This is a genomic window from Photorhabdus kleinii (genome assembly GCF_025384885.1).
In the GTDB taxonomy this organism is placed as follows: domain Bacteria; phylum Pseudomonadota; class Gammaproteobacteria; order Enterobacterales; family Enterobacteriaceae; genus Photorhabdus; species Photorhabdus kayaii.
The window spans coordinates 1-45,556 of sequence record NZ_JAJAFY010000040.1 but is presented as its reverse complement, the minus strand read 5'-3'; the positions used below and the strand labels follow the sequence as shown (position 1 = coordinate 45,556).

The 45,556-nt window shown below is 39.0% G+C and carries 30 protein-coding genes and 3 pseudogenes; 24 read left to right on the top strand and 9 right to left on the bottom strand.

Going from position 1 to position 45,556, the window contains the following annotated elements:
* Nucleotides 1-313: hypothetical protein (locus tag LG003_RS17060; RefSeq protein WP_262981240.1), on the bottom strand; the 313-nt coding region annotated here is incomplete at its 3' end.
* A gap of 848 nt (nt 314-1,161) precedes the next feature.
* Between LG003_RS17060 and LG003_RS17055 the strand changes: the two genes are divergently transcribed.
* Entirely contained in the window at nt 1,162-1,893 is a 732-nt protein-coding gene (locus LG003_RS17055) for a hypothetical protein (protein ID WP_262981239.1), read from the top strand.
* A gap of 327 nt (nt 1,894-2,220) precedes the next feature.
* On the opposite strand, the gene LG003_RS17050 is transcribed toward LG003_RS17055, so the two are convergent.
* From LG003_RS17050 to LG003_RS17025, 6 genes are all read right to left on the bottom strand, one after another.
* Nucleotides 2,221-3,231: a fucose-binding lectin II gene (locus tag LG003_RS17050; RefSeq protein ID WP_262981238.1), complete on the bottom strand. Its 1,011-nt coding sequence runs from the start codon at nt 3,229-3,231 to the stop codon at nt 2,221-2,223.
* Nucleotides 3,232-3,426: 195 nt separating this feature from the next.
* Complete coding sequence (locus LG003_RS17045) at nt 3,427-4,458, bottom strand: fucose-binding lectin II (RefSeq protein ID WP_262981237.1); 1,032 nt, start codon at nt 4,456-4,458, stop codon at nt 3,427-3,429.
* 445 nt (nt 4,459-4,903) lie between these two features.
* Nucleotides 4,904-5,866 (bottom strand): fucose-binding lectin II, encoded by a 963-nt coding sequence (locus LG003_RS17040; RefSeq protein ID WP_262981236.1) that lies wholly within the window; start codon nt 5,864-5,866, stop codon nt 4,904-4,906.
* 668 nt (nt 5,867-6,534) lie between these two features.
* Entirely contained in the window at nt 6,535-7,983 is a 1,449-nt protein-coding gene (locus tag LG003_RS17035) for a flavin-containing monooxygenase (protein ID WP_262981235.1), read from the bottom strand.
* Between the two features lie 534 nt (nt 7,984-8,517).
* A complete protein-coding gene (locus LG003_RS17030) occupies nt 8,518-9,558 on the bottom strand; it encodes a fucose-binding lectin II (RefSeq protein ID WP_112878048.1) in 1,041 nt (346 codons plus the stop codon).
* Between the two features lie 452 nt (nt 9,559-10,010).
* On the bottom strand, nt 10,011-10,949 hold the full coding sequence (locus tag LG003_RS17025) for a fucose-binding lectin II (RefSeq protein ID WP_112878047.1): 939 nt from the start codon (nt 10,947-10,949) through the stop codon (nt 10,011-10,013).
* A gap of 419 nt (nt 10,950-11,368) precedes the next feature.
* Between LG003_RS17025 and LG003_RS17020 the strand changes: the two genes are divergently transcribed.
* The 18 genes and pseudogenes from LG003_RS17020 to LG003_RS16935 all read left to right on the top strand — a co-directional run bounded on the left by LG003_RS17020 (nt 11,369) and on the right by LG003_RS16935 (nt 31,247).
* On the top strand, nt 11,369-12,574 hold the full coding sequence (locus LG003_RS17020) for an MFS transporter (RefSeq protein WP_262981234.1): 1,206 nt from the start codon (nt 11,369-11,371) through the stop codon (nt 12,572-12,574).
* 388 nt (nt 12,575-12,962) lie between these two features.
* Nucleotides 12,963-13,403, top strand: a complete 441-nt coding sequence (locus LG003_RS17015) for a hypothetical protein (protein WP_112878045.1) — start codon at nt 12,963-12,965, stop codon at nt 13,401-13,403.
* 824 nt (nt 13,404-14,227) lie between these two features.
* Nucleotides 14,228-14,451: pseudogene (locus LG003_RS17010) on the top strand (type VI secretion system contractile sheath small subunit); the annotation flags it as partial.
* A gap of 93 nt (nt 14,452-14,544) precedes the next feature.
* On the top strand, nt 14,545-15,189 hold the full coding sequence (gene tssL, locus LG003_RS17005) for a type VI secretion system protein TssL, short form (RefSeq protein WP_262981233.1): 645 nt from the start codon (nt 14,545-14,547) through the stop codon (nt 15,187-15,189).
* Between the two features lie 16 nt (nt 15,190-15,205).
* Nucleotides 15,206-16,888, top strand: coding sequence for an OmpA family protein (locus LG003_RS17000; protein ID WP_262981232.1), 1,683 nt, complete (start codon nt 15,206-15,208; stop codon nt 16,886-16,888).
* Nucleotides 16,889-17,179: 291 nt separating this feature from the next.
* Nucleotides 17,180-17,824, top strand: coding sequence for a hypothetical protein (locus LG003_RS16995; protein WP_262981231.1), 645 nt, complete (start codon nt 17,180-17,182; stop codon nt 17,822-17,824).
* A gap of 10 nt (nt 17,825-17,834) precedes the next feature.
* Nucleotides 17,835-18,179 (top strand): hypothetical protein, encoded by a 345-nt coding sequence (locus tag LG003_RS16990; RefSeq protein WP_262981230.1) that lies wholly within the window; start codon nt 17,835-17,837, stop codon nt 18,177-18,179.
* Nucleotides 18,151-18,252: pseudogene (locus LG003_RS16985) on the top strand (IS5/IS1182 family transposase); the annotation flags it as partial. The gene LG003_RS16990 and the pseudogene LG003_RS16985, both read left to right, overlap by 29 nt.
* A 1,112-nt stretch (nt 18,253-19,364) precedes the next feature.
* The gene (locus tag LG003_RS16980; protein ID WP_262981229.1) at nt 19,365-20,141 is read left to right on the top strand and encodes an SDR family oxidoreductase; all 777 of its coding nucleotides are present in this window, start codon (nt 19,365-19,367) and stop codon (nt 20,139-20,141) included.
* Between the two features lie 2 nt (nt 20,142-20,143).
* Nucleotides 20,144-20,857 carry a 4'-phosphopantetheinyl transferase family protein gene (locus tag LG003_RS16975; protein WP_112878041.1) on the top strand — a complete coding sequence of 238 codons (714 nt, stop codon included), beginning with the start codon at nt 20,144-20,146 and terminating at the stop codon, nt 20,855-20,857.
* Nucleotides 20,850-21,665, top strand: a complete 816-nt coding sequence (locus LG003_RS16970; RefSeq protein ID WP_262981228.1) for a cyclase family protein — start codon at nt 20,850-20,852, stop codon at nt 21,663-21,665. Before LG003_RS16975 ends, LG003_RS16970 begins: the two co-directional genes overlap by 8 nt.
* Nucleotides 21,666-22,403: 738 nt before the next feature.
* Nucleotides 22,404-23,690, top strand: a complete 1,287-nt coding sequence (locus LG003_RS16965; RefSeq protein ID WP_112878039.1) for a beta-ketoacyl-[acyl-carrier-protein] synthase family protein — start codon at nt 22,404-22,406, stop codon at nt 23,688-23,690.
* Entirely contained in the window at nt 23,683-24,798 is a 1,116-nt protein-coding gene (locus tag LG003_RS16960) for a beta-ketoacyl synthase N-terminal-like domain-containing protein (protein WP_112878038.1), read from the top strand. The genes LG003_RS16965 and LG003_RS16960 overlap by 8 nt, the downstream gene beginning before the upstream one ends.
* 34 nt (nt 24,799-24,832) lie before the next feature.
* On the top strand, nt 24,833-25,081 hold the full coding sequence (locus tag LG003_RS16955) for an acyl carrier protein (RefSeq protein WP_113043504.1): 249 nt from the start codon (nt 24,833-24,835) through the stop codon (nt 25,079-25,081).
* 23 nt (nt 25,082-25,104) lie between these two features.
* Nucleotides 25,105-26,652, top strand: coding sequence for a class I adenylate-forming enzyme family protein (locus LG003_RS16950; RefSeq protein WP_262981227.1), 1,548 nt, complete (start codon nt 25,105-25,107; stop codon nt 26,650-26,652).
* The gene (locus LG003_RS16945) at nt 26,652-28,094 is read left to right on the top strand and encodes an SRPBCC family protein (protein WP_262981226.1); all 1,443 of its coding nucleotides are present in this window, start codon (nt 26,652-26,654) and stop codon (nt 28,092-28,094) included. The genes LG003_RS16950 and LG003_RS16945 overlap by 1 nt, the downstream gene beginning before the upstream one ends.
* Nucleotides 28,095-28,113: 19 nt before the next feature.
* Nucleotides 28,114-29,268, top strand: coding sequence for an alpha/beta hydrolase family protein (locus LG003_RS16940; RefSeq protein ID WP_112878034.1), 1,155 nt, complete (start codon nt 28,114-28,116; stop codon nt 29,266-29,268).
* Nucleotides 29,269-30,545: 1,277 nt separating this feature from the next.
* The gene (locus tag LG003_RS16935) at nt 30,546-31,247 is read left to right on the top strand and encodes a helix-turn-helix transcriptional regulator (RefSeq protein ID WP_158537774.1); all 702 of its coding nucleotides are present in this window, start codon (nt 30,546-30,548) and stop codon (nt 31,245-31,247) included.
* 507 nt (nt 31,248-31,754) lie between these two features.
* Here LG003_RS16935 and LG003_RS16930 read toward each other — a convergent pair.
* Complete coding sequence (locus tag LG003_RS16930; protein ID WP_112878032.1) at nt 31,755-32,099, bottom strand: hypothetical protein; 345 nt, start codon at nt 32,097-32,099, stop codon at nt 31,755-31,757.
* Between the two features lie 742 nt (nt 32,100-32,841).
* Entirely contained in the window at nt 32,842-35,745 is a 2,904-nt protein-coding gene (locus tag LG003_RS16925) for an RHS repeat-associated core domain-containing protein (RefSeq protein ID WP_262981225.1), read from the bottom strand.
* A gap of 2,281 nt (nt 35,746-38,026) precedes the next feature.
* Here LG003_RS16925 and LG003_RS16920 point away from each other — a divergent pair.
* The 5 genes and pseudogenes from LG003_RS16920 to LG003_RS16900 all read left to right on the top strand — a co-directional run.
* Nucleotides 38,027-39,157: a LuxE/PaaK family acyltransferase gene (locus tag LG003_RS16920; RefSeq protein WP_112878030.1), complete on the top strand. Its 1,131-nt coding sequence runs from the start codon at nt 38,027-38,029 to the stop codon at nt 39,155-39,157.
* A gap of 1 nt (nt 39,158) precedes the next feature.
* A complete protein-coding gene (locus LG003_RS16915) occupies nt 39,159-41,564 on the top strand; it encodes an acyl-CoA reductase (RefSeq protein ID WP_262981224.1) in 2,406 nt (801 codons plus the stop codon).
* A 29-nt stretch (nt 41,565-41,593) separates the two neighbouring features.
* Nucleotides 41,594-42,865 carry a phenylacetate--CoA ligase family protein gene (locus LG003_RS16910; RefSeq protein WP_262981223.1) on the top strand — a complete coding sequence of 424 codons (1,272 nt, stop codon included), beginning with the start codon at nt 41,594-41,596 and terminating at the stop codon, nt 42,863-42,865.
* 2 nt (nt 42,866-42,867) lie between these two features.
* A complete protein-coding gene (locus tag LG003_RS16905; protein ID WP_262981222.1) occupies nt 42,868-43,785 on the top strand; it encodes a GNAT family N-acetyltransferase in 918 nt (305 codons plus the stop codon).
* 343 nt (nt 43,786-44,128) lie between these two features.
* Nucleotides 44,129-45,556, top strand: a pseudogene (locus LG003_RS16900) (S-type pyocin domain-containing protein); the annotation flags it as partial.

Here is a 45,556-nt window from a genome sequence, read left to right as displayed (position 1 = left end):
TAGACGCAAGAGAACAACGGGTGACCAGTGTGAATGGCATACGTCCATAGGATTCTGGACTCTTATTATTGTAAGTAAATCCACCGAAAGCCAATTGTTCGCCTTTATCAGTTACAATAATAAAGTTACCTCCAGGAAAATTGTTACCTGAAGCGTAGGGAGTTGGTATATTTAATGTGATTAATGCTGTTAAGCATGGTGAATTCGAATACTTTGAAACATTAAGTTCCAAACCAGGTATATCAACATAATTTTGGCTTGATGTTTGCAGGGGATTGCTACGTGGATCTATTGATGTAAAAACAATTGCCATAATTAATACTCCTAGGTTAGTTATTTTCGTTTTTTCTTATTTAGATCCCTCTATAATGCTTATCCTAATTTTTAATTTATACAAATCACCTTATCATAGGATTCTATTATTTATCTCTTTAAAAATTAAACAAACATCACTGTTTTTTATTAATAAAGTTCATGGCTCAATTAAATAGATAGATGATTTATATTATTTTCACTGATTTTTAACTCAATGTTAATATTTAACTGACAGATAATTTAGATACAAAAATTTCATCATTTCTCTTATTTTTTTATCTGGTGTTGTTCATTTCGGGATATTAGTGCTATTATAGTTATAACTCAGTCCGTTTAGTGGTTTGGGATTTTTTGCGATTGATCAGATCACAAAAATTGGACTGAGTTTTCTCCAAATGATCCATGTTTTGAAAAGTTATTTTGTATATGTAAAAATTAATACCATTAATGGATTATAAATAAAGCTATATATTAACAATTCATTAGTGAATTCAATGCTGTTTTTTTTGTTTGATTTTTTAAATTCCTGTAGCTGGTATTTTATTTTGTTTGGTTGGGTTTTTCTTCTTTTTTTTAAATAATTATGATGATTTTTATTTATTTTTAAATTAAATCTAACCCTGATTTTAGGTATAAAAAGTAAGATTGAAGTGTAATTTTATCTTTATATAGGGGGATATTTTAGTCATGAAATTAGAACAACATGAAAGTTCAATCTGAATTGAAGATTTATCTAATTCCAATTCCGTTCCAATAACGGTATGGGAGCCAAATTTATATCCTGAAGGTCGATGGATAGATGCGACAACACAGCGAGCTGGCGTGTTGTTTAAGGATTCAGCCAATGTGACTAGCGCCTGGGATATAGTCAATGTTGGGGGAAGGAAAGCTTTTAAGGCACAAACTTTGTCTAAATCTGGTAGTTATGGTCAATGTTTTGGGATTGTAACAGATACGACTGTTGATGCCAGACATTGCTATTGTGAGCTTGACCTATTTTGTAATCCATACCCTGAAATTACATTATGTGTGCTATCCAGGAAAACCAGTGCAAGCGGTACATATATAGATATTGGTTACGGCTATATGGCGGTTCATTTGACTGGGGGATATAAAGATAAGCTTCAATATATGCCACCAAATATTTTATTAGGTACTTCGATTGATATTGCAACGCCTTATGTCATGGTTTGGAATCTTCAGGCTCATTTGACTCAGTCAGTCAATTTTGTTGGCAAACAAACGGATGGTATTTATAAAGGGCAACCGACCCTAGGTACTGCTTATTCTGGTTTTCCACTGAGTTATGAATGGCCTAGAAATACTTGGTCACGTTGGCGAATTGGATTGCTTGCGGCAAATAATGGCACATTAATTATCGAATGGTATAACACTGTGGCAGATAAATGGAAGATAGAACTTTGCCAATATAATATGAATACACTTATGACAGGAAATCTTGCGTCAGGCCAGATTGGGATTATGTATGGTATGTCTTCTGCTGCTAACACTGTAGATCAACAAAATTCTCTTTACCGAACACCATTTGATCGAGCGATATTTTTTCAAGATTTTTAATATGGAGTATTGAGTCTGGTTATTTAACCATCTTGTGTGACATATACCAAGGGGCTTTCCTCCTGGCCCCATATATTGTTGTAATATATACCCGTCATCTTTCAAGTTGCCTCTTTGTTGGCTGCACTCACTCACCCCGGTCACATAGTTATCTATGCTCCCGGGGATTCACTCCCTTGCCGTCGCGATGCATCTTGAAATCCATAGGGTATAGAAAGGTGATTTTGATTATAATCTTATTATTGTTACTCAATGTGGCGTGCAAAAAAAGCGGCATAATACCGCTTTAATTATTGACAGAGTTTATCACTAGTGAAAATCTTTAACTCACCAGTTCAGAATGATGACACTATCCTTGTACTTATTGGCGGCACCATTTTCAGCCCCAATAATGACGGTTCCGGGTTTTCCCTCAAGAATGTTATCGAAATAACGGAGTTTGCAGGGTTTGTCATTACCTGCAATCTCAATACAGACTTTACCTGTACCGGATGCATGGGTTTTAGTCGCTATCAGGTTATCTATCCCCTTGCCGGTTAATGTATCTACTAGAAGATCGTCAATATAGACTTTTACCGTTTGTTGATGAACATCAGTATTCGTGTAGGCTGTCAGCCTAAATTTGGTATTCTGAGGTAATTGGAAACAATATTTACCGGTGTCACTGGTACCAAATTTTCCGCCACAGTTTTGACTACCTAATAAATCTGCGTCAACCGATACCATAGCTTGAACTCTATTAAAAGTGATGCCATGCCAATAAGTTTGGATGGATGTAGGTCCGATATCAATAGTATTTGATTGTGTATTGTATCGGATATAATTGTTGTCTTTGAAGAAGTAAATAAGAGAACCTGCAATGCTTTTCCATAAAACAACGGTATCCAGATTTGCATTGAATCCTGCGTATTTTTCGATAGTCTCCCATCTGTCTGAAATAGTTTTTTTACTAATCGTGTGTGAACTGACAGTATAATCAATACAGTCTCGCCCTTTGAAGAAACAGACAACATCTCGTTTTGTATCGACAAACTCGGTAGCTGCATCTATCCCATTTTCAAATTCGGTGCCTCTCAATCCAGGCCATCCTTCTATAATATGTTTTGGTCCCTCACTTACCTGAGCTTTTGCGATATCGAATTTAAGATATTGTGAGCCTTTGAAGAAATATAAATAACCATTTAAATTAATCACATCGTCAATATGTCGTTGAAACTCGACAGGAAGGTTAGGCCAGTCTTTACTGATAAGCTGGGGAGTGTCCCCTTTGTTGATTTGTGGATCATCATAATATTTAATATTTTCTGAGTTAAGAAATAAATAGGTATTTGTATTCATTATTACATCTCCTTTATGGTGATTAGAACTTAAGGTATTGTTAAAATTTCATTTTTTAGATGAAATTGAACAAGAATAATATTAATAAATATAATTTAAATTCTTTTATGCTACTTTCCTAATTGATTCTAAAGGGTAATTTATATTGGTTAAATTAATTTTATTTGTGGTAAAGTTTACCAAAGTGTTTTTAACTTACACCAGAGGCCAATTTAATACCACGACACAGTCATTGTAATTATTATTGATACCATTTTCAGCGCCAATAATCGCTGTTCCCGGTTTTCCATCAAGGGTATTATCAAAATAACGGAGTTTGCAGGGTTTGCCATCTCTTGTAATTTCAATGCAGACTTTACCTGTACCTGATGTATAGGCTTTAGTCGCCATCAGATTATTTGCTCCTCTACCGGTTAATACATCTACCAGGAGGCCGTCAATATAGACTTTTACCGTTTGCTGAATGTTCGTATTATTATAGCCTATTAGGCCAAATCGAATACTTTGAGGTAATTTGAAACAGTGTTTACCGGTGTCATTGGTACCGCATACTCCACAATTTCCACTATTATTGTCCCGCTTACTGCCTAACAAATCTGCGTCAACTGATACTGCGGCTTGAATTTTGTTGAAGGTTACTCCAGGCCAACCAGATTGGATGGGTATAGGTCCATTATCAATAGCGCCTGTTTTCGTATTATATCGGATGTAATTATTGTTTTTGAAAAAGTAAATAAAATAGCCGGCAATATTTCTCCATAAAACAACGGACTCTAGATTATTACTGTACGCTGCGTATTTTTCAGTTGTTCCCCATCCGGCTGAGATAGTATTCATATTAATCGTGTGTGAACTGATTTTGTAACTGATATAATGGCTTCCTTTAAAGAAATAAACAATATCTTGTTTTGTATCTACCCATTCTGTGGCTGCATCTATTCCGTTTTCAAATTCGGTTCCTTTTAATCCAGGCCACCCATCCACAATTGGTTTTGGCCCTTCACTTACCTGTGCTTTCGCTATATCGAATTTAAGATATTGCGAACCTTTAAAAAAGTATAAATAACCATTTAAATTAATTACATCGTCAATATGTCGTTGAAACTCGACAGGAAGGCTAGGCCAATTTTTACTGATAGGTTGGGGAGTGTCCCCTTTATTTATTTGTGCATCATCATGATATTTAATGTTTTCTGCATCAAGGAATAAGTAGGTATTTGTATTCATTGTTATATCTCCTCTATGGTGATTAATTGTTTAATTATTTAAACTTACTATTTCTAGATAATATATAATAAAAATGATATTCAAAGCTTTGATCATGATTGTTTTGTATTTATTATTTGCAGAGTGATGTGGAGTAGTTTATTTCATTGATGGTTTGTAATCAAGGTTGTATATTAATAAATAATTGATGAATTTAATATCATTGATGTTTTGCAAAAATAAAAATACTATGATAAGAGATGGATTTTTATTATATAAATAAGATGTGAAACATGGTTTATATTTTTCAAATATTCTCTTTGAATGTTTTTTATTGAATAATAATACCTTGGTATATATTTGGTTAATAATGAATTTAGCATAGTAAAAAGCGGCATAATACCGCTTTAATTAATTGGTAAATATTATTTTTGCTTATGGTGAAATTTATCACAGTGTTTTTAATTTACACCAGAGGCCAATTTAATACCACGACACAGTCATTGTAATTATTATTGTTACCATTTTCGGCGCCGATAATTACTGTTCCCGGTTTCCCATCAAGGGTATTATCAAAATAACGCAGTTTGCTAGGTTTGCCATCTCCTTCAATTTCAATACAAACTTTTCCTGTACCTGATGTGTAGGTTTTGGTCGCCATTGGATTATTTGTTCCTTTGCCGGTTAATGTGTCTACCAGAAGGTCGTCAATATAGACTTTTACCGTTTGCTGAATGTTCGTATTATTGTAAGCTGTCAGGCCAAATCGAATACTTTGAGGTAATTGGAAACAGTGTTTACCGGTGTCGCTAGTACCACATTTTCCACCACAATTTGAGGGTTTGGTAGGCGGACAAGGATCATTTATTTTTTCCATTTTCCACTGGTCTACCTTATGTACTTTACGAGCGCTATTACCAGAAAGAGATACACCATATAACGTGTTTGGTTTGTTGGCATTACCATAACTATTAAGGAAACCTTTATTTCCCCATCGATTATGTAGGCTGATAATTGCTCCTTCTATGATATTTCCCTTTATAGAATAAGGTGTCTCGCAATAAATAATCCACTCTAATGTTTTTGGAGAATAAGTATTTATATCAGATGTGACTATCGGATGTATTTCTCCACTTGGTACCGGTTGATTTGGGCCATCATAATATCCCAAATAGCCGCCATCGCAGAAAGCCAGATTATGAAGCAAAATAATATCATCATTAATTATTTCACTGCCGATAGCTTTTCCTGTTCCTGACTGTATTCGCCATATTACCCCTAGATCAGAAAAGGAGGGAGCTACAGTTAATACGTTATGTTTTGCGCCTGGGATGTCATTACTTCCATGTGTACTGAGATATCCTCCTTGCCAGTTATTGTAACCATTTAATATTCTTACTGTATCGCCATATTTAAGTATATCAGCCATAATTTATCCTTAATGTTTTTGGTTTATTTTTAACAATGAGTATGACATTGAAATTACCCTAGCTTAATTATTCTATTTTATAATTTTCTGGGTTATCTCAGAATAGGTTATTAAAATCAGCAAAATGCTCAACGTTTTTGTAATACTAAAAATAGTGATTAACGCCTGATTTTGTTAATTATGAACATTAATGTTTTCTGAAGGAATACCGATAATTTGTTTCTTTCCTCTGACAATGAATATACCACTAAAATTCCCTTTACTTAATTTACGATATTTCTATCTTGAACTGTGTAAAAATCGCATTTTCCGCTTTATTTACATTATTTATTAAGTTAAATTGTTTAATAGTGATAGGAAAATAAAAACTTAATTTTTATTGACACGAAGGATACAATTCTAATAAATTAATACTTTGATATATGATTGTTTTTTATCACCAAACTGAATTGATTGTGTCAAAATAGAATTTGGCTTTTACATCAAAACTGTTAAATTCCGAACTTTAGGGATATATACTCGTCATCTTTCAAGCTGCCTCTTTGTTGGCTGCACTCACTCACCCCGGTCACATAGTTATCTATGCTCCCGGGGATTCATTCCCTTGCCGTCGCGATGCAACTTGAAATCCATAGGGTATATAACCACTGATTTTTAATTTTGTGTGGTTATTTCCATTGCAACGCGACATCATCTATAGGCTGCCCCAAAACTTGTTTATCTTTTTTGTAATCATGTGGAATCTGCCAGTTTGAACTATATCCCTGACGAGGAAGCAAGTCGTTTGCACGTTTTACGTAACCAGATCGCAAAGCACCAAAAATATGTTCGTCCTCCTGCATCTCACCTGGCTGAGCATGTGGTGTCACAACGGTAGCATCGCGACGCTCCATCTCGTTCAATAAACGGCAGATATAATCCGCAGATAGATCAACTTTCAATGTCCAAGCGTTATTGATATAACCAAATACACAGGCACAATTAGGGATATTCTGTATCAACGTTCCCTTATAAAGCATGCGATCATGACTTTGTTGCTTTTGCCCATCAATAGAGAGTTCAATTCCACCAAGAAAATGTAATTTCAGCCCAGTTGCTGTAACAATAATATCTGCGGGTAATTCCTTGCCCGATTTTAATAAAATACTGTTTTCAGTTATACGTACAATATGGTCAGTAACAATAGAGGCTTTACCTTCTTTTAGTACCTTGAATAGATTATTACTGGGAATAAGACAGAGCCGTTCATCCCACGGCATGTATTTTGGCGTCAAGTGCTTCATGTCAAAATCTGGGCCGACACGCTTGCGAGCCAATGCCAGTAAAAACGCTTTCAATAATGTAGGTAAATGTCGACTTATTTTATAAATTAAGCGAAATAGAAAAAGATTGCGCTTTCTGCTCAATGTGTAAATCCAGCGCTGTGGAATAATGCCTTTGCAAAGCTCTGCTATCTTATCCCTTCCAGGCATTGAAAAGATGTAACTGGGAGAGCGCTGTAGCATCGTGATATGTTTAGTATCATGTGCCATTGCAGGCAATAAAGTAACTGCTGTTGCACCACTACCAATTACAACAACCCGTTTTCCTTTATAGTCCAACTTTTCAGGCCAGAGTTGAGGGTGAATTACCGGGCCTTTGAAATCTTCAATGCCGGGGAATTTAGGTAAATAAGGTTCATCATAGTTGTAATAACCTGTTGCAGCGATGAGAAAGCGACAGGTAAATTGCCGAGTTTCCCCACTGATTTCGTCAATCGCGGTAACGGTCCACTGGCGAGTCGAATTTGACCAGTCAGTCTGAGTGATTTTTAGCCCAAACTCTATTTTCTTATCAACTTCATACTCTTTTGCCGTTGCATTGATATAACTTCTAATTGAGGGCCCATCGGCAAAAATACTGGTGTCTGTCCAGGGGCGGAATTCATAGCCATAGCTCATCATATCTGAATCTGAGCGAATGCCGGGATAGCGAAATAAATCCCAAGTACCGCCTATCCTTTGGCGACGTTCTAAGATAATAAACTTCTGATCAGGACATTTCCTTGTCAAATGACATGCTACACCAATGCCGGCAATACCCGCGCCAATAATCAAAACATCATAATAGTTATCCATTGTTATTTCTCCTGCAATGTATTTTTTAAACAGTTGAAACTTGCCTAGTTAAAGCAACGTGATTCTTATCGGCACTGACAGTAGCATAGTAATATGAGATTGCTTTAGTCTTACATTGCTCATTACAAGCGTTTAACGTGTCAATATTTTCTGACGCCACAAATAAATAATTAGCCTGAGAATATTTTCAACCCTTCAATATGAATATTGGGAACCGTGTTTAAGTCACGTTATAGATGAAACAAATACAACCAGAAATTTGCTCAAGCATTTCTGCCTGCGCTTGAGTCGATATTGTACGGTGAAAGGATTTCGAAGTGAACCTGACAGAATTTAGCGGAGTGGGAGAACAGATGTATTTTATTGATGAATATCTTCCCAAAGTTTAGATCCTAGCTATTCATAGGGATATTTTTCGGTTAATTTGATAAAATAATCCAGAGAAGAAGATATTCTCTGAATTATTTTAAACATGTGAAGTTGTTCAAGTGTTTTAATTTTTACTTATTATTGACTGATTCCTCCTAATCATTTTCATGTTAGGGGCCAGTTTAATACCACCACACTATCGTTGTAATTGCCCTCGGTACCACTTTCAGCACCAATAATGACTGAGCCGGGTTTTCCGTCAAGGGTATTATCGGAGTAACGGAGTTTACAGGGTTTGCCATTTCCTGTAATTTCAATACAGATTTTACCTGTACCTGATGAGTAAGATTTAGTGGCGGTTAAGTTATCAACTCCTTTGCCGGTTAATGTATCTACCAGAATGTCGTCAATATATATTTTTATCGTTTGCTGATGAACATCAGTATTTGTGTAGGCTGTTAGCCTAAATCTGGTACTCTGTGGTAATTGGAAACAGTAGTTACCAGTGTCATTATTACCACATGTTCCGCCACAGTTTTGACTACCTAACAAATCTGTATCAACTGATACCGCAGCTTGAATTTTGTTGAAGGTAACTCCTAGCCAATTAATTTTATTAGGGGTCGTTGGTCCCCCATCGATAGCATTTAATTTCAGATTAAATCGGATATTAGAGTTACCTTTGAAAATGAAGATATAATGGTATCCACGAGTTCTCCATAAAATTGCGGCATCCAGATTTGTACTGAATTCTGAATATTTACCAGTTGTTCCCAATTTTTCTGAAATCGTTTTCTGATTAATCGTATGTGAACTTACAGTATAATCGATACACTCGCTGCCTTTAAAGAAGCAAACGACATCGGTAATGTCAGGGGTTTTTATATCTATCCATTCCGTAGCTGCATCTATCCCATTTTCAAATTCGGTTCCTATTAATCCGGGCCATCCTTCCACGATGGGTTTAGGTCCCTCAGCTACTCGAGCTTTTGCGATGTCGAATTTAAGATATTGTGATCCTTTAAAGAAATACAAATAACCATTTAAATTAATCACATCGTCAATATGTCTTTGGAATTCGACAGGAAGATTAGGCCAATCTTTACTGACAGGTTGGGGATAACCTGCGTACACCCCATTATGGCCAGATATTTCATTGTATTTAATATTTTCCGAGTTAAGAAAAAGATAACTGGATGTATTCATTGTTATATATCCTTCATGGTAATTATATCTTAACGTATTATTTTGATTTTCAGTTGAAATAGATTTAAAAATGGTGTTGAAAACTCCAAGTTTAACTCTGCAATTTTTTATATATTTTGTGATGCAGAATGATTTGTATAATTGAAGGTTAATTCCAGTGATGGGTTGTAATCAAGATTATATATTAATGATTTTCTGATCGATTTGATTTGTTTGTATCTTTGCAGAAATAAAAATACATGCTAAGAGATAAGGTATATATAAATCAAATGGGAATTAAAGCATTAGATTGTGTTTTTTAACATCTTTTTCAGTATTTTTCATTTTTATGAGGGGTGGTAATGCTTAGAAATATATTTTATCAATGATATTTATGTCATAAAAAAGCGGCATATAATACCGCTTTAATTTGTTAATGATTTTTTGTGGTGAAATTAGCTGGGTATTTTAAACTAATTCACCAGTGGCCAATTTAATACGACCACACTGTCATTGTAATTATTATTGGCGTCATTTTCAGCACCAATAGTTACTGTTCCCGGTTTTCCATCAAGGGTATTATAGGAGTAACGGAGTTTACAGGGTTTGCCATCCCCGATAATCTCGATACAGATTTTACCTGTACCTGATGTATAAGCTTTGGTATCGGTTCCTTTGCCGGTGAATGTATCTACCAGAAGATCGTCAATATAGACTTTTACTGTTTGTTGATGGGTGGTTGTATTAGTATAAGCTATCAGGCCAAATCGAATACTTTGAGGTAACTGGAAGCAATATTTACCGCCGTCACTAGTGCCACATTCTCCGGCGCAATTGGAGGGTTTGGTAACCGGGAGACAAGGATCTTTAACTTGTGTCATTTTCCACAGGCCGGTATAAGGTTTGCGGAGGTTATTAGCAGAAGTATATACATGACATACTGTTTCAGGGACTCCAACCCAACCATTAGTATCGAGAAAGCCTCTGGTTCCCCAACGGTTATATAGCGTAATACTTTCATCTTCTTTGATTTTTCCATCAATAGATGGCATGTCAGAATAAATAATCCACTCTAATGTCTCTGGACGAATATTTTTATCTGATGTGTGTATCGGGTATATTTCTCCTTCTGGAACCTGTTGATTTGATGCTGCATAATGGCCTAAGTAGCCGCCATCACATTGATAAAGATTGTGGAGTAAAATAGTATCGTTGTTAATAACTTCACTGCCGACAGATTTGCCCGTTGCTGATTCAATTCGCCAGAATGTTCCGGCTTGAGTAGTGGTTATCACAGTATATTTTCCATCTGAAATACCGCTCGTTCCATATACACTAAGATATCCACCATCCCAGTTTCTGAAACTATTTAATATTTTTACGGTATCACCATATTTAAGTATATTCGCCATAATTTCTCCAGAAAGTTTGTTATGTGTTTCTGATCGTTGATATATCCCTTGAAATTATTCTGAGCTCATCCTATTACCGCCCAATAATTCTTTAAGTTGAGCCATTGTGATAAATAGGGGGGCTTCACTTTTTGTGATTCTTAGTCGGGATAGCAGTAGCGATAAACGCTTGCCGATTGAGTATCAACCCTAATGATTATTTTGGTAAAGACAGTGCCTTTGTTACTTACTTCTGACAATGAATAGGTTGTTGAAATTGTTGCTGCTTGATTATTCTGCTTTACCATTACTAGCTATCCCAAGTCTGATTACGTCAGGCTCTTACTGTGATGATACATAGTGCTTTTTTTTGCTCTGCGTGTGATGTAAATTGCTTACTGTGTCGATGAAATTTAAGCCAACAGAAATTGGGACTCATAATGTCGAAGTTAATTGGAAATAATCAGATAGTTATTATTGCAATGGTTGTCGCATTAGTTCAGTTTATTAATGCGTTAGAGTACATGATGGTAACGCCGCTTTTTGTTTATATGTCGAAAGATTTTCACATGCCGGTTACGATGGCGGGGGTTATTGCCGGTGCTTATGTTTTCTCCTCGGTATTTTCTGGCCTGACATCCTTTTTCTTTATTGATCGTTTTAATAAAAGAAAGGTTCTCATTTTAAACACCCTGCTTCTTGGCCTGATTACGTTCCTGACGATTTTCTCCTCAGAACCATACCAACTTATTCTGCTACGTATCGTTGCCGGTCTGTTTGGTGGGGTGACATTGGGAGTAGGAATTGGCATCTTACTGAATAACTCCCCGGAAAGTATGCGGGGAAGGGTATTGGGAATTGCGTTTTCATCTTTTTCATTTGTGAGTATTTTAGGTATACCGTTGTGTTTATATTTGGCCGAGAGTTTTAATTGGAAAGTCTCTTTTTTACTGATCGTTATTTTATGTATCGTGAGTTTGCCTCTGATCCTCTTCTTTATCCCAGGAACAGAGAAAGTAAAAAATAATCAGAACAAAATTGTGCTGACCAAAAAAATAACATTAGCTGGAATGGCAAGTGGCGTCAGTAATTTTAGTCCCTTCATGCTTATTCCGATACTTGCTCCGCTATTAACCAATGTATTTTATATCCCGGAAAATCAAGTTTCACTGGTATTCTTTTGCGGTGGTATTGCGTCTTGGTTGGGTACTTATTTAACCGGGAAACTTTGCGATAGATACCCTCCTCAGAGAATTACCATTGCCGCGGCGACGTTATTTATTGTTAATATTTTTCTGGGATTAACGGGAAAAATAAATGGATACGTTTTCTTCTCACTTTTTATGTTCGCGACTTATGTACAGGTGATGGCTGCAAATGTGCTCGCTTCTTATGCCTCGACCCCTGAAAACCGAGCAGGTTTTGGTGCCCTCCAGATGGCATTTTCCAATTTAGGCGCCGGCGTGGTGTTCTTCTTCTCCTCCATTTTCTTAGATGGTAAGGAGATTATTGCTGAGAACGTGCGGCCTATTTTCATACTGACTATGGTTAGCGCTCTGGTATTACCTATATACGTAATAAAATTAGCCCGGATGATGAAAAGAGGGGCGAAAAATTTAATGGATAATGCTTACCATAGCAATTAAGGGAAAATAACGATAGATATGTGAGCTGGCCTTAATGATAAAATATAGATTTTGCGCTATATTTTAATTTAAGGCTAATCATTGATATAAGAGGGTAGGCGTGATTAATAAGAGGTTAATGTTATTTTAAGTGTAATGTCACAGGGGGAAATTAATGTTGAAAGGATAATTTAGGTCAATGCTGGATTATAGTGTGCGAAAGGATGAAGTTATTATATACCCGTTATCTTTCAAGTTGCCTCTTTGTTGGCTGCACTCACCCCGGTCAGATAGTTATCTATGCTCCCGGGGATTCGCTCCTTTGCCGTCGCGATGCATCTTGAAATCCATAGGGTATAAATCCTATCAAAATTATTATTTAACTTACTAATTGATATAGGTGAATAAAATGGAAAGAAAATTAAGTAACACTCAGAATAAACCAGCTATTAATATTATCGCAGGAGTAACAAATATTAAATCTATTTATAATAAAATGCCGTGTAAAGTTGTCGTTGAACATGGATATGTTGCCAGGAAAAGATTCTCTGTGGATAAAATGTCTGAATGGCATGGCAATTTATGGGCTCCCTGGATAGGTGATAAATATGAACCTAATAAAGCCATTCATATCTATACTGAAAGAGGATTTAAATCTGAATTTGAATTTAATATTTGGATATTTCAGGATTATTGTAATCCACCGAATGAAAACGCGGTTAAGTATTCTATAAATAGGGAATTCACTTACGATAATGCATTAGAGATCCCTGGTAATAATCGAGGTGGAGGAAATAAGATACTGACGTTGAATTTTAATGATAATAATATTGATCTGGAAATGATATAGCATTATGAGATATTGAATATATCGGATAACGTGCTGTACCAATAGACATTTGTTGAAATGAAAGCATTTCTCCGCGTGTTGTTCAGTATTTTTGATTGTCTTGTCGATAGTTCGGATGGTTGACTATTAGGCAAGTTTTTATTTGAACTAATAATTAAATTATTGAAATGCTGATACGCGTAGAAATCGTTTATCTCTCTAATACCTATCTCATTAAATTATTTCGTTTACCGTTTATTGTAATAAAGAACAAATCTGCTTAATGAAGTGAGTTGTACTGCGTATAGGTTAATACGCTGGTTGATGGAGATATTGATACAATTAATAATCAATATCATTTGAGTAAAAAAGATAAAATAAAGTCGTGAAATAATAACAATTATCCGATATTTATTGCATATTTTTACTGGTTATTACAGATTATTACAATTTGTAACAAATTAAGAATTAAAAATAGTAACAATTATAATTGGTTACGAAATGTCATTAAGAATTTCCTGGATTTTATTTATTTTTATTTAATTTTATCTTGTTTAACTTCTGTTGAGGTTGTACCTCTTATTATCTATATAAGATTAATTTTTTCTTTGTTGGATGTTTTCTACGGTAATTCTTTCGTTAGCGTGAGTATAGTTTGAGGTTATTTTGCATCGGTTGTTTTGTTAAGCCATTCGTCAATTGAGATGCCATTATTCATTCCCTCATATTTGCTGTTTGTCTAATTATCGGATTCATAACTATCTGATAAAGCTTGTTATTTCATAAAAATGTCATGCCGTGACACATGATGTTTTTATTCTGTTTTTGGTAGTAAGGAGCCATCAATGACTGCAAGTTTTCAAAATGAAGTCTCTAAGTCGCGTTGCGTATTAATATTAAATTGGATTTACATACTGGCGGTGCACGGAAAAAGGTTGAGCTACCGTTGGAATTACTGGTCATGGGTGATTACAGCAACGGGCAGGAACAGCGCTCACTCTCGGAACGAGAAAAAGGTTCTATAAATAAAAACAATTTTGACAGCGTATTAGCTGAATTTAGCCCCTCACAATTTCAGCAACAAGCGCGTTGGGAGGCACTGACCAACAACTGTATTGCGTCTGGGGCTGATTCATCCCTGGGGTTTCCTTGAGGAGGATCTATGAACAAAGAGATTTTAATTGATGACCTGATGCCTGACATTGGAATGTTAGTCATTGCGCTAAAAAGCGGTGATAAATCGATGCACGGTGAGGCGTTATATCAAAAAGGGGTGGAGTTGATAGAAGAGGCTCGGCAGCAATTAAGTGCAAGTGGTATCAGCGAAGAGCACATGGCTCACATCATCTATGCCTTGTGTGCGTTGCTGGATGAAACCATAATCAGACGCCCTGAGCGGAATAATGGCTATGAAACTTGGTCGAAAACGCCGTTGCAGACACTATTTTGCAATAGCAACCATGCTGGAGAACGGCTGTTTGAACGTATACGTCAAGTGTTGAATCAACCACAACCCTCTCTGCTGGTATTAGCGGGTTTCCAGCGTGTATTGGCATTGGGCTTTCAGGGGGGTGACTTGGAAAAAATTTCTCAGGAACGTCAGTCATTACTGGATATCTTGACTGATCGTGCCGGGGTGATGGTGGTGCAACCCCATCAGATGATACGCGTCAATGCAGACTGTCATCAGGGCCAATGTTGGCGTGCACGCTCTCCGTGGTTTTGGGGGTGCTTGGCCATAGCCGGAGTAACTTTGGTGTGGTGCGGTCTGCGTCTCTACCTTCAGCAATATTTGTCTGTTGGGTAAGGCTAAGGAGAGCAAATTGAGTTGCGTATTAAAACGAATGTTGTGGCTTTTAGCTGGTGTTCTGGCGGCGCTGTTATGTCTATTTTTTCTCCCGTTAGGGAATGTATCAGTTGCATTGTGGTTGGCTGCGATCTTGATGGTAACGGTGATTGCCTGGTGGTGGGTGGGATGTACCACACTTGAAATATCCCATCAGGCCAGTATTTGCCGTTTGATGGCGGCATTACCTGCTGCTTCGTGGCGCCAGCCTGTGGTGCTAACCTGCGGAGATAGCGTGGCAACCCTGTTTGCGGAAGAACCGGTACGCTTCACGCCACAGGGCTGTTTTATCTGTGTGCCGAAACAAAGTGAGATGAGTACGCTGGTAGAAGCGATTATTGCAGCCAGACCTGATTGGTGTAGCCAGATCAGCGTGTTATTAACACTCTTTCCTGAACAGCAATGGGATCACGTGGTGATGGCGGCAAAGATCAGGGAACTTCGCTATCAGGTTGATCGTGTTACTCAGCTGACCGCTTGTCATACACCAGTATTGATCGCCAGCTATCTTGATGGCGATATTAGCCCGTGGTTCGAGCTACAGGCAGATAGCTCGACAATGACGGTATGGGGAGAAAAACATGCCGCTGTTGGGATGAATATCTGGTTGACCGAAGGAGATGCACAGCAACGCGTCACACGTTTACAACAAGCGATTGTGGCGGCGGCATGGCAACGTTGGATGGTAGAAAACATCTTGAACGAATGTCGATCCCTGGAGCTGGCCAGTCGGCCTTGTTACCCGATAGCAATGGCGCTGACGTTTTTGCCACAAACGCCACAGACAGACAGCTTATGGACGAAATGGCTGGTCGATCGTACCACTTTACCCCGCATTAGCCACAGCATTGCTGAGGCGGTGAACTTATCGCCGTTTCCCAATGCTATGTTACGCCTGTTGCCACATCATGTTGGCCATACACCGCACCGACGAACGGTCATCTGGGGCATCGGCCTACTGAGCGGGTTTGTTTGTCTGGCGTTGGCCTCCAGTGTCTGGAACAACTTGCGCCTGTTACGCCAGATACGCAGTGATTTACAGCATTATCAGGTAGTTGACGTGAAAGATAGCGACGCAAAAGTTCAGGCTTACCATCAACTTAAGCTCGATGCGACGTTGCTGGAAAAATATCAACGTGATGGCGAGCCGGTGCGTTTAGGGTTAGGGCTCTATTTAGGTGATCGCCTTTATACGCCATTGATGGCTGTGATCAACCATGCGGTGTTACCGGTATCTTCGCCTCCTGTACCGAAGAGTGGCAAGCCGTTGCCACAGACATTGAACCTGAGCAGCATGTCACTGTTTGACGTTGGACAGTCACGTCTTAAGCCAGAAGCGGCCAAAGTGCTGGTGAACGCATTGATCGAGATTAAAGCTAAACCGGGCTGGATGGTGGTGATAACAGGTCATACTGATTCAACCGGTGATGCTGCAAAAAACCGCGTACTGTCGCTGGCGCGGGCAAAAGCAGTACGAGATTGGATATTACAAACCAGTGATGTATCGCCGACTTGCTTTGTCATAAAAGGTGAAGGTGCAACGCGGCCGATCGCTACCAATACAACCGCAGCGGGGCGTGCTGTCAATCGTAGGGTTGAAATCAGTCTGATGCCGCCGAGGGTGGTCGCCTGCCAACGACCAGAAAATCACTTGGGCTGATGAAGACGTCAACACCATTCACTCTGATGTTTGGCATGAACGGAATCAGACTTAACACGCTAACAGACTGCCATACGCGGGTATGGCAACTCTTTTAATTCAGTGGATGAAGTGTTTGTTAAACGTAAAACTGGCCGGGATAACCTCGCCAGACAGATAAATTTTTACCTGAGAATGGGGGCATTTCAAACAACAAGCGACGGGTAAGCATTCGTTAGGCGATAGCTATGGCGAAACACTGCTCACTTGTTGAATGCAGCCTAACTTCTCAATGACAACTGGGACTTTAATATGGATACCGTATTTACTGCACTATTAAGCCGCTTAAACTCCTATTGCGCGCGGGCATTGGAAGCTGCCGCTGCATTTTGCCAGACACGGGCACATGCTGAAATCACGGTGGAACACTGGTTACTCAAGCTGCTTGAGGGCGGCGAAGGCGATATTACGGTGATTGCTCGACGTTATGAGTGGGATATGGATGTGTTATGGCAGTCGTTGCTGACTACAATTAACCGTTTGCCACATAGCATCAATCAACGCCCGCGGTTATCAAGCGACCTGTGTAGTTTGTTACAGGTTGCCTGGTGTGTTGCTTCTCTGGAAGAGGGTAATGAATCTATTCGCTCGGTGCATCTTTTGCAGGTGCTGCGCGGCCAACCGGCTTGGTTACGTATTCACCATACCTGGCCGTTACTCAACTTGAATGTGACGCAACTACAACGTTTGCGCCCGTTGCTGGATCAACAATCGGACGAGCGCCCGGAGATGGAGATAGCTGCGTGTCTGACGGCGGATGGATCAATCGCTGAAATTGAGGATAGCGACACAGATAAATATGCGCTTAATTCTCAGCCATTATCATCGGCTTTGCAGAACGTATTGGACAAATTTACGCTGGATATCACAGCCAGAGCCGCTGAGGGGGGATATTGATCGCGGCTTTATGCGCGACGGTGAGGGGCGCGAGATCGATTTTCGTCATACCGTAATCTTAATGATCTCTAATTTGGGCAGTGATCAGCTGATGGCGTTATTGGCACAACAGCCTGATGCTCCGAACGCCGCATTGCATGAGCTGTTACATCCGATGTTTCGCGCCCGTCAGCTTCAGGCGAGTAAAACCGTGCTGCCGGGCCATGCCCATTACCGGCTTGAAGTCCGGCGCTGCACTCCCTTGCAGGCTATGGGAGTTTTTGTTCGCCACCCGAAGGTGATCCTTGCAGGCGATAGGAGCATCAAGATAACAAGAAAGGTATTAACAATATCGTCGCATTGGCACACGTTATGAAAAAACCGCAAGAAACTATATAGCTATGGTGAAATTAGGCTGTATCCGTTTATTTCTTAAGACGATTATTTAATTGAGGGACACTGCCTAGTATATTTTCTGTTTTTTTCACTGTCATTCATCGCCTTAGCAGCTTCCATAATACTGTAATTTTGGTCAAGGAGTGACTGGGCAGATTCCCGTTTGAATTCAGGGATAAAACTTCTTTTCATCATGTCACCTGTTTGATTGTTGAAGTGAAAATATCACCTTTATTACGGTGACCAAAATTACTGTGCCACATCAGTATGGTGACTGTCTTTGTAGATAAAATAATAAAATCCGCGTGAATATAATAAATATCCGGTAAGGATTTTTATTAATAAGCGAATTATTTGTTATAAAATTAAGATCTAAGCTATGCTTATAAAGAATGTTGGGAAATTATGATCTTTATATTTGATTCCTTTTAATAACGTTGTTGGAATATATTTCTTGATTATATTCAATATAACCAAAAGTTATATTCTATAGAGGAATCAGACATACATTAAACTGTCACATAAGCCAGCTGGTGATTAACTTTGGCATATCACTGGTTTTAAACGGTTTGACATACTGATGGTAAGAGCACGTGCTTGGAATATGTCTCGTCGCCAACAATCGGGTTAATTAGGCGTATAAGTTTGTTTGGGTAATGGGTGATGAAAGCTTTCAGGTTTCTCTATGTTGTACTTTGCCCCTCCTATTCTATTGTCATTCTATGAAAATATAACCTAACGGTTAATCCATAACATCATGGTTTTCAACCTTTTTTAAATACGGTGATTATTGCTGAACATTTATTTTATTCTCTGATTAGCCAGAAAATATGAATTTGTATAGTGAAATTATAAAGTAATCTGGTATTATAATTTTTTGCAAATGTAACACCGGTATATTATTGATTTTTACGTGAAGCGGTTAATATTTTTCGTAAATGCTGACAAAAACTGTCACTAGTTTATGAATAATGCTTGTTAGGGGTAATCGTGTTTTTCCGTGAATAGCAATAATATATACCCTATGGATTTCAAGATGCATTGCGACGGCAAGGGAGTGAATCCCCGGGAGCATAGGTAACTATGTGACTGGGGTGAGCGAGTGCAGCCAACAAAGAGGCAACTTGGAAGATAACGGGTATAAATAACGATAGGAATAGTTCAGATGAAATATGCCTTTATTACCGGCGCGACAGGAGATATTGGTTTCGCAATTACAGAAAGATTATCTGAGGATGGTTTTGAACCAATATTATTATCGCGTACTCCTGAGCGTCTTGATAGTGCAATTGGCAAGTTACGCAATAAATATGGTAGTCAATTTGCAAAGAAAATAGTTTGTGATGTCTCTAATCATGAAGATGTTAAAAAAGCGTTTGACCAACTGGAGCTTGAAGATAATAAGCTGACAGTACTTGTGAATTGCGCTGGAATTTCTGGTGGAGGTATTACTGCTGAAATAAGCCCACAAACTTGGCAAAATGTCATAAATGTTAATTTAAATGGCACTTATTTTGTTATACATGAAGTTTTGACAAGAAAATTAATGTTATCTGGCGGCAGAATTATCAATATTGCCTCAACCGGTGGGAAACAAGGTGTTATTCATGGTGCGCCTTATTCTGCTTCTAAGCATGGTGTTGTCGGCCTGACTAAATCCCTGGGGCTTGAATTAGCACGCAATGGTTCAGGCGTTACGGTTAACGCAGTTTGTCCTGGGTTTGTTGAGAGTGAAATGGCGGAACGTGTTAGAGAACATTACGCCAGAATTTGGGGCACTGATGTAGCAGAGGCGAAAAGAAGGGTAGAAGAGCGTGTTCCTATCGGAAGATATGTTGAACCTAATGAAGTGGCTGAAATGGTTGCTTATCTTGCATCCCCTCTCGCCGGGGCTGTAACCGCTCAAGCACTTAATGTGTGTGGTGGGTTAGGTAATTACTAATTATGGGCGGTATTTCTTTATCATCTGATTTTTTTGATCTTTGGATTATAAAAATCGACGATATTGATTTAGTGTCTATTGAACAGTTAATTCACCGTTCTGATATAGTTCGCCATAATCAAATTTGTTTAGCGGATAGAAGAAAAAAATTTATATTTAGACGGGCTGCATTACGTTATGTTTTAAGTCAATATTTATCTGATTATGAAATCATAACGAATGATAATGGTAAACCTTATATATCCACGGAGCAAGACTTCAAATATTATTTTTCACTGAGCGCTTCAGGAAACTATTGTGCCATCGGTTTTAGCTCAAGTGAAATAGGTGTTGATATTGAAGTCACTCCTTCTAAGATAAAATTTTCTGAAATTATTGAACGTTTTATTAAGGATAGGGAGTTGGAATATATGAAAGGTGTAATGTTAAAGCAACGATTAGGAGTTAGTCCCGGATTTCAGAATTATTATCATTTAATGACATTATACTATTGGGTTAGACTTGAAGCATATATTAAATTATTTGCTTCGACTTTACATGAGAAATTATTGGCTAATAACCCTGATTCTGTTAAAGATATGAAAGAATTAGAGGCGAACACGTTATTGATTCATCATCAGCAATTTGTTTGTGCCTTATCTCAAAAGAAGGTAATTTCTACACCAAATATCAAGGAAATAAACTATTCCGACATTATAAGGAACAAAGATGAGTAATATTATTGACTTAAGTGTTCCTATAGACTGTGATTTTTGGGAACCTGAGAAAGTAACCAGGGGAATCGTTGATCATAAAGAAGGAGCCAATAAATTAGGTGAGAGTTATTTGTATTTCCATACCAGTTCATGGTGGAAAAGAGCCTTTGTAAAACTGTTTAAACGTAAAAAGTTGATCATTGATCACAATGATTTTCCTGATGGTATGGGATTATCACTGATGTATTATCAATTGACCACGCATACCGGAACGCATATTGATGCTCCTTATCATTATGGGTGGCATGAAGGGCAAGATCAGCCAGCAACAATTACTGATATTCCTTTGGATTGGTTTTATAGTCATGGTGTGTTACTCGATTTTAGTCATGATAATCAATCAATTGATCAGCAATCTGTAGAAAGTCAATTAAAAAAAATTAATTATAAAATAAAAGAAAATGATATTGTCCTTATCAATACCGGAGCTGATAAACTTATGGGGGCAAAATCCTATTTTACTCACTATAGAGCGATTGAAAGTAGCGCTGTTCAATGGTTAGTAGAGCAAGGGGTAAAGATTATTGGGACAGATGCATTTAGCTTTGATCGGCCATTTATAGAGATGATTAACGACTATAAGAAAACTGGGAATAAAGATTGCTTATGGCCATCTCATTTTATCGGACGGGATTATCCTTACTTACAGATAGAACGGCTTTGTAATTTAACCAGTATTCCTAAACCTTATGGGTTTAAAGTGTGCTGCTTTCCAATAAAATTAGAGAAAGCAGATGCTTCATGGAGTCGAGTGGTTGCAATATTATAATAATATATAACTATATGATAGGACGGGGAAATATGAGCAGAAAAGAGACTTCAAGATCATACAATTAAATCTAATGTCCAATATGCCTGAGCATGTCTTAGATATTTAAAAGAAGGTGCTTAAGGTATGAGTTGTGTATTGCATGATTTATTTGTATCGAATCCACAAAGATACAGCTCAGTGTAAATTAATGACTAGAGGTAGAGTAGATACGCCGTTTGATCGAAAATTCCCATGATCAAGGCGATATATAAGATATAAGTTAGCAAAAGATATATTATCTTGGCTATGTTGTTTGGTTATATTGTACTGTACTGTGAGCGGGTATGTCGGCTCTATGATAATAAATTTGTCATCTCCTTTCTGGATGATTTTTAAGAATAAATTGAGATATTAATAAAAAGCTTAATTATTCTATCCATGTGCAGAGCGAAGGGAGTTAACTTAGTTTGGTTTAGACTGGAGTATTCATATTATTCTTGCAGCTTAAATAGATGAAAGAACAGTGAAGAACCAAATAAGTATTTAAATAGAGTGATGATTTGGTGCTTATTTTAAAGAATTTTGGTTAGGAGATGAAAATCAAATATATATGACAAATATGATTTTATAGATAAATAAAGTAGTTTAATATCATTACTTACAGATAATGATTTTCTTAAATGAAAATGGGTAACTTTTATATTAATAAAACTTGCCTGAGTAAATGTTTATTCTATTTCTATCGAGATAATTATTGTGATAATAAATAACAGAAATGAATCTCAACCACGTAGAGTTGTGGTGACAGGGCTAGGTGTTGTTGCACCGACAGGTGTTGGCGTTAATGAATTTTGGAACAATATTCATAACGGGAAATCGGGAGTGAGTAAATATGAGTGGGGAAGAGAAAAATTTGGCTTTAAAAGCGGAGCAATAGGACAAGTTTACGGTAGTGATGGCAATAACAAAGAATTTGTTCTGAAAAGTGAGCGTAAATATCTTCAGTTTGCGCTAGAAGCCTCTGAGATGGCAATGCAAGATGCAAACTTAAAACCCTCAGACATTGATGGCCGGCGTTTTGGTGTTGCGATAGCAACAGCGATTGCCGATGCTGCGGGAATGGAAGAGTGTTTACTCAGGATCACTAAAGGGGGCAAAGAGAATATTCACCCTGATTTAATTAAATCAGAAGATTATGACAGCTTTGATTTCAGCTCTGCCGCAACTTCTGTTGCGAAAAAATATGGTGCGTCTATGTCCGTCAGTAACATATCAACCGGATGCGCGGCAGGACTTGATGCATTGGGCATTGCGATGGAGCATATCCGTTATGGCAGAGCGGATATTATGCTGGCTGGCGCAAGTGAAGCGCCACTTTGTCCACTCTCTATCGGCTCTTTTGAAGCTTTAGGGGCACTATCATCAAGAGAGTTGGAAAATCAGCAAGCAGCGACTTGCCCTTTTTCCCTTGAGCGGGATGGATTTGTGATTGCTGAGGGGTGTGGAATATTAATTTTAGAGTCTTATGAACACGCTAAGCAGCGTGGAGCACATATCTATGCTGAATTAGCAGGGTATGCATCCGTCAATAATGCTTATCATATGACTGACTTACCCGCGGATGGAATGGCAATGGCACGATGTATTGATATGGCGTTGAAGGATGCCCAGATATCGCCATCAACGGTAAATTATATTAGTGCTCATGGTAGCTCTACAGCGCAAAATGATATTAACGAATCAAATGCGATTAAGTTTGTTCTGGGAGAAAGTGCATTTGATATTCCAATTAACTCATTAAAGTCAATGACAGGTCATGCTTTAGCTGCCGCTAATGCGATAGAGTCTGTAGCATTATGTCTTGAAATAGAAAAGCAGTATGTTCACCCAACAATTAATTATCAAACGCCGGATCCTAATTGCGATTTAGATTATATTCCTAATCAAGGTTGCTCATATCCAATTAAGACCGCGTTAAAATTATCAAGTGGTTTTTCTGGTATTCACAGTGTTATTGTTATGAGGGCAGTAGACAATGCGTAAAAGAGTTGTCGTTACCGGTGTTGGTGCGATACATCCTGATGGCGATGATGTCACCGCTATAAAATCAAAAGTCATTCAGAAGTTATTGGGCCAAGAATCGAAAAATAATACGACCGCAAGTTCTGTAATAAGAACATTGAGTGATTTCGATGGCGCGAAATATATCAATAACCGCTTAAGACGTAAAATTGATGAATTTTCGGTTTATGGTATCGTCGCCGTTGAAATGGCATTAAAAGCGAGTAGATTGGATGTAGATAAGCTTGATCCTAATCGCGTTGGAATATATGTCGGAAACTGTTTTGGTGGATGGCAACATATTGAGGATGAAGTTAAAGCGCTCCATATTGAAGGCATAAAGGGAATGGGACCTTATGTTGCCACGGCATGGTTCCCTGCGGCACTTCAAGGGCAATTGTCACTGCTTTATGGTTTTAGTGCGCAATCTAAGACGTTTTCTACCTCCGATGTGGCAGGGATGCAAGCAATAGGCTATGCGGCGGAAGCAATTTCTAATGGTGTTGCGGAAGTGATGTTATGTGGTGCGTCGGAACATCTTTCCAGCCCATTAGTTAAAAATTTACTGGAGAAAACGTCAAACCAGAAACACTCTGAGGTTTTTGGCGAAAAACGGCCAGGAGATTTTTCGGAGGGCGCTGCATTTCTGGTGCTGGAAGAGAGACAACACGCTTTAGAGCGTGGTGCTTCGATATTGTGTGAATTAACCGGTTTTGTTGATTATTTTGCACCTGATAAAAATACAAGAAATAATACCTTAGAATATACCGCTGAACTATTCAACCATAATGAGAATGCTGTGTTTATTATGGATGGAATATATGATGATGAAAAAGAAATAACGAGTAAGGCTTTCTCAAATAAAGAGATAAAAACATCATTTATAAATCTGAGGCCTTATTTGAATAATCAATTTTCAGTCAGTGGCGTGATTGATTCAGTCCTGGCGTCATCATTCTTGTCAGAAAGTCATGGGGATGGGGAACAACAATCTAATAAAATTAATGAGTTTTCAAATGCTAACCAAATAATAATTCAGCGTTTCAGTAACCAAGGTCATGTATGTGCGTTGAGTTTTTCAGCTATTTAATCTCTAAAATATGTAATTACGCGAGGAAAAATATATGAATAATAATCCAGAAGTAAAAATAAAAACGATTTTGTCTCTTTTTCTTAACATTAATATTGATGATTTCAATATGGATGCAAACCTTGCTGATGCCTATGATATGGATTCCACGGAATTAGCTGATTTGGCAAAAGAGATTGAGAAAGAGTTCGGTATTTCCGTGACGAAAAGTCAATTCAGTCATTGGGAAACAGGAAGAGCGGTTCTTGATTTCGTCTCATCAAGTTTAAACGATAAAAATTAACTGCTAATTAAAGGGAAACAGAAATGAAACTAATCTCTATGTTGTTACATTCAGGGCGTGATAACTTACATCATGATTGTATTATCACTAAGGATTATCACTATACAAGAAAAGAGGTAATATCTTCTGTTTCCCATTTAATTGATGATTTACTTAGTCGAGGAGTTAAAAAAGGTAATAAAGTCATTGTTATATTTGAACATGATGAATTAGGTATTTTCTTTTTAGCTGCGGCTAGTGCTATGGGGCTGCATTTATTAATGCCCTATAATTTATCATCAGCGACAATCGATGAATGGATTAATTTTACCAATGAAGTGCAATATGATTTTGTGGTTTACCTTAAAAAAGATAAACATTTTGTTGGAAGATTAAAAGAAAACAACATTAATGTGATTGATATTTCAGATCATAAGATCCGGGTCAGTGATGGTATCGCGGAAACTCCAATGATAACTTATTCTCCGCAATCTATTGCTAACTTTATTGTCCTGTTCACCAGTGGAAGTACAGGTAAACCGAAAGCCATTAGTATTTCAGAATCATTAGTATGTCGACGAATTTATTCGGTGACAGAGAAATTAAAGTTTACTCAAGATGCTAAAATATTCATGTCAGGTTTGTTGAATAATACAACGGGAGTGATTTTTTCTTTCGGTTCATTATTACATCAATCAACACTTTTTATACCGGAAGACAGAAATGTAGAGAGATGGCCTGATTATCTTTCTCGCAATAAAATAACTCATATTATGTTACGCCCAGAATCGATGAAGTTATTCGTTAAATCAACCGCAGAACATAATATCGATCTCTCTGACTTACAGGTTGTTGCTTATGGTGCCGCAGCTATGCCGCCTAGCGTACTGGAGAAAGGGCGTCAATTAATTGGCTGTGAATGGATGCAGGGATATGGGTTAAGTGAAACTTATGGTCCTTTCTGTTGGGTAGATGAGCAAGATCATCTTGATAAAAGATATCTCAATTCAATTTATTGTGTTGGCAAAATTGATAATACATTGGAGGTAGCGGTTAAACCTATTATAGGCTCATCTGATAATATTGGAGAAATTATAATAAGGGGTGAAAGTATTATGGAAGGATATTATGACGTCCTTTCTGGAGAAATAACGCCTCCTGATGAGTGGTTTTCCACCGGTGATCTCGGTTATATAGATGAAGAGGGGTATTTAATTTTAAAAGGACGTAAGCAAAATACTTTTATGAGTGCTAACGGACATAGAATTTATCCTGAAGAAGTTGAATCTATTTTATCCCGGATACCCAATGTGAATGTGGCTACGGTTGTTGGTTTTTCTTTCCATGAAAATGGTGTTGCTATTGATCAACCGGTTGCCTGTATGAGTGGCGAGATATCGAAGAAATCATTACCTGAAATTGAAGATATTATTTCATCATTTTTAAGTCGTAAATTAAGTCGGGAAAAGTGGCCGGACTGGTTCTATGTTACTGATGAATACTTTCCAAAGAGCCATAATGATAAGATATTGAAAGCAGAGTTAATTAAGTCAATCGATCCTAAAAAACTATTTACATTGAGGAATCAATAATGAATTATGTAGAATCACATTCAATTATTTGTAATGCTCAGGTAGAAAATGTATATCAAATCATTTTAAATTCTGACAAATGGCCGGAAATATTTGAGCCTTGCCAGGAAGTAAAAGCTCTCTTTAGGGATAACGAGGGTGAAAAAATAGAGGTCAAAGCTTTACTTAACGATATTTTAATGCAATGGGAATCAAATCGTAAATTTTATCCAGAAACATTCAGTATAAAATCAAAACTGAATCCCCCAATGACATTAGTTAAAGAAATGGAAACGTCATGGCGCGTGGTTAAAATCAATTCTCAGCAATGTGTGCTGTTGTTGGAGCATTTATATGATCTTGAGTCTGAAATAGCCGGGTTAATTGATGGTGTTGAAACAATAGAGCAGGCACACCAATTTATTAGTAAAGCTATTGATACTAATTCAGTTAAAGAGCTCAATAATATAAAAAATATCGTCGAATCAACAGAGGGCGTGGGAAAAGTATTAAAAGGAACGATTACTCACTCAGTCGTATGTGAAGCGCCGGCACAGCAGGTTTATACTTTGGTTAAAGATGTCTCTTGTTGGACAGATATTTTTTCATTCTGTGATGGTGCAGAAGTTTTAAAGAGATCAGGTAACGAAGAATTGGTTGAAATCAAAGCAAAACAAAATAATAAAGCAGTAAGTTGGCAAACGCAGCGATATTATTTTGATGCTATTTACCGGATTGATTATGTTATGCCTACACCGATGCCATTATTAAAAACAATGAATGGCAGATGGCAAATCATTCCTATTAATGATCAACGCTGTATTCTAACAGTACAAAGGAACTGGGGTTTATTAGAAGATGTCAGTGGTATCGTTGATGGTGTTGATAATCATGACCAGGCTAATTCCTTTATTATCTCATTTATCAATGATAATACTCGAATGGAGATGGATAGTATAAAAAGCCAGGTAGAAAGTCATAAAAAATCAAATTTATTAACTTTTACTGCGGGATATTATATTCCTCACCAGGTTGATGATGTTTATAAGATCTTTTTAAATATCGATGACTGGAGCAAGATATTACCGCATTGTGATTCAGTAAAAGTTATTTATAATGATGATAAACATCAAGAATTTAATATGGAAGTATCAACACCAAATGGAAATGAGACTTTCCGTAGTATACGATTCTGTGATGCGGATAATTTATTGATTGAATATTTTCAACCAGAGCCGCCTTTAGTATTAAAGTCCCATAGTGGCTCATGGCGTATATTAAGTAAAGGAAGTGGTTCGTTCATTGTTTCTAGTCATGATGTTGAGTTAAATCATGATTTATGTGCAGTTAAATTTGGTACGGAAGATAAAGTGAAACAACAAGAGATAGTAAAAAATGCTATTTCAGAAAATAGTGAGAAAATGGTTTTTGCCTGCAAAGAGTGGTTAGACACTCGTATTTAGTAAATCAAAGGAAAATAAGATGAATAATAAAAATAAACCCAATAGAATTTCGCCAGAACTTCTTGCTACTTGTGGTTATTTTATGCCAAGACTATTTTTCCTAAATTCTCAATATGCTCCCCAAGTTCATTGGGGAGATGTTGTTGCGGCATTGAGTCATTTTCCGGTGGGAAACTTAGACTTATCCTCTGAAGAGTTTTGGTATGAATGGATGATTAATTGGTCAAAAGTGGGTGATAGCTATATTAATATCGCTAACTCGGCTAAGAGTGAAGTCAGTCATGTTCGTGCTTTGAGGAGTGCCGCTGCCTGTTATCATTGGGCAGAATTTATGTATTTTAGTGATAGGAGTAGAAAGATACAGCTCAGAGAGTATATTCGTTCATGTTTTTTATCTAGTATAAAATATAGTGATTTGCTGGTTGAGCACCAATATATTGTCGTCGATAAATTTCATATGCCGTTCTTCCTTATATTCCCTAAAGGGTATAAAGAAGAAGAGAATCATCCTTTGCCTTGTGTTATTTTATCCAATGGATTGGATTCAATGACTGAAATTGAAATATTATCTTTGGCCGAGTTTTTCTTAGGGAAAAATATGGCGGTAGCTATATTTGATGGACCAGGACAGGGAATAAATCTTGGAAAATCGCCAATAGCTATCGATATGGAATTATATATTAGTTCTATAGTTAAATTATTAGAAGATGATACCAGAATTAATAGTAATCTTCTTTGTTTCTTAGGAATTAGTTTTGGTGGTTATTTTGCTCTACGCGTTGCGCAAAGAATTGGCGATAAATTTTGTTGTATCGTCAATTTATCCGGTGGGCCTGAAATAGCAGAGTTTGATAAGTTGCCAAGAAGGCTTAAAGAAGATTTCCAGTTTGCATTTATGCAAGATAATAGTCGTATGCAGTCTATTTTTGACGAAATTAAATTGGATATCTCTTTACCTTGTAAAACCAAGGTTTTTACTGTTCATGGTGAGTTAGATGATATATTTCCGATCGATAAAGTGAAAAAATTAGATCAATTATGGGGTGATAATCATAAGTTATTATGTTATGAATCAGAGGCTCATGTTTGCTTAAATAAAATAAACGAATATATGATACAAGTTTCAGATTGGGTTAGTGAACAATTTTGGCTAAATGGCTATAAAAAAGGCTAACTTGAAAGATAACAGGTATAACTGCCTATTCCATTAGAACTCATTATTGTGGACTATTATTTTGTAAGTTAATAGTGAATGTAGACAGCATGCAAGAATCATTGTGTATATAGTATATGAGAATGAGTTGCATTTCTTCTTATTTGAGATGTACTAACATGTATTTAAAAGTTAACATTTTTGTTTAAGTATTGTCTTGGTTCACTCTTTTTATAAAAAATGGGAAATGAAATAGTCTAATGGGATGGGCGTTAAATAGGGTTAAAGTATGAACATCAGGCTGTGAATAACTGTTCTTATATAGAGTTATAAAATTTTCACAGATTCATTAGATTATCCAGATGATTATTATTGACAGAAAAAATAATTATCAAATCTAAAACATAAAGTTATTAACCAACTGAGGTATTGTTATGGGTAAATATTGGTTTTGCCTTTATCTTTAGTAAACACAATAGTGTGCTTATGTTATATTATCGGTTGATATTAATAATCTGATATTAAAAATAAATTAAAGATAAGCTAAGGATTATTTATCTTGTCTAAAGAAATTTATTTTTTCAACAGAAGTTAAGGTTAGACCTATTTGGGTATGCCTTTTAGTTCCGCTGCTCTTTTACATTAGTAATAAAATCAAAACATCTTCCCAGGCATTACGAAGCGATATGTCAGAATAATAAGGCCATACTTTTTCTGCTGAGGTATTAACTGGCAATATGAGAATTGACTTTAATATTTGTGTTTTCTTATATCATTAATACATAGTAAGTTTACTTATGATAAGTTATCTTGTTGAGTGTGAATTTTATTTTTTGTATTAATTAACAGTATATTAAAATTTTAAATATTTGCGCTATGTATGATGTTAGACACTTACTTCAACCTTGTTTCGGCGTAATGCATCGAACATTTATTCTTGACAGATTTTGGTAATTATGTAAGACGGCAATAATATTTTCGTCAATCCTGACAATTGAGGGCTATATTAAATATAGGATTTCGAGTTGATGGTTTTATAGAGAAATCTCGCCATTGTTCCATGATAGATAATTAAGAATAAATAGCTATACCCTATGGATTTCAAGATGCATCGCGACGGCAAGGGAGCGAATCCCCGGGAGCATAGCGAACTATGCGACCGGGGTGAGAAAGCGAAGCCAACAAAGAGGCAACTTGAAAGATAACGGGTATATATTGGGTAACTGGCTAGTAACTCAATACTATTTATTCAGTAAAGCCTTTCCTATTTGATTTTTATTAAAATGAGGAGTACGGAAATGTCAAGAACCGAAAGACTTATAGTATTATTGCAATACTTGAGACAAAGAAGGTATCCTGTCAGTGGTAAATTACTCGCTAGTGATTTAAATGTAAGCTTGCGCACGCTTTATCGAGATATTGCTTTATTAAATAGTCAGGGGGCAAATATAGAGGGTGAACCCGGTTTGGGCTATATATTACGGCCCGGATTCATGTTACCTCCTTTAATGTTTACGATGGATGAAATTGATGCCTTAGTTTTGGGCAATAAGTGGGTTATTGAACAGAATGATGTTGTTTTGGCTAAGTCTGCTCATAGCTTTATATCTAAGATTGCCGCAGTATTGCCTGAAGAACAGCGTGATCAACTATATTATTCGCCAATGTTTGTAAAAACAGAAGGTTACAGCAAAGTTACAAATAATAACTTAATGTTATCTGATATCAGAAGAGCGATATACCATAAATCAAAAATAGTGATAACTTTTCTTGATTTAAATAATACACATACTGTGAAGACGACCTGTCCACTGTCGGTCTTTTTCAATAATGAATTCTTTTTAGTTTCTTGGTGTGAATTCAGTCATAATTTTCTTAAGTTACAAGTAGGAAAAATAGAGAAACTGGAAGTATTGTCTGAAAGATATATACAAGATAGAATATTATTACTAAAAAAATGGAGTGAGAAAGAGGGATTGTCTGATAATAATTTACCCTAAATAAATGATTACGGATGAGTAATTTATATGGGTATTTATCCTATACATGTTTAATTGTTCTTTCTATTAAGTATATAGTTGCAAATATAGAGTAAATTCTGATGATTATCTGGACTTTCTGCTGAGGGTTCGAAAAGTTTAGTGATTTTATTGGGTTTGCTAAAATTCGGTTTTGTTTGCTAAAAATTAGGGGTGAGCCCCTTAAAGGATCGAGTGGACAAGAACGATTATTAGGAAAAATCCGCCCTAGAGTGCCGATTGTGAATGGTAGGATAAATCACTTAATTTGGTAATCTGGGGCAACGAACAACATAGGCGAGCTTGTGATTGAGGATAATAAAGTTCAAGAATTTTCCCAGGGTAAGATTTTAATTCGATTAAACAAAGATCGTGATGCCATCACGATCTTTGTTTTGTCGACTTGCGAGCTTGTTTTTATGTAAGAGTGCTATCGATATTTTCCACATGATGCATTTTTCTTACATAAATAATGAAGTGGAAGAAAAGCTACCATTTCCATGCATCCGGGCTGGTGCCAGTGGGTAATACACTAATGCCAAAATCGCTAATCACAACAGCGACATAGATATCATCGTCATAACAATTTAATTGATATCTTCTCCCTTTTGCCGTCCATTGCCAATAATCATTTTTCCAACTTTCTGGATAGAATTCTTGGATAAGTGAAGCGGTTGCTGGATGTAACCCATCAACATTGAGAGTGCTCGTATTTCCAGAACTGCTCCAAATCACATCACCGATTAAGTTTTCATTGGTAAGATTAATAACGAAAAAATAATGATTATTAATTCCAAGCATTTCACCTTTTTCTTTTTCTTCAGTTTCTCTCATCTTCAACTCCTGGTTAATGGATAAAATGGATGATTATTATAGAAATAACAATAGTTTCTCTGATATTTCTATTTTTATTGTGATAAATGCAATAGCCTAACTAATAATTACCATAGGAATATAACCATAATAAATATATTTTTATTTGATATTGTTTTGTTTGGATGATTTTTATTGATCTGTTAGTTACAGTATTTTATTACTATTCTGGATGGTTTGTTGCCTATGAAATAATTGCATTTATGAATAGTAATCATAAATTATATATACCCTATGGATTTCAAGATGTATCGCGGCGGCAAGGGAGCGAATCCCCGGGAGCATAGATAACGATGTGACCGGGGTGAGTGAGTGCAGCCAACAAAGAGGCAACTTGAAAGATGACGGGTATATAATGTATTTTTATATTAGCGTGAAAATACAGAATATAAAGTATATCATCATGAATGTTTTACATGAATATTAAGTGAAGGTTAATTGTACATTGGAAAATGGTTTGACTTGATGATGTTGAAATTCATGAAGTCACTGTTGATTTGTCAGCCATCGGTTGTTCGAAATTTACATTGAAAATATCGAAGAAATAAAAGATTCTATCTCTCTTTTTTTATATTTTTTAACAGTTTGTTATCTTGTTTTTTTATTCATGGCAAACATGGTAGGAATGGCATAATCAATATGTCTACGCCTGATCCTGTAATGGGAAAGAATATTTTTAATATTCTTTCCCTGGATGAAGTTATTACGCTACAGAGTATCTACGTGTCATTCTTCTGTAATTTTCTACTCTTCCTGTCATGACATTTTCTATGCCAGACAATATTCCAGAACAATTATGACAAGCAGGGAAATCTTGATTTGTTGCACCAACGAGTCGTTGTGTGAATATGTAGGTCTGACTCAAATGACTTGATATATTTCCTCCATTTTTAGAAAATTCAGTGACCATATAATTTAAGGCTTGTACTTCAGCATGCAGGCCCGCAATACCGGCCATTTTAGGTAAAATGTTTTTGTTTTCCTTAATATGTGTTTTGATCCTCTGTTCAACTAGTGGGTGTAATGCAGAGCCTGATTCTTTATACGCTTTTTGTATACCCGCGATAAATTCTTTTTCATTAGTAACACGATAGCTACCAAGATCCATATTTGGCCTCCAACGTTTGGAGGTTTGAAGTTTATTGGGGTGGTACTGTTCGAAACCGGGCTTCGCTTTTTCGCTGATAAGTTGCACACCAGGGAAGGTATTTTTTGCACCTAAGCTACCACTCAGATTTAAAAATTTATCTTTATAGGTAGTATCATGCATAATACCTGCATGGGCCGCATATCCTTTGAGTTTTGCGTTGGTGTATGTCATTTTTTGGGATTCTTTTATTCTCTGTTTTTGTTTCTGTTTTACTTCATTTGGTGTTTTCGCATCTTGCTCTTGCTGTTTCATTTCCTCTATTTTTTGCTCATTTCTTTCTGTTTCTTTTAATATTTCACCTGTGCTTTTGGTGAAATATTTGTATCTCTGCTCAACTCTTGGATTTTGTTTATACAAAAGTGGTGAAATATCAGGTTTGTTTTGCGCAATGGCTAGATCAAGCCAGTCTAAACTTGAGAGCCCCATATTATCTGCAAGCGTAACTGGGTTATTCATCACCATACAATAGAGATTTAATCCATCGATAGTACCGGCCGGGTCCGCACTTAGCCATCTTCCCACCCACGGCTGATAATACCGATAGCCGTAATAATACAGTCCGGTAGCATCCCGCTCTTTACCAGAATACCGGATCGTTTTGTAACTGGCTTCTGTCTGGTTTCTTGCGGCCCATAGCGCTGTACTGCCAAATGGATAGTACTCTTCTTGACTGATAATTTGCCCATCACTATCTAGCTCAAGCTGGCTGGAGCCAATTAGATTGTCATAACTGTAACGTACCTGATTATTGTTGATATTTTCCGGTTTGCCGCTCTCCCAGTGTAGAACCCGCACTTGTGCGCGACCGGCTTCGCCCACTGTAATAATCTGCAACTCTTCCGTTGTGGTAGCACCGTTTTGGGTTGTACGTAGTTCTAATCCTGACAAGTAAACGACTCGTTGTTGCCGGAGGATATTCTGCGTTTGCTGTTCACTGACTTTTAACAGCCGCATCCCGTCGTTGCCATAGCGATACCACTCTATGTCGCTGCCACTGTCGGTGTGGTTATCCCGTTTTACCGGTGTCATCTGTTGTAGTTCACCTCGTGCATTCCAGTTTAGGTTTTGTCCCGGTAGTAATGTCTCCTGATGACCACCTGCCTGAAACAACGCATCCACTTTGGTCGGGTCAGTGGTTAAGGTATTCAGTACCGCACGGTTGCTGCGGTTCGAGACGGTTATGTCTGTGGTGTAGTTGTTTTGGCTCGCGGGTGAGCTATGCCGGATTTGGGTCAGGTTGCCACCAAGGTCATAGGCATAAGTACGGGTGTAATTGGTATAAGTGTTGTTATCGGAAGGTAGTGCTGTAGAGGGGAGATTCTGATTCTGCTGGCCGATATTCGCCATTTCGCGTCCTGTTGCGCTAATAAGCTGATACAGGGAATCGTAGGTATAGATATTCTCTGGCACCATTTTCTGATTGCGCCAGAAGCGGGTCGCTTCTGCATCGTTACGGAGACTGATTATGTTGCCAACCGGATCATATTCATAACGTAAGTCTTGCAAAGCCTTGCTATCGGTTGAACGACGGGTTGTGATACTCATCAGTCGCTGGGTTTCCGGCTCGTAAGTATATTCGGTGATGATACCGTTACCGTGCTCTTCGCGTAGTTTTTGTCCTGCGGCTGAATAGGTTAGGGATTTGATAATCACCTGCTCACTCTGGCCTTTCACGGTTAGCCGACTGCCTTTCAATTGTCCAGCCACATTATAGGCCAGATGCTGGATGTTTCCTTTGGCATCGGTTTGTGTCAATAGAGCACCGGTAGCATCCGTTTTGTTTTCGGTGGTGTATACATCACTACTTAATTTCTTATCCCAGATCTTTTTATCATCCCCGAACCAATCTGCTTCTTGACCATCAACCAGTAGCTGACGGGATTGTGATAAAGCCGCTCCGGTCAGGGAAACTCGATTCAGTTGGGTCGCTCCTGCTGTATCGTAGTGATGTACACACTGACCAGCAAGATTTTGGTCTTTTTCTGCCGATGTGTTTCCAGCCCAGATGAGACGTTCGGGGATATGGGATGCCCTTTCCTCTGGCTCTTGTTCGGTTACGGATAACAGACGACCGGGCAGAGAGTTGTCTTCATATTGTCGGGTCTGCTTGACACCCGTTGCAGTTACAGTCAGGACAAGACGGTTTTCAATATCATGAAAAGTGACAGTATTACCCGCATCGACACTCTCTGTACGTAGGACGTTGCCCGTTAAATCATACTGCCAGAGAAAATTGGGTTTTACCGAGTTATCTTTCTGCCAGGCGTCATACAGGCGTGGGTCAATACTTTGGCGTAGGTGTCCGAGAGCATCATACTGATGACGGGTAATACGGACGTCAGCATTCTCTTCTGCGGTAGCTCGGTGATAACGGATTTCACGGACATCCAGCCCACGGTTATCGTGAACAGTGATAGTGGGGGTATGTTGATAAGTTTTGGGGTTAAAGTTGTTCATAACTTACCTCTTTAGTTGTGTGGAATAAATTTTTGTCTGTTTAGCAGCGGATGAATGCTAAGTTCAGCTTCTCCATGTCATGAGGGTAATCTTTCTTCTGAGATACCAACGATATGCAGGGGGTCAGGAGATAAGCAGGAATAATCTCATTCAGAAGTATGCTGCTCAAAGGTGCTGCTGCAACCGAATAACGGTAACAAGTATAGGCAGACGAGTACAAGTATCGTAAAAAACAGCGCCAGGATCTTTTGCTATTGCTCATAGCTGTTTTTTCTGCCAATAGGTTAATTTGCCAAAAAGGAGAAATAATCTATCCTTATTTAACATATAGTTGCGTACCGGGAAATATTAGTTGGAAGTACGGTTATCTGTTATAAGGGTGAGTTATTTTATTGGTTAAATAATTTTTGATATTTATCCATATATGAAATTTGGATTGGTTAATCTGGTGTCAATTAATGACGCCAGACTGATCGGGTGTATCGAATTTTCGTGTCAGGTAGACATTATAATGAGGATCACTGACTTAAACTTCATCTTATGTGTCATGATGGAATAAATCCATTGTGTCTATACGGTATCGTAAGATACTTTCTGAATTGAATATTCTAATGCAATAAAACATAATTTATTAAATTTACTGATAATATTGGCCTACCAAATGATTTTATTGGATGATCTAACTTTTCTAAAGCGATATACGATTTTAATTTTCAATTCAATTAAACTGAATAATGTCTGTAGTATAGGTCTTATATTGTTTTGAATGTTTTTACAATGTAATTTTTCATTAAGATATCATTGTGTAAAATATAAATTGTCATAATCATTATACCCAATGGATTTCAAGATGCATCGTGACGGCAAGGGAGTAAATCCCCGGGAGCATAGCAAACTATGTGACTGGGGTGAGCGAGTGCAGACAACAAAGAGGCAACTTGAAAGATAACGGGTATATCTGGTTGTCGATTAAACTCATTAAATAAAAGCCATTTAAAATAATATGGAATTTATATTGCATTTATAAAATAATAAATTTGGTAAATAATGTAATTATTACACGAGTTAATGTAAAATAATGAAATGCATTATAGATTAATTAGTTTTCTATTGTTATTTTTACAATATAAATAATATTATATTGTAATCCTTGATTAAATTGTAAAATAAAGAATGGATATTGTAAGTTATAAATACAAATATTATATTTTTAGTATTATAGATTGGTATTTCATATAAAATTAAGTGTTATATTTTGTATATTTTAGATATTTAAAAAATAAAAACTTTTTGTTTTTTATTGAAATATCATTATATATAATGTTGCTTATTAGCAATTCTTATTTTGGTTGTTATTGAAATATTTTATTCTTCCCAGGAGTTATAATGGTTAACAAAGAAATATTAACATGAATGATTAGTAAAATAGGTAAAGTAATTATATAAAAGAAAATTTCTATCATGTGTATAGAAATATGTTTTTTATTTTTAATTTTTTGATGGATTTTTATGTTGATAAAAAAATTGATTGGTATTAGTAATATCAAAAATTGCTTACTTTTAGGTATTGTAAATACCGATAATATAAATGTAGGTCGTTAATTTTTTTCTTATTATGCTGTAAATAATTCTGAAAATTGCTCATCATTGAATAGAAATAGATCATGTGATTTTTTACCCGAAATAGTTTTCTCGTTGAAAATAATAAGTTTACTCCTTTGAATTTGATGGTTTTATTTTGGGTTTAGAGATCTTCCCTATTGGACAAATTGACCGAGAATAAAGAAATAACATTGTTGATTATCATGATAAATATTAATTACGTAAATATCGTGGAGATCTCAGTATTCTATTTTTTTAAATGTTAAATATTGACTATATACCCTATGGATTTCAAGATGCATCGCGACGGCAAGGGAGCATAGATAACTATGTGACCGGGATGAGTGAGTGCAGCCAACAAAGAGGCAACTTGAAAGATGACGGGTATAAATAATGATGTCTAAATTCGTCGATAAGGTTATTAAATATAAATTGGTTATTACATTAGCGTTTATTAAATCATAATTGTTGTGTTTTTATTGTTTTTCTTACAAGGAATTAACAAAATTAAATGTTAGTTTTATCAGAGCGGTGACCTGTTTTTATTTGGTTAAGGAGTTGTATTCAACATGTCATTATTTTTTTTTCGGCGGAATTTATTTGCCGGAGGTTGAAACAACGTACCTATTATTTTAGGGGCAGTAAATGCCCTTTTTTCTTTAATTTCTGGAGACGACTTTTGACCTCTCTTGCTTATGTTGACGCCCTTTGTGCGCTTGATCATCCTTATCGGGTCGATAGCGTTTGCGACCAATTATTTGATGCTGCCATGCGTGAGTTGACTCTGTACCACTGTGAAAATACTCCCGGTTATTCTCAGTGGTTGAAGGCTAACGATCTGGAAGTGGAAAGATTGGAGAAACTGGATGATTGGTCGCGTTTGCCGCCTATTTTCGCTAATTATTTCAAACGCCAGTTGTTGCTCAGTACCGCTGGTAGGAATGCATTGGAGTTGACCTCTTCGGGGACAACCGGACAAAAGAGCCGTATGCGTTACGATGTACGTAGTATGCGTGCAGCTCAAAATATGGTTGAACGGATTTTTGAGTATTACGGTTGGAATACGCCGCAGCAGCCTTGCAATTACTTACTGCTAAGTTATGAACCTGCCGGCACGGTTACGTTGGGAACCGCGTATACCGATCAGTATCTGTGTAAGTATGCACCGATAAACCAAGCCTGTTATGCATTGCGCCACAATGGAAAAAGCAATGAGTTTGATCCTTTTGGTGTGATCCGATCCTTACAAGAATTTGCGGCACAAGGGCTGCCGGTGCGTATCTTGGGCTTTCCGGCATTCTTGTGGTTCACACTGGAGCGGATGCAGGAAATGGGGTTGCCGCCGGTGCAGTTGCATCCTGAGTCACTGGTCTTTTTAGGTGGAGGTTGGAAAACGCACGCGGATAAAGCTATTCCAAAATCCTTACTGTATCAGCGTTTGGGGGAACAACTGGGTATTCCTGACGAGCGGTGCCGGGATGGTTACGGTTCGGTGGAGCATCCAGTGCCTTATGTTGAGTGCCGAAATCACCATTTTCATGTGCCGGTCTATGCCCGAACCTATATCCGCGATACAGCTAACATGGCGGTTCAACCCTATGGTAAGCCAGGTTTTCTGCATTTGGTATCACCTTATATCACTTCCAGCCCGGCACACAGTATTGTAGTGAGCGATTTGGCGGTGCTGCATCCGGCCGCTGAATGTGGTTGTGAATTAGCTACCGATTGGTTTGAGTTATTAGGTCGTGCCGGTACCAGTAAAAGCCGCAGTTGTGCGATTGCCGCTTCTGAGTTGATAAAGGAATCCTGAAATGTATTTAGTGAATGGTAAGGTTATCTCTGACTTGGAGCCCGCTAGCGTATTGGCGGAACTTAAAGGTAATTTGGCTGAGACGCTGGCTTGTCCCCCAAGTGTACAACAGGTATTGGCGTGTGCTGAGCGCTTCGTTGATGATCTCGATACTGTTGCTGTTAAGCTTGCGCTGGATACAGCCACTATCACCGCGTTACGTCACTTCTGTCATCGCGATTCTTTAGAGGCAAAGTTGCGGCACGAACTGGGAGAACAACCCTTTTCTCTGCGTCGCTTTGACTATACACAACCCCGTTTTGAAACTTGGCAACCGTTGGGATTGGTGGTGCATATTACGCCAGCCAACGCGCCTTTGCTGCCATTTATGGCAGTGTTAGAGAGCTTGCTAGTGGGTAATGTCAACTGGTTACGTCCTAGTAGCAGTGACCACGGCCTTAATGCGCAGATACTGGCTGAATTCCTACGTCATGACCTGAGCGGCACGTTGGCACCTTATATATCCGTGTTGCCTTTGCCGTCTGATCAATTATCAGAATTACTGGCCTGTGCTGATGCAGTATCAGCCTGGGGCAGTAATAGCGCCCTGACCGCTATCCGTAGCCAACTACGGCCCGGTTGCCGTTGGATAGATTGGGGACATCGTATCAGTTTTGCTTATTTGGAGCCGATGGCTGCCAGTGATGCTGATTACGATGCATTGACTGATGATGTTTGCCGTTTTGACCAACAAGCGTGTTCCAGCCCACAGTGTTTGTTGGTAGATAGCGCTGACGAGAACGTTTTACGGGAAGTCGTTGGTGCTGTGGCTGCCGCACTGGCACGACGTGCGCCAATGTGGCCAGCCTTACAGACAGACATACAGGAAGCGGCGGAAATCAGCAGTCAGATGGCATTTTTGAAGTTGGATCACACTTTTGCTGACCTGTGTGGCTCGATAGAAAAGGGCAATGGTTGGCGAGTAGCTTGGATACAGCGTCAAGAGCTTGCCCCATCACCTTTGTACCGTACTTTGCAAGTCCGTCCGGCGCCACGTGCACAATTGGTTGAGATTTTGTTGCCGTGGCGCGCCTATTTGCAAAGTTGTGCTTTGATCGCGAGAGAAAAAGAGTTGCCGATGCTGAGTCGCCAGTTGTTGGCCGCCGGTGTTAGCCGGATATGTCAGGCAGGTACGATGCATGATGGCTATGAGGGTGAACCTCATGATGGTGTTTATGCATTGACTCGGCTGGCGCGACGTGTCTCCGTTAGTTTGAAACCTGAACAACTGCCAGGCCATGTCACGTTGGATAAATGGTCGGCCAATCCGCCGGAACTGGCAGGGATTCCAGTGATGGATAAAGCAAAGTTTCAGAGCGGCGGAATGACGGCAAAAGCACAGGTGTTTTTCCGTAGCGGTGGCAGTAGTGGTGAGCCAAAGTTGGCGGGTTTCAGCCATCGAGATTATCACAGTCAAATGCAGGCTGCGGCAGATGGTTTGTTCGCAGCGGGTCTGGACCCATCCCAAGACCGGGTAATGAATTTGTTTTATGGCAGTAACTTATATGGCGGTCTGATGAGTTTCTTCACTGTGCTGGATAAATTATCTGTGCCGCATTACCCGATGGGGGGGCCAATAAACGATGATTTTAGCCAAATCAGGCACTTTATTGTCACTCAGGGAATCAATACGCTGGCGGGAATGTCAAGCACTATCCACCGATTGTTTGAATGTGAAGAGGCTGCGTTGCGCGCCTATGGTGGGATACGCAAAATTTTTACCGGTGGTGAGCATATTGGTGAAGAGCGACGTCGGTTTCTGTCCAGTTTTGGTGTACAGATAATTCAATCGGCGATTTACGGTTCCGTGGATGCCGGTCCGTTAGGCCATGCTTGTGCTTGTTGCCAAGAAGGGGAGTTCCATCTGTTATCTGATATTCAATGGCTGGAAATCTTGGCTCTTGATAGTGATCAGCCTGTTCCGACAGGGGAAAGCGGTCGACTGGTGTTTACCCCTCTGGCACGGGAAGGGCAGGTGGTCCAGCGTTATGATATAGGTGACTTAGGTTATTGGCTCCCTGGTCTCTGCGCCTGCGGATTACCAACGCCGCGGTTTAAACTGGAAGGCCGTCATGGTGCGTTATTACGGGTGGGTTCTATTTTTCTGAACCCAACAGAATTATCTGCCGGGCTACCGTTTCCGGTGCAGTGGCTGGTAGGGAACAACTCCAGTGGTTGTGATTATGTCCATATATTAGCCGACGGAGATGTTGATCAGGTACGTGTGCATCTGCTGCAACATAAGATGATGAACCAGGTTGTTAGTGGTGGCTTACTTCAATTGGAAGTTATCCCTACACCTGCTGGACAGTTCCATCGTCACCCGCAAAGTGGCAAAACGCCGCTGGTGCTGGATAGCCGATTCTGAGACCAATAATACTACTTTTTGGGTAAATCATGACATTATCACTACACGATCTGGTTGAATACGCCCGCAATCATGCGCCTTTTTTTAAAAATCTTTATCGTGATCTGCCGCGATCTGGTTGGGCGCTAACTGATCTGCCATTGATCAATCCTGCTGACTATTGGCAGCAATCGCAATCGCTGGAAAACTGGCCGGCGTTAACCGGCCCTGTTAACGGTGGTCATGTGTTTAAAACCGGCGGCTCTACCAGTGATGGTCGGATGTCGGTGTTCAGTTGTAGCGAATGGCGTGCTTTTGTACGCGCATTTGGTCAAGGGCTTGCACAGCAATTACAGCCTGGTGACCGTGTTGCTAATCTGTTTGTGGCTGGTGATTTGTATACCAGTTTATTATTTATTCACGGCGCCTTGTCCTATTCGCCGGTGCCGGTGGTGGAATATCCGTTTACCTGGTCAGTTGATGATCGGGCACTGGCCGATGCGATTGTCAGCTTGGGGATTAATGTTCTGGCCGGGGTGACGGTGCAACTATTACGTTTTGCCAGTACCTTGCAGCAGTGCGGTCAGTCTATGCCCGGCATTGATCGTCTGTTGTACGGCGGTGAAAGCCTGTTTCCAGAGCAATTGACACTGTTGAGTCACGTATTTCCTAATGCGCGTATTGGTTCAGTTGGTTGCGCCAGCGTTGATGCGGGTCTCATTGGGGCGGCGTCTCCCGATTGCTATTACGGCGAACATCGGGTTTTTGATACGGAAACCATTGTTGAAATCATTGACGAAGCCAGTGGTCAGCCGATTACGGCACCTGGCCAAAATGGCCTATTGGTTGTGACCAACTTGCAACGGAGTCTGATGCCGGTTATCCGCTATCCGACGGGCGACATGGCCTGTTGGTGTGAAGCGTCAGACCAGCCGCGCCGCAAATTCGCTTTGCAGGGGCGAGCGGGTAGCGCTCACCGAGTTCGGGTGTGCTCACTGTCCATTTTTCCTGACCATATTGCGCGTTTACTGCAACAGCAAGAGGGCATACTGGCTTGGCAGTTATTGCTGAGCCGTCGGGGCGGCATAGATAAGATAGAACTCTTGTTAGCTGGCGATTCATCACTGGCGCCATCTACAACATCAGTACATCAGACATTGTTGGCGGCGCAACCCGCTATAGCAGAGTTATGTGATCAGGGATTACTGCATATGGAGGTCACTTACTGCGCTTTGGAAAATATGGTCACTCATCCACGCTCCGGTAAGCTGATGCGGGTAGTTGATCATCGTGGTTATGGTGCTGAAGAGAAGGCAGCGTGAGCATGAATCCAGAAATACCATTAATTAGATTATTTCGGGAAGAGGATTCTACCGGTGTTAGTGCGTTATTTCGGGTTGTTTACGGCGAAGATTATGTCTACCCGGAAGTCTATTTACCCACCATGCTTGGCCGCTATAACGCGGCAAAACGGTGGTATTCCGCCGTTGCGGTACAAAATGGACAAGTGTTGGGGCATGCGGCGCTGTGGCGGGATGAACGCTGCTCATTAAGCGCTGAACTGGCGTTGATTGCGGTACATCCACAGGCGCGTGGGCAGGGTATTGCTACCGCTCTTGGGCGATATTTGTGTGATCAGGCCAAAGAAATAGGGTTAAGCATACTCACGATTAAGCAAGTGTCGTCACATAACTACAGTCAGCGTCTGGCCCAAAATCTGGGGTTTCACACTACGGGATTGTTACCGGACTATGTAACATCACCATTTGATCAGGCGCGACCGGAAAGCATCGTACTGGGTTGTTTACCTTTACAAAGCTGGCCGTTTCCAGAGTTACATTGGCCTTCCGGTTGGCAAAGGTGGTTGACATCGGTGACCCAAGTGTTTGGTCAAGAGCCTCTGCAACCAGAGGCGTTGGCTGATGCAGATATCCGTATAACCAATCATGGACGTCGGTTGGAAGTGTGGATAGAAAAGCAGACAACCGAGCGGGTAAAAGAGGTGGCGGAGTTACCGGCACACAAACTGGTCTATGTGAAACTGCCGGTAGGAGAAGGGACTCTTCAGGCAATAGAAATTTTGCAGCAGGCGGGATTTGCCTGTACAGGATTTGTGCCTGGTCATCATCACCATTGGGAAGCTTTACTGGTTCGTGGACATAGCAGGAAAGAGTTAGCCTTAAATTGTCAGTTTGCTCGCAGTTTGCACCAACAAAGCATGTTTGCTTGTGCGGGCGTATAGCCTTCCTGCAATTATTAGAAGTAATCTAGTGAAGTTCGTCGAAGCCTGAATAGTTTTACAGATGATTGACAAAGTGTTGGTCTTTCGGTCAGCACTTTGAACGGATATTCAATTTATTCGTGATTCTCATAATTGTTAATTAATTGTGTAAAGTTGTTGTAATTCATGGTGAATTGCGGGCGTTAATCCACCACATTTATCTAAATTTCAGAATATTCCTATATATTTTTAATTAAAATTCATTGCACTATTGAACGCTTATTAATCTATAAGTGGCAATAACATGATGATGATTTCAATTAGAGCCACTCTTCATAAGGTGAATCAATGGAGAAGTGAATAGATGGCAATAGGATATTTCCTGCTCGTTGGTGATAAAACAACTTGCGGCGGTCAGATTATTACCGGTGACCACACCATGACATTCAATGGGCGAGCATATAGTGATGCAGAGTTTCTCCTCGCCGACAAAGGAAGCGGGTAGTATTCAGCCAAAGCCGCCTGTAACGCCGACACCTCCGCCGCCGATACCGGTATTTACGAAGTCCTGCCAGCGGGGTAAAGGGTGTACCGATGCTGGAACTGAACCTGAACCGGCAGATAATTTTGGCAGAATGGCGATATATCAGGTGCCGTCATCTCCTACTCCAGTCACGGCGCAAGAGCCTGAACCACCTCCGCAGGACAAGAAACACCCGCCAGAACCGGATAAGCCGCAGGATAAAAAATAACCGTGGTATAAGCGGTGGTTTCGTAGTGGGAAAGATAATGCCGAAGCGGCTGCTACCGCTGTGGCCGCCACTGCCCGTAGCGCGGTAGCAGATGGCGAGACACTGGTGATGCGTTACATTGGTGGTGGCGCTATCAGTGCTGGACGCTGGCTGGCGGCACCGAATCCGGTAACGGTTGGGTTAATGGGGCTGTTTTATTCACCGTCTTTAAATCAGGGGGAAGAGGATTACTTAGATCCGTATCGCCTGAGACAGATAGCGGAACAGTACGGTAAAGCACCAACTCGTGTACGTTTTCGCTGGATCAGAGATGAAAAAAGCGGCAGGATGACGGTTCAGGGCTATCACGTCAGCCCGGAAGGCGGCCTGGATAAAGTGCCGGTTCGCATGATGACGCTGAATCGGACCACCGGTAATTACGAGTTCTGGGAGCCGGGAGAAACCCGGCCGACAATTTTATGGACGCCGAACGAGCAGGAGTTTCAGGTTCCAGCGCATACCGGGAATGAAGAACAGCCGTTTATTCCGTCGCAAATAACCGTGTTGCCGATCCCGGATTAAAGTAGGCAGCGATATTGAATCGTTGCCGATGCCGGAAGAGAAGGATTTCCGCGATTATATTCTGGTATTCCCCATTCCGAATATGCCGCCGGTGTATGTGTATTTGAGTAAACCGCCGGTGAAATTGTTTGAAGTGGATTTGTATAGAAATTTTGCGGGCAGGCTAAGAAATGGAACACATGCGGATCATATGCCTTCGGCTGCGGCTGTTAAGGCTTATTTGAAAAGATTAAATCCGAGGCTTACTGAAGGTCAGTTAGCAGATATGCAAAAGATGTTGCGGCTATTATCATCCCAGCGGAAATTCATCAGAAGTTCAGTGCAACTTATGGGGGGCGAAATAACCCGTCTCAAATAGAACAGGATGCAAAGGATCTAAGAATCGCAGTAGATCGTGATTTTAATACAATAAAGCCGGTGTTGAAGGACTATGGTGCAACAGAGGAGCAGCTTGAAAAAGCCAGATCGAAGATGCATAA

What these genes read in the sequence shown, in the direction of transcription:
- LG003_RS17050 (WP_262981238.1), bottom strand. Translation starts at nt 3,231, where the DNA reads ATGAATACAAATACCTATTTATTTCTTAACTCAGAAAATATTAAATAT.
- LG003_RS17045 (WP_262981237.1), bottom strand. Translation starts at nt 4,458, where the DNA reads ATGAATACAAATACCTACTTATTCCTTGATGCAGAAAACATTAAATAT.
- LG003_RS17040 (WP_262981236.1), bottom strand. Translation starts at nt 5,866, where the DNA reads ATGGCTGATATACTTAAATATGGCGATACAGTAAGAATATTAAATGGT.
- LG003_RS17035 (WP_262981235.1), bottom strand. Translation starts at nt 7,983, where the DNA reads ATGGATAACTATTATGATGTTTTGATTATTGGCGCGGGTATTGCCGGC.
- LG003_RS17030 (WP_112878048.1), bottom strand. Translation starts at nt 9,558, where the DNA reads ATGAATACATCCAGTTATCTTTTTCTTAACTCGGAAAATATTAAATAC.
- LG003_RS17025 (WP_112878047.1), bottom strand. Translation starts at nt 10,949, where the DNA reads ATGGCGAATATACTTAAATATGGTGATACCGTAAAAATATTAAATAGT.
- LG003_RS17020 (WP_262981234.1), top strand. Translation starts at nt 11,369, where the DNA reads ATGTCGAAGTTAATTGGAAATAATCAGATAGTTATTATTGCAATGGTT.
- LG003_RS17015 (WP_112878045.1), top strand. Translation starts at nt 12,963, where the DNA reads ATGGAAAGAAAATTAAGTAACACTCAGAATAAACCAGCTATTAATATT.
- tssL (WP_262981233.1), top strand. Translation starts at nt 14,545, where the DNA reads ATGAACAAAGAGATTTTAATTGATGACCTGATGCCTGACATTGGAATG.
- LG003_RS16995 (WP_262981231.1), top strand. Translation starts at nt 17,180, where the DNA reads ATGGATACCGTATTTACTGCACTATTAAGCCGCTTAAACTCCTATTGC.
- LG003_RS16990 (WP_262981230.1), top strand. Translation starts at nt 17,835, where the DNA reads ATGCGCGACGGTGAGGGGCGCGAGATCGATTTTCGTCATACCGTAATC.
- LG003_RS16980 (WP_262981229.1), top strand. Translation starts at nt 19,365, where the DNA reads ATGAAATATGCCTTTATTACCGGCGCGACAGGAGATATTGGTTTCGCA.
- LG003_RS16975 (WP_112878041.1), top strand. Translation starts at nt 20,144, where the DNA reads ATGGGCGGTATTTCTTTATCATCTGATTTTTTTGATCTTTGGATTATA.
- LG003_RS16970 (WP_262981228.1), top strand. Translation starts at nt 20,850, where the DNA reads ATGAGTAATATTATTGACTTAAGTGTTCCTATAGACTGTGATTTTTGG.
- LG003_RS16960 (WP_112878038.1), top strand. Translation starts at nt 23,683, where the DNA reads ATGCGTAAAAGAGTTGTCGTTACCGGTGTTGGTGCGATACATCCTGAT.
- LG003_RS16955 (WP_113043504.1), top strand. Translation starts at nt 24,833, where the DNA reads ATGAATAATAATCCAGAAGTAAAAATAAAAACGATTTTGTCTCTTTTT.
- LG003_RS16950 (WP_262981227.1), top strand. Translation starts at nt 25,105, where the DNA reads ATGAAACTAATCTCTATGTTGTTACATTCAGGGCGTGATAACTTACAT.
- LG003_RS16945 (WP_262981226.1), top strand. Translation starts at nt 26,652, where the DNA reads ATGAATTATGTAGAATCACATTCAATTATTTGTAATGCTCAGGTAGAA.
- LG003_RS16940 (WP_112878034.1), top strand. Translation starts at nt 28,114, where the DNA reads ATGAATAATAAAAATAAACCCAATAGAATTTCGCCAGAACTTCTTGCT.
- LG003_RS16935 (WP_158537774.1), top strand. Translation starts at nt 30,546, where the DNA reads ATGTCAAGAACCGAAAGACTTATAGTATTATTGCAATACTTGAGACAA.
- LG003_RS16930 (WP_112878032.1), bottom strand. Translation starts at nt 32,099, where the DNA reads ATGAGAGAAACTGAAGAAAAAGAAAAAGGTGAAATGCTTGGAATTAAT.
- LG003_RS16925 (WP_262981225.1), bottom strand. Translation starts at nt 35,745, where the DNA reads ATGAACAACTTTAACCCCAAAACTTATCAACATACCCCCACTATCACT.
- LG003_RS16915 (WP_262981224.1), top strand. Translation starts at nt 39,159, where the DNA reads ATGTATTTAGTGAATGGTAAGGTTATCTCTGACTTGGAGCCCGCTAGC.
- LG003_RS16910 (WP_262981223.1), top strand. Translation starts at nt 41,594, where the DNA reads ATGACATTATCACTACACGATCTGGTTGAATACGCCCGCAATCATGCG.
- LG003_RS16905 (WP_262981222.1), top strand. Translation starts at nt 42,868, where the DNA reads ATGAATCCAGAAATACCATTAATTAGATTATTTCGGGAAGAGGATTCT.